The organism is Methylobacterium sp. Leaf91 (genome assembly GCF_001422815.1).
Taxonomy (GTDB): Bacteria; Pseudomonadota; Alphaproteobacteria; order Rhizobiales; family Beijerinckiaceae; genus Methylobacterium.
Genome location: NZ_LMMP01000001.1, coordinates 1 through 56,022 on the forward strand (window position 1 = coordinate 1; position 56,022 = coordinate 56,022).

The 56,022-nt window shown below is 63.8% G+C and carries 57 protein-coding genes and 1 tRNA gene (1 of these 58 only partly in view); 25 read left to right on the plus strand and 33 right to left on the minus strand.

From position 1 onward, the window contains the following. Positions 1-436: 436 nt before the first annotated feature. The 3 genes from ASF32_RS00005 to ASF32_RS00020 all read right to left on the minus strand — a co-directional run bounded on the left by ASF32_RS00005 (position 437) and on the right by ASF32_RS00020 (position 5,120). Positions 437-937 carry a hypothetical protein gene (locus ASF32_RS00005; protein WP_056421884.1) on the minus strand — a complete coding sequence of 167 codons (501 nt, stop codon included), beginning with the start codon at positions 935-937 and terminating at the stop codon, positions 437-439. Between the two features lie 1,030 nt (positions 938-1,967). Next, positions 1,968-2,489 carry a phospholipase A2 family protein gene (locus ASF32_RS24210; RefSeq protein WP_082490349.1) on the minus strand — a complete coding sequence of 174 codons (522 nt, stop codon included), beginning with the start codon at positions 2,487-2,489 and terminating at the stop codon, positions 1,968-1,970. A gap of 828 nt (positions 2,490-3,317) precedes the next feature. Further along, a complete protein-coding gene (locus tag ASF32_RS00020) occupies positions 3,318-5,120 on the minus strand; it encodes a methanol/ethanol family PQQ-dependent dehydrogenase (RefSeq protein ID WP_056421891.1) in 1,803 nt (600 codons plus the stop codon). Positions 5,121-5,323: 203 nt separating this feature from the next. On the opposite strand from ASF32_RS00020, the gene ASF32_RS00025 reads away from it, so the two are divergent. The 4 genes from ASF32_RS00025 (at position 5,324) to ASF32_RS00040 (ending at position 8,708) form a co-directional block, all read left to right on the plus strand. After that, positions 5,324-6,748, plus strand: coding sequence for a histidine kinase (locus ASF32_RS00025; RefSeq protein ID WP_056421894.1), 1,425 nt, complete (start codon positions 5,324-5,326; stop codon positions 6,746-6,748). Beyond that, positions 6,745-7,404, plus strand: coding sequence for a response regulator transcription factor (locus tag ASF32_RS00030; RefSeq protein ID WP_056421896.1), 660 nt, complete (start codon positions 6,745-6,747; stop codon positions 7,402-7,404). The genes ASF32_RS00025 and ASF32_RS00030 overlap by 4 nt, the downstream gene beginning before the upstream one ends. A 309-nt stretch (positions 7,405-7,713) precedes the next feature. Then, positions 7,714-8,340 carry a hypothetical protein gene (locus ASF32_RS00035; protein WP_056421898.1) on the plus strand — a complete coding sequence of 209 codons (627 nt, stop codon included), beginning with the start codon at positions 7,714-7,716 and terminating at the stop codon, positions 8,338-8,340. Then, a complete protein-coding gene (locus ASF32_RS00040) occupies positions 8,337-8,708 on the plus strand; it encodes a DUF3768 domain-containing protein (RefSeq protein ID WP_056421900.1) in 372 nt (123 codons plus the stop codon). The genes ASF32_RS00035 and ASF32_RS00040 overlap by 4 nt, the downstream gene beginning before the upstream one ends. Positions 8,709-8,725: 17 nt before the next feature. Here the strand turns inward: ASF32_RS00040 and ASF32_RS24215 are convergent, their stop codons facing one another. Then, a complete protein-coding gene (locus ASF32_RS24215) occupies positions 8,726-9,016 on the minus strand; it encodes a helix-turn-helix transcriptional regulator (RefSeq protein WP_082490338.1) in 291 nt (96 codons plus the stop codon). 214 nt (positions 9,017-9,230) lie between these two features. Here ASF32_RS24215 and ASF32_RS00050 point away from each other — a divergent pair, with 214 nt between their 5' ends. The 7 genes from ASF32_RS00050 to ASF32_RS00075 all read left to right on the plus strand — a co-directional run bounded on the left by ASF32_RS00050 (position 9,231) and on the right by ASF32_RS00075 (position 14,904). Then, positions 9,231-9,752 (plus strand): DUF805 domain-containing protein, encoded by a 522-nt coding sequence (locus ASF32_RS00050; protein ID WP_056421904.1) that lies wholly within the window; start codon positions 9,231-9,233, stop codon positions 9,750-9,752. After that, positions 9,749-10,180, plus strand: a complete 432-nt coding sequence (locus ASF32_RS00055; RefSeq protein ID WP_056421906.1) for a superinfection immunity protein — start codon at positions 9,749-9,751, stop codon at positions 10,178-10,180. Before ASF32_RS00050 ends, ASF32_RS00055 begins: the two co-directional genes overlap by 4 nt. Positions 10,181-11,778: 1,598 nt before the next feature. Next, on the plus strand, positions 11,779-11,931 hold the full coding sequence (locus ASF32_RS24980) for a hypothetical protein (protein WP_156467610.1): 153 nt from the start codon (positions 11,779-11,781) through the stop codon (positions 11,929-11,931). A 260-nt stretch (positions 11,932-12,191) separates the two neighbouring features. After that, positions 12,192-12,968 carry an outer membrane beta-barrel protein gene (locus ASF32_RS00060; RefSeq protein ID WP_056421908.1) on the plus strand — a complete coding sequence of 259 codons (777 nt, stop codon included), beginning with the start codon at positions 12,192-12,194 and terminating at the stop codon, positions 12,966-12,968. 53 nt (positions 12,969-13,021) lie between these two features. Next, positions 13,022-13,327, plus strand: a complete 306-nt coding sequence (locus ASF32_RS24985) for a hypothetical protein (RefSeq protein WP_210166852.1) — start codon at positions 13,022-13,024, stop codon at positions 13,325-13,327. A 248-nt stretch (positions 13,328-13,575) separates the two neighbouring features. Further along, the gene (locus ASF32_RS00070) at positions 13,576-14,211 is read left to right on the plus strand and encodes a TetR/AcrR family transcriptional regulator (protein WP_056421909.1); all 636 of its coding nucleotides are present in this window, start codon (positions 13,576-13,578) and stop codon (positions 14,209-14,211) included. A 123-nt stretch (positions 14,212-14,334) separates the two neighbouring features. Continuing rightward, positions 14,335-14,904, plus strand: coding sequence for a DUF2147 domain-containing protein (locus tag ASF32_RS00075; RefSeq protein WP_056421911.1), 570 nt, complete (start codon positions 14,335-14,337; stop codon positions 14,902-14,904). Positions 14,905-15,490: 586 nt separating this feature from the next. On the opposite strand, the gene ASF32_RS00080 is transcribed toward ASF32_RS00075, so the two are convergent. From ASF32_RS00080 to htpG, 7 genes are all read right to left on the minus strand, one after another. After that, a complete protein-coding gene (locus ASF32_RS00080) occupies positions 15,491-16,036 on the minus strand; it encodes a recombinase family protein (protein ID WP_056421913.1) in 546 nt (181 codons plus the stop codon). Positions 16,037-16,326: 290 nt separating this feature from the next. Continuing rightward, the gene (locus ASF32_RS24990; RefSeq protein WP_156467612.1) at positions 16,327-17,130 is read right to left on the minus strand and encodes a hypothetical protein; all 804 of its coding nucleotides are present in this window, start codon (positions 17,128-17,130) and stop codon (positions 16,327-16,329) included. After that, on the minus strand, positions 17,127-18,719 hold the full coding sequence (locus ASF32_RS00085) for an AAA family ATPase (protein WP_056421915.1): 1,593 nt from the start codon (positions 18,717-18,719) through the stop codon (positions 17,127-17,129). The genes ASF32_RS24990 and ASF32_RS00085 overlap by 4 nt, the downstream gene beginning before the upstream one ends. Continuing rightward, positions 18,709-20,433, minus strand: coding sequence for a restriction endonuclease subunit S (locus tag ASF32_RS24220; protein ID WP_082490339.1), 1,725 nt, complete (start codon positions 20,431-20,433; stop codon positions 18,709-18,711). Before ASF32_RS24220 ends, ASF32_RS00085 begins: the two co-directional genes overlap by 11 nt. After that, positions 20,430-21,866, minus strand: coding sequence for an N-6 DNA methylase (locus ASF32_RS00100; RefSeq protein ID WP_056421918.1), 1,437 nt, complete (start codon positions 21,864-21,866; stop codon positions 20,430-20,432). The genes ASF32_RS24220 and ASF32_RS00100 overlap by 4 nt, the downstream gene beginning before the upstream one ends. A gap of 223 nt (positions 21,867-22,089) precedes the next feature. Continuing rightward, a tRNA-Ser gene (locus ASF32_RS00105) sits at positions 22,090-22,179 on the minus strand. Positions 22,180-22,337: 158 nt separating this feature from the next. Further along, positions 22,338-24,170: a molecular chaperone HtpG gene (gene htpG, locus ASF32_RS00110; RefSeq protein ID WP_056421920.1), complete on the minus strand. Its 1,833-nt coding sequence runs from the start codon at positions 24,168-24,170 to the stop codon at positions 22,338-22,340. Positions 24,171-24,418: 248 nt separating this feature from the next. Here htpG and ASF32_RS00115 point away from each other — a divergent pair, with 248 nt between their 5' ends. The 3 genes from ASF32_RS00115 to ASF32_RS00125 all read left to right on the plus strand — a co-directional run bounded on the left by ASF32_RS00115 (position 24,419) and on the right by ASF32_RS00125 (position 27,330). Further along, positions 24,419-24,712, plus strand: coding sequence for a hypothetical protein (locus tag ASF32_RS00115; protein ID WP_311276700.1), 294 nt, complete (start codon positions 24,419-24,421; stop codon positions 24,710-24,712). A gap of 138 nt (positions 24,713-24,850) precedes the next feature. Next, the gene (locus ASF32_RS00120; protein WP_056421922.1) at positions 24,851-26,002 is read left to right on the plus strand and encodes an FIST N-terminal domain-containing protein; all 1,152 of its coding nucleotides are present in this window, start codon (positions 24,851-24,853) and stop codon (positions 26,000-26,002) included. Continuing rightward, complete coding sequence (locus tag ASF32_RS00125; protein WP_056421924.1) at positions 25,999-27,330, plus strand: hybrid sensor histidine kinase/response regulator; 1,332 nt, start codon at positions 25,999-26,001, stop codon at positions 27,328-27,330. The genes ASF32_RS00120 and ASF32_RS00125 overlap by 4 nt, the downstream gene beginning before the upstream one ends. Here the strand turns inward: ASF32_RS00125 and ASF32_RS00130 are convergent, their stop codons facing one another. From ASF32_RS00130 to ASF32_RS00155, 6 genes are all read right to left on the minus strand, one after another. Then, positions 27,331-28,521, minus strand: a complete 1,191-nt coding sequence (locus tag ASF32_RS00130) for an L-dopachrome tautomerase-related protein (protein WP_056421925.1) — start codon at positions 28,519-28,521, stop codon at positions 27,331-27,333. It abuts the gene before it with no gap. A 32-nt stretch (positions 28,522-28,553) separates the two neighbouring features. Continuing rightward, a complete protein-coding gene (locus tag ASF32_RS00135) occupies positions 28,554-29,525 on the minus strand; it encodes an SMP-30/gluconolactonase/LRE family protein (RefSeq protein ID WP_056421926.1) in 972 nt (323 codons plus the stop codon). Between the two features lie 69 nt (positions 29,526-29,594). After that, the gene (locus ASF32_RS00140) at positions 29,595-30,800 is read right to left on the minus strand and encodes an L-dopachrome tautomerase-related protein (RefSeq protein ID WP_056421930.1); all 1,206 of its coding nucleotides are present in this window, start codon (positions 30,798-30,800) and stop codon (positions 29,595-29,597) included. A gap of 96 nt (positions 30,801-30,896) precedes the next feature. Further along, entirely contained in the window at positions 30,897-31,262 is a 366-nt protein-coding gene (locus ASF32_RS00145) for a response regulator (RefSeq protein WP_056421932.1), read from the minus strand. Positions 31,263-31,451: 189 nt separating this feature from the next. Continuing rightward, the gene (gene hpt, locus ASF32_RS00150; protein ID WP_056421935.1) at positions 31,452-32,021 is read right to left on the minus strand and encodes a hypoxanthine phosphoribosyltransferase; all 570 of its coding nucleotides are present in this window, start codon (positions 32,019-32,021) and stop codon (positions 31,452-31,454) included. A gap of 70 nt (positions 32,022-32,091) precedes the next feature. Further along, the gene (locus ASF32_RS00155) at positions 32,092-32,871 is read right to left on the minus strand and encodes a zinc-ribbon domain-containing protein (protein ID WP_056421936.1); all 780 of its coding nucleotides are present in this window, start codon (positions 32,869-32,871) and stop codon (positions 32,092-32,094) included. 159 nt (positions 32,872-33,030) lie between these two features. Between ASF32_RS00155 and ftsE the strand changes: the two genes are divergently transcribed. From ftsE to ASF32_RS00170, 3 genes are all read left to right on the plus strand, one after another. After that, complete coding sequence (gene ftsE / locus ASF32_RS00160) at positions 33,031-33,729, plus strand: cell division ATP-binding protein FtsE (protein ID WP_056421937.1); 699 nt, start codon at positions 33,031-33,033, stop codon at positions 33,727-33,729. A gap of 32 nt (positions 33,730-33,761) precedes the next feature. Next, positions 33,762-34,697, plus strand: coding sequence for an ABC transporter permease (locus ASF32_RS00165; protein WP_244478210.1), 936 nt, complete (start codon positions 33,762-33,764; stop codon positions 34,695-34,697). Positions 34,698-34,961: 264 nt separating this feature from the next. Beyond that, positions 34,962-35,654 (plus strand): YdcF family protein, encoded by a 693-nt coding sequence (locus ASF32_RS00170; RefSeq protein WP_056421946.1) that lies wholly within the window; start codon positions 34,962-34,964, stop codon positions 35,652-35,654. Between the two features lie 13 nt (positions 35,655-35,667). Here ASF32_RS00170 and ASF32_RS00175 read toward each other — a convergent pair whose 3' ends face one another. The 5 genes from ASF32_RS00175 to ASF32_RS25820 all read right to left on the minus strand — a co-directional run bounded on the left by ASF32_RS00175 (position 35,668) and on the right by ASF32_RS25820 (position 37,546). Then, positions 35,668-36,087, minus strand: coding sequence for a hypothetical protein (locus ASF32_RS00175; RefSeq protein WP_056421947.1), 420 nt, complete (start codon positions 36,085-36,087; stop codon positions 35,668-35,670). 180 nt (positions 36,088-36,267) lie between these two features. Continuing rightward, positions 36,268-36,519 carry a hypothetical protein gene (locus ASF32_RS00180; protein ID WP_056421948.1) on the minus strand — a complete coding sequence of 84 codons (252 nt, stop codon included), beginning with the start codon at positions 36,517-36,519 and terminating at the stop codon, positions 36,268-36,270. 242 nt (positions 36,520-36,761) lie between these two features. Continuing rightward, positions 36,762-36,920 (minus strand): hypothetical protein, encoded by a 159-nt coding sequence (locus ASF32_RS25815; RefSeq protein ID WP_200919001.1) that lies wholly within the window; start codon positions 36,918-36,920, stop codon positions 36,762-36,764. A 132-nt stretch (positions 36,921-37,052) separates the two neighbouring features. Next, complete coding sequence (locus ASF32_RS00185; RefSeq protein WP_056421950.1) at positions 37,053-37,376, minus strand: hypothetical protein; 324 nt, start codon at positions 37,374-37,376, stop codon at positions 37,053-37,055. Continuing rightward, complete coding sequence (locus tag ASF32_RS25820) at positions 37,373-37,546, minus strand: hypothetical protein (RefSeq protein ID WP_200919003.1); 174 nt, start codon at positions 37,544-37,546, stop codon at positions 37,373-37,375. Before ASF32_RS25820 ends, ASF32_RS00185 begins: the two co-directional genes overlap by 4 nt. 822 nt (positions 37,547-38,368) lie before the next feature. Between ASF32_RS25820 and ASF32_RS00190 the strand changes: the two genes are divergently transcribed. Continuing rightward, positions 38,369-39,280 carry an MBL fold metallo-hydrolase gene (locus ASF32_RS00190; protein WP_056421952.1) on the plus strand — a complete coding sequence of 304 codons (912 nt, stop codon included), beginning with the start codon at positions 38,369-38,371 and terminating at the stop codon, positions 39,278-39,280. A 63-nt stretch (positions 39,281-39,343) separates the two neighbouring features. Here the strand turns inward: ASF32_RS00190 and ASF32_RS00195 are convergent, their stop codons facing one another. After that, positions 39,344-40,813, minus strand: a complete 1,470-nt coding sequence (locus ASF32_RS00195) for an amino acid permease (RefSeq protein ID WP_056421954.1) — start codon at positions 40,811-40,813, stop codon at positions 39,344-39,346. A 172-nt stretch (positions 40,814-40,985) separates the two neighbouring features. Next, entirely contained in the window at positions 40,986-41,753 is a 768-nt protein-coding gene (locus ASF32_RS00200) for a DJ-1/PfpI family protein (protein ID WP_082490340.1), read from the minus strand. A gap of 302 nt (positions 41,754-42,055) precedes the next feature. On the opposite strand from ASF32_RS00200, the gene ASF32_RS00205 reads away from it, so the two are divergent. The 3 genes from ASF32_RS00205 to ASF32_RS00215 all read left to right on the plus strand — a co-directional run bounded on the left by ASF32_RS00205 (position 42,056) and on the right by ASF32_RS00215 (position 43,948). Next, the gene (locus ASF32_RS00205; protein WP_056421955.1) at positions 42,056-42,799 is read left to right on the plus strand and encodes a sigma-70 family RNA polymerase sigma factor; all 744 of its coding nucleotides are present in this window, start codon (positions 42,056-42,058) and stop codon (positions 42,797-42,799) included. Between the two features lie 224 nt (positions 42,800-43,023). Further along, positions 43,024-43,434, plus strand: a complete 411-nt coding sequence (locus ASF32_RS00210; RefSeq protein WP_056421956.1) for a DUF1236 domain-containing protein — start codon at positions 43,024-43,026, stop codon at positions 43,432-43,434. A 208-nt stretch (positions 43,435-43,642) separates the two neighbouring features. After that, on the plus strand, positions 43,643-43,948 hold the full coding sequence (locus ASF32_RS00215; RefSeq protein ID WP_244478209.1) for a hypothetical protein: 306 nt from the start codon (positions 43,643-43,645) through the stop codon (positions 43,946-43,948). A 2-nt stretch (positions 43,949-43,950) separates the two neighbouring features. On the opposite strand, the gene mscL is transcribed toward ASF32_RS00215, so the two are convergent. From mscL to ASF32_RS00230, 3 genes are all read right to left on the minus strand, one after another. Then, positions 43,951-44,373, minus strand: coding sequence for a large conductance mechanosensitive channel protein MscL (mscL, locus tag ASF32_RS00220; RefSeq protein ID WP_056423204.1), 423 nt, complete (start codon positions 44,371-44,373; stop codon positions 43,951-43,953). Positions 44,374-44,429: 56 nt separating this feature from the next. Continuing rightward, on the minus strand, positions 44,430-45,275 hold the full coding sequence (locus ASF32_RS00225; RefSeq protein ID WP_056421958.1) for a phosphatidylcholine/phosphatidylserine synthase: 846 nt from the start codon (positions 45,273-45,275) through the stop codon (positions 44,430-44,432). A gap of 89 nt (positions 45,276-45,364) precedes the next feature. Beyond that, positions 45,365-46,075, minus strand: coding sequence for a phosphatidylserine decarboxylase (locus tag ASF32_RS00230; protein ID WP_018045459.1), 711 nt, complete (start codon positions 46,073-46,075; stop codon positions 45,365-45,367). A 268-nt stretch (positions 46,076-46,343) separates the two neighbouring features. On the opposite strand from ASF32_RS00230, the gene ASF32_RS25825 reads away from it, so the two are divergent. Next, positions 46,344-46,514 (plus strand): hypothetical protein, encoded by a 171-nt coding sequence (locus tag ASF32_RS25825; RefSeq protein WP_200919005.1) that lies wholly within the window; start codon positions 46,344-46,346, stop codon positions 46,512-46,514. 38 nt (positions 46,515-46,552) lie between these two features. Here the strand turns inward: ASF32_RS25825 and ASF32_RS00235 are convergent, their stop codons facing one another. Continuing rightward, a complete protein-coding gene (locus tag ASF32_RS00235) occupies positions 46,553-47,482 on the minus strand; it encodes a pyridoxamine 5'-phosphate oxidase family protein (RefSeq protein WP_056421960.1) in 930 nt (309 codons plus the stop codon). A 41-nt stretch (positions 47,483-47,523) separates the two neighbouring features. Beyond that, a complete protein-coding gene (locus tag ASF32_RS00240; RefSeq protein WP_056421962.1) occupies positions 47,524-48,138 on the minus strand; it encodes a glutathione S-transferase in 615 nt (204 codons plus the stop codon). Between the two features lie 139 nt (positions 48,139-48,277). On the opposite strand from ASF32_RS00240, the gene ASF32_RS00245 reads away from it, so the two are divergent. Further along, on the plus strand, positions 48,278-49,186 hold the full coding sequence (locus ASF32_RS00245) for a LysR family transcriptional regulator (RefSeq protein ID WP_056421964.1): 909 nt from the start codon (positions 48,278-48,280) through the stop codon (positions 49,184-49,186). A gap of 45 nt (positions 49,187-49,231) precedes the next feature. On the opposite strand, the gene ASF32_RS00250 is transcribed toward ASF32_RS00245, so the two are convergent. Together ASF32_RS00250 and ASF32_RS00255 are read right to left on the minus strand one after the other, a co-directional pair. Further along, positions 49,232-50,053, minus strand: coding sequence for an oxidoreductase (locus ASF32_RS00250; RefSeq protein WP_056421966.1), 822 nt, complete (start codon positions 50,051-50,053; stop codon positions 49,232-49,234). 330 nt (positions 50,054-50,383) lie between these two features. Next, complete coding sequence (locus ASF32_RS00255; RefSeq protein WP_056421968.1) at positions 50,384-50,959, minus strand: TetR/AcrR family transcriptional regulator; 576 nt, start codon at positions 50,957-50,959, stop codon at positions 50,384-50,386. 114 nt (positions 50,960-51,073) lie between these two features. Here ASF32_RS00255 and ASF32_RS00260 point away from each other — a divergent pair, with 114 nt between their 5' ends. Continuing rightward, positions 51,074-51,772: a glutathione S-transferase C-terminal domain-containing protein gene (locus ASF32_RS00260; RefSeq protein WP_056421970.1), complete on the plus strand. Its 699-nt coding sequence runs from the start codon at positions 51,074-51,076 to the stop codon at positions 51,770-51,772. Between the two features lie 40 nt (positions 51,773-51,812). Further along, the gene (locus tag ASF32_RS24225; protein WP_244483581.1) at positions 51,813-51,974 is read left to right on the plus strand and encodes a hypothetical protein; all 162 of its coding nucleotides are present in this window, start codon (positions 51,813-51,815) and stop codon (positions 51,972-51,974) included. A 222-nt stretch (positions 51,975-52,196) separates the two neighbouring features. Here the strand turns inward: ASF32_RS24225 and ASF32_RS00265 are convergent, their stop codons facing one another. Together ASF32_RS00265 and ASF32_RS00275 are read right to left on the minus strand one after the other, a co-directional pair. Beyond that, positions 52,197-53,891, minus strand: a complete 1,695-nt coding sequence (locus ASF32_RS00265; RefSeq protein WP_082490341.1) for a HAMP domain-containing methyl-accepting chemotaxis protein — start codon at positions 53,889-53,891, stop codon at positions 52,197-52,199. 355 nt (positions 53,892-54,246) lie between these two features. Next, a protein-coding gene (locus tag ASF32_RS00275; protein ID WP_056421976.1) for a reverse transcriptase family protein crosses the window boundary here: on the minus strand, positions 54,247-56,022 show its 3' portion. 36 nt of this gene lie beyond the right edge of the window; the window shows 1,776 of its 1,812 coding nt (coding positions 37-1,812); its start codon lies off the right edge, out of view — the gene reads right to left on this strand; it ends in the stop codon at positions 54,247-54,249.

Sequence of the window (56,022 nt, forward strand, 5' to 3'; positions counted from 1 at the left end):
GCCTTGAGGAGGAGCAATAATTCAACGATCTGGTGGAAATTGTTGCCGTGATTGCCGGGGCAGGATACGGCCAGCGTCATGTCCAAGCTTGTCGCTCTCCTTGACCGTCTGAAGGCCCATCAGCACGTWCTGATCGTCGCCGCWGCGGATCACGACACTWTGCCAGCCGATAGTGTGCTGAAGCGCGTCGCCGAGTTGGAGAATGCGATTGCTGCCGTCGAGGCAGTGATGGCGGAGGAAGATGGGAACTAGGTCCCGATACCAACGAACGAACCCGCGACAATGAGCATGGGAGGCTCGAACTTTCGAACCTCCGGATCATGGTCACCGACTTACTGCGTCCCAATCGGACAGTTCCTGAAGCTGGAACCGATGCACCGGATATGCTRATTGGCAGCTTCTGAGGAAAGCCATCCGTTCCTCACGCGAATAAAATTTAGGCCGTGAGGCGCTTTTCGTCTTTGGAAGAGAATTCCTCGGCGATCGTCATTGAGATCTTCGACAGCCACGCTTCTGCTGTGCGAGCCCGCTCTTCCGCTTCTCTAACGCGCGCATCGGCGGCTTTCAGCAACGCATCGGACCGGGTTTGAATATCCTTGGCATGGCTCTCGGCTGCTCTGATGCGCTCATGCGCGGCCGTCATATCCTCACGAACYCGGTCTAGAAGCTCACGAACGCGGATCTCCTGCTCCTGAGTTTCGGCTTCAGCCTCCCTTACCCKATGCGCAGCGTCCCTGACCCTATCAATCAGGTCCGACCAATCCTGTGGGGTGGCGTGATGATTAGGGGGGGAGTCAGTGGTTTGCCTGTCCGTCGAGCCAATGACCCGCAGAATGCCGGCCAGTGAAGGCGCAGRAATCTGCTTCGTAYCGGATGCCTGCCGCTCGACTTCGAAATCCCTGGTGAGATCACGCATGATCTTTTCGATCTGATCCACCGTATGATTCCTTACAATCRACCTAAGCACATCGTYTCGGCCTCTCGCATGCCGAGCCGGGAGCACTCCCTAATTTTTTATAACCGTCAAGCGCGATAAAATTGTCTAATTATACTTTGGAAGAACCAACTGCTCGGTGTTGCTCATATATCTCTCAGCATCAGATGCGCGACTTCCCCATCCTGCTGCTTGCGCAGATCACGTGTGCCGCTCAACCCAAGTAGCGTAGGTCGGACAGCCGGCCTTTCCCAAACGGCTCAGCAGGGCGCGGCCCGCGCCTGCCACCTGTCGCGGTCGCGCTCGGCTACGGCAAGCCGCCACTGTAGCCGTTCCACCTCGGCGTGAAGCTCGCCCGCATCCACTGCCAGCTCGACGCACTGCTCCTGAACCTCCGCGAGCTGGGCGCGTAGCTCGGCGTTCTCGGTCGCTAGGGTGAGCAAAAGAAGAGCGTCGGAAATGGCGGGCCTCCCAGGGATTGAGCAGGCCGTGGGCGTCGCCGACGCGGGTTAGCGTTGAATTAACCATCTCGAACATATGGCCTGTGTGCCCTGTAATGTCAGGTTTTGAGATGCAGAGCGGACCGTAGAGGCGGCTGAAGTCATTTAGTAGCGACATCCGAGAAAACGGTATGGCGAGCAGCGATCAATCCTAACGGGAACGTAGAACTGCACACACTCTCGCCGACCTTTGGGTCGATCGTATCTACAACGCACTGCGGAGCCTATGCCGCTGTACGCCGGAGTGAGCACGCCTATGATCAAAATCCTGACGGCAATCCTGTCGGTCTTCGTTGTGCTGGCGCTGGGCGCCTGTGTGACGATGTTGATGCTTCCGTTCAGAGCCCTCCGGGGTCTGATGCGCAGCCCAGCCGAACCGGCTTAACCTGGTCGCCCGTACCGGCGGGATGATCGAGGCCTTCCGCACGACCCTCAGCTTGGTGATGCAGGGTGCCGTGTTCCGGCAACAGACGATCACGTCGATATGCCAGACCAGGATGTGACAGCTGGACCTCCCCTAATGGAGCTTACCCTCAGGGAGCCTGGCAGCTCATGGCATCCGCAGCCCCGACAACGCTCAAGGCTCGGCGACGTATTTCTAGCGTGACGTCTGGTCTTTCCGAAACCGCAGTCGCCTCGCGCCTCAGCTTCTTGTCACAAGCGCACGAGCGATGTCCGGCCATATCGTAGCATGCGTCATGGCGCTGACAGGCGGCATCTAGGGCGTCAGTCGGCGGAAGATCCGCGCCACGCTGGCCCGAGCCGCAATAATTGCCATGGAACAGATCCTTACCCGCGATGACGTTAGCAAGATCGCCCTTCGCGGGAGTCTCATCCTCGCGAGTCCCGCTCGGGTTGAGTTCGTTGGCGGGTCCACCGGCTTTGCTGGCCGATCCTCGCAGGACCTTCGGGATGCCGGAGCGCGCATCTGGCTCGGCGAGTGCCTCTCCGGTGCGAGAGTTCGGATCCGACAGGTCCGGGAGCGGCGGAGGCGGCCCCGGCCTTACGTCATCGATACTCTCCACGGCCTGATCCTGCGACAGGGTTTGCGCCATGGCGTCTTGTGCCAGGAGCAAGGTGAGGGACAGGATGATCGCGCCTATGGTTCTCAAATATGCCTCCTAGGAGGTGACGCGGGAGGGTGAGACGCCCCCCCGTTCACCGAGCCCTTGCAACCGCTTTCCCACGTATGATCGGCGAAGCCGCTCGCGCGTCGGCCATGGGTTACCCACGACGCACTCACACCTCAGTGCGGGGGCATTCGAAGTACGCGAAGGTCTCGTTGTCTGGGCCTGACCTTCAGCCGCCTAGGTACGGTGGAGACCGTAAAACCGTTCCCCGTAACTTCGTAGGGCGAAGGTATTTTGCAGGAGGCGCACACGAATACCCAGCACGACCTCGGCGCTCTCGGACGCCAGGACGAGCAGGAGCAGGGGATCGGAAACAGCGGGCCTTCGGAGATGAGGCCAAGGGAGGCGGTAACCTACTCAGTCATAAAACTTCTCAGAAACGGCGATTAGTCGCCGCAAACATTTTCTGGCGTATCTCATCCATTATGGCTGAAATCTTCTCCGGATCTATGCCGGCCTCAATCAGTGCTTTTGGTATTACCGCGGCTCCCGCCACCCAGCCGCTTTCGCTTCGTCTTCAGATCTGGCTTCAGCCAAAAAAATGGCGGGCCCGAAAGCCCGCCGATCCATTACCGTACGACGACAAAGTGGAGGGCATACGCCTCACGCAGGTTCGGATCAGTTACTGTCGCAAACAGCCCTCTTCGTCGTTGGCGCGAGGGCGACACGCCATTCCTCCGGACAGCGGTCACTGCGCGGGAGAACAGTGCTTGCATCCGCCCCACCAGAGCGGATGCATCGAGTTGAGGTCGGTCAGTTCGGCAGCGTGAAGACCGTCAGCTGACCGCCGAGGTTGGTGTAGCTCGACAGGGCAGCGTAGCCGCCCACCGCGCCGAGCCCGGCATTCGGGTCCGTGAGGCCGGCCGCGAGGCCGATACCGGCCCAGCCACCGACACCCGAGAGGATAGCGAGGTGCTGCTTGCCCTTGTGGGTGTAGGTCATCACGTTGCCGATGATGCCGGAGGCCGTCTTGAACTTGTAGAGTTCCTTGCCGGTCTTCGAATCGACGGCCTTCAGATAGCCTTCGAGGGTTCCATAGAACACCACGTCACCGGCGGTGGCGAGAGCACCCGACCATACCGAGAACTGCTCCTGGTTCGACCACTTGATCTGGCCCTTCAGGTTATCCCAGGCAATGAAGTTGCCCATGCCGCCGTGGCTGTTGGGAGCCGGGTACATCGAGACGGTCGCACCGACATAGGGCTGGCCCGGCGTGTAGCTCACCCGGAATGGCTCATAGTCCATGCAGACATGGTTGGTGGGCACGTAGAACAGCTGGGTCTTCGGCGAGAATGCAGCGGGCTGCTGATCCTTGGTGCCGAGCGCGGCTGGGCAAACGCCCTTCGTATTGGTGTCCTCGCCGTTCTGGTCGGTGGAGAACTTGGCCTGGACGAGGGGGCGGCCATAGGTAGGCGACGCCTTGTCCAGGTCGATCTTCGAGGCCCAGTTCACCACCGGATCGAACTTCTCGGCCACCAATACCTCACCCGTGGCGCGGTCCAGGGTGTAAGCGAAGCCATTACGGTCGAAGTGGGTTAGGAGAGGGCGCTCCTTGCCGTCGATCTTCTGATCCGTGAGGATCATCTCGTTGATGCCGTCGTAGTCCCACTCGTCGTGCGGGGTCATCTGATAGACCCACTTGGTCATGCCCGTATCGGGATTGCGAGCGAAGATCGCCATGGTCCACTTGTTGTCGCCCGGACGCTGCTTGGGGTTCCAAGTCGAGGGGTTGGCGGTGCCGTAATAGACGAGGTCGAGCTTCGGATCGTAAGAATACCAGCCCCAGGTCGCGCCACCGCCGGTCTTCCACTGATCGCCCTCCCAGGACTTCAGGGAGGAATCCTTACCAATCGGTTTGCCGAGCGACGTCGTCTTCGCCGGATCGACGATCATGTCGTCATCGGATCCGACGCTGTAGCCGCGCCAGACGCGATTACCGGTCTTCGCATCGTAGGCGGTGATATGGCCGCGAATGCCGTACTCGGCGCCGGAGATGCCGACGATGATCTTGTCCTTCACCGGCAGCACCGTGGCGGTGTTGGTCTCGCCGATTTTCGAATCCCCGTTTTTGACCGACCAGTTCACTTTTCCGGACTTGGCGTCCAACGAGACTAGGGTGGTGTCGGCCTGATGCAGGATGATGGCGCCATCCGCATAGGCTAGGCCGCGATAGACCGTGTCGCAGCACATGACCGGGATCACGGACGAATCCTGCCTCGGCTCGTACTTCCAGAGGATCTTGCCCTCGTTGTTGAGGTCGAGGGCATAGACGATATTGGGGAAGGGAGTGTGGACGAACATCATGTCACCGATGACGAGCGGTGAGCCCTCGTGGCCGCGCAGGACGCCGGTGGAGAAATTCCATGCGACCTGCAGGTTCTTAACGTTCCCGGCGTTGATCTGGTCGAGCTTCGAGTAGCGGGTGTTGGCGTAGTCGAGCGTCTGCAGCACCTGCTGGTTGGGGTCTTGGCTGCGCTTGAGCACGTCGTCATTGGCGAGCCCGGCGGTGGCACTCGCAACCGCGAGGCCCAAGCCGAGAAGGCAAGCATGTTTCATGGAATTCCTCCCGTCGCCGGCTGCCTTCTTCGACTATCTCGCGGAGCAGCCCGACGACGGAAACGCTATTGGCCCGCCCGGTCCCCTGGTAGGGCAGGATCCCCGTCGGCAGTCGGGCATTTTGCCTGATCGTGGCCTTGACCACTTGCCAGCATCCGGCAGTTGCGTCCCTCTCCCTCGCTGGATGCGAGGAACACCACGGCATGGGTCTGCTCATCGGATTGATCCTGCGCGTCCTGGGCGTAGTGATGCTTTGCTTGGCCTGTGCCACAGCCTGGGTCGTCGCCGAGGTGCACCAAGGCATCCGAGAGGAGACCGCGGCCTCCGCCGACAGGGTGGTCCGTGAAGCGCAGGAACTCGCCTGGCGGGAACTGACCTGGCGCGGCAGCGCCGGTCGCTCCGCCAAATATGCCTTCCCGGATTGGCGCAGCTCGCACACCCTGCGATTCATCAGTCCCGGGAACTGCGTCGCCCTGACATGGGAGGGCGAGGCCACGCTTCAGCAATGCAGTGGCTTGGAGACCGCGGGTAGGCCCGCTCCGGCGTGGTTCGAAATGTTGTATCGCGGGGCTTTCGGAGTGATCCCGCCGATCCGCCGCGCGGTGATCCTGAATCGTAGGGAAGCGGGGATCGTGGTCACTACGCCCGACCGGGGCGCGGCCGTGCGACAGGTCTGGCGACAAGTGCGGGTGCTGATGGCCGCCGCCGCCGCCATGGCTGGCGGTATCGCTATCCTGGCCACCTTCGTAATCGGTGTCGCGCTACAGCCGGCGCGGGTGATCACCCGTGGCCTCGGCAAGATGGAGAGGGGCGATCATTCCACCCGCCTACCCCCGTTCCGAGCTGGGGAGTTCGACCGCATCGCGCGTGCCGTGAACGCCCTGAGCGAGCGTCTCCAGCACACTACGGCCGAGCGGATGGCGCTGACCCGGCGCCTCTTTGCCGTTCAGGAAGAAGAGCGCCGTGCACTCGCACGTGAGCTTCATGATGAGTTCGGACAATGTCTGACCGCCACGGGAGCCCTGGCGAGCGCAATCGAAGCCGAGGCTGGCGAACGTTCGGAGTTGCGTGACGACGCCCGCTCGATCAGCCGGATCACCCGTCATATGATGGGCACGCTGAAAGGAGCGCTGGCGCGCCTGCGGCCCCCCGACCTCGACGAGTTCGGCCTGGAACACAGCCTCCGCCGCCTCGTCTCGACATGGGAGGGACGAAGCGCGAAGCCCGCCGCTTTCAACCTGAGCTTTGCCGGTGACTTCTCGACATTGAGCGCACCGGTTGCGCTCAGCATCTACCGGATCGTGCAGGAGTGCCTTACCAATGCAGTTCGTCACGGAAAGCCGACTCAGGTGAATGTCAGCCTTGTCCGGACGCCGGACATGGTAACGCTCGGCATCGTGGATGACGGCGGTGGCGACGCGGCGCTGGTGGAGACCGGCAGCGGCCACGGCGTTCTCGGCATTCGCGAGCGGATCGGGGCTCTCGGCGGAACTTTGGCCATCGTCCCCGCCCAAGGCGGCGTACGGATCGAAGCGACGATTCCATGTCCGTCAGAGGCCATTCATTCTAGCCCACGGAACGATAGGAAGGTCCCTCCCGAAATGAAGTTAGAGGGGCTTGCCGCGTGAGCGAGACCGGAATCCTCCTCGTCGATGACCATCCTGTCGTTCGGGAAGGGTATCGTCGTCTACTGGAGCGTCAACCTGGTTACCGTGTCGTGGCCGAGGCGGAGACGGCATCCGATGCCTACCGAGCATACAAGGCCATGAAACCGACATTGGTGATCATGGATCTGTCGCTGCCGGGTCCTAGCGGCCTGGAGGGAGTCCGTCACATCAGGCAATGGGACTCGCGCGCCCGCATCCTGGTGTTCACCATGCATCAGGGGGCGGCCTACGCCCTGAAAGCCTTTGAGGCGGGAGCCTCAGGTTACGTCACCAAAAGCAGCGCTCCCGAGGAACTGGTTAGATCCGTGGCCATCGTGGCACGCGGCGGACAGGCAGTCAGCGCCGACATCGCACAGGAGCTTGCAGCGGAACGTCTCAGCGGCAAGCGCTCGCCGCTTGACGAGCTCGGCCCCCGGGAAGTCGAGGTGCTTCAACTCGTGGCATCCGGCATGGCCACGGAGGCCATCGCCAAGGCGCTCAACCTAAGCCCCAAAACCATTCAGAACTACCATTATGGCATCAAGGCGAAGCTGGGTGCCCGCAATGACGCGCACCTCGTCTGGCTGGCAATTGCCGCGGGCCTCATCCGACCGAGTGGGTTATCTGGCGACGCCTGACGCAAAAGCAGAACGACAAGAATTTGCTCGTTACTGCCACTGCTCTCCTATTATCAAAGAGACATGGCGGTACAACTCATAAGCAGATGCGCCAGCTAAAAACTAACCTAAGCTTGACATTAGGACGATAATCTTATAATGTGAGGTTCGCTGCGGGCTGTTTCGCAGCTTGCCGGATGCCCCAATGACCCTGCCGCTGCGACCCTTACCGCCACCCGAAACCCTGCTGCAGCGGGCGGGTGCATCCTCCCCCTCGTACTCAACGCAAGGCGGCCTCCGGGCCGCCTTCATCGTTTCTGGAGCCCTTTGATGAGCCTGACCACCGTAACGCACGCCGCCACCGCCATACCGCCAGGCCTGATCCTGTTCGGCCGCGACGAGCGGCACCGCCCACACGCCTCGCGCTTTGCCGCTGGAGAAAAGGCCAATGCCGAGCGCGCCGCCGACCTGATGGGCATGCACGTCCTCGAGATCAGCGATGGCACCCATCAAAGCCTTGCCGCCGGCCTGCCGCAGGGACGCCTGTTCGGGAGTGGCAAAGCCTTCGTACCGTTCGTCAAAGCCGAGGTGTTCGATCGGCTCGTGGCGGCGGCTGGGCTGCCCGATGTTGCCCCGCCCGTCAGGGCGGCAGGCAAGGCCAGTGGCGCCCCTCCCGGTTCGGGCGGTGGGGCAAGTGACACTTCGGGCGGCGGAGGCCCCGGCGGCCGTTTCAAGGCGCCCGCCGATTGGCCCGGCATCGAACGGGGCTGCCTCGTGCTGGCCTGCGCCGGCCCATCGGAGGGCTGGTTCGAAGCGATCATCATGTACACGAAAGCCGACGACGCCTTCGAGCTTCAGTGGCGCGACTGGCCAGACGATGGGCTGATCACCCGGCACCGCAGCGAGCTTGGCTTGCTGCCGCCCGGCGCGGTTCAGGCCGCGAAGCCAGGGGCATGAGCCGCTTGGCCCCCAGCAGCGTCGAGGCGGATCCCGCCTCGACCACCCGCATCGAACGGGTGCGCGGCCTCAACGATGCGTTCCGCCGGAGCTTTGCCGGCGGCCATGTAATGATGTCGTGCGGGATTGCCACCCTGCCGGTTGGGCTTCGTCACGAGGCCGAGGTGGCGGTGAAACCGTTCGCGGCCTTCAGCGTCGCCGACGACCCGCATGGCGAGCATGATTTCGGCGCCTTCGATCTCGCTGGGCAGCGGTGCTTCTGGAAGATCGACACATACGACCGCGCCATGGTCAGTCATTCGCCTGACCCGGCCGACCCGGCGGTGACGGTGCGCGTGCTGACCATCATGCTCGCTGAGGAGTACTGACGATGGTTCGGCAGTGCTCAGTCTTTCAAATTTTCCCCATCGCGGCCACCCTTCGGCTTTCGACCGGCGCGCAACGACCGTGGTGGTTCAACGCTCTCATCATAAGCCCGCAAAAGCACATCGACCTCGACACTGAGTGCGCCCGCCAATCGATCCAAGACATCGACAGTCGGGTTTACCAAGCCGCGTTCGATACCACTGAGGTAAGGCGCGGCCACGCCAGCATCGACGGCAAGAGTCTCCTGCGACAGCCCACGTACCGAACGCAGCTGCCGGACATTCCAAGCAAGGCGTGCCCGTCCATCCATGGACCACAGGCACGTCGATACCCTCGCTTAATCCATGACGTATATGATAAGGATTAAGGGTTATCGGCCCTTGGGCGCGGTACCGGCTCATGGGGCAGCAGCAACCCGGCGGACGTCCGATACCGGCACAAAAACAGACTTACGCAGTAGTGCATTACAGCTTGAATCAAATCGTCAATCAACAAGTCAGCAATATTTCTAGGGAACAGGACAAATGAACTCGTACCTCAGTGCGATGCGGAGCTTTCGCGACTTCACCGGCCGCACCTCGCGCGGCGACTACTGGCGCTTCATTCTCGTGTACCTCGGCATCGCGGTCATCGCGCTGATGCTCGATGCGGCCTTCGCCACGGGCAACAAGGATGGCGGCCTGTTCATCGGCCTCACCCACCTCGTTCACCTCTTGCCGCAGGTAGCGGCCGGGATTCGGCGGATGCACGACACCGACCATTCGGGCTGGTGGTTGTTGCTCAGCCCCGTCGCGCTGGTCTTCGCCTGCTTTGCCGGGACCCCGGGGCCGAACCGGTTCGGGTCGCCCCCTATGGCCGGTGCCGTGCCCGCTTCAATTGGCGCTGCCCCCTCACGCCCTGTGCCGGCTCAACCCCTCGCGCAGCCACAGCGTGACGTGATCGCGGAGATCGAGCGGCTGGCGCAGCTTCGCGCCGGCGGCAGCCTGTCGGAGGCCGAGTTCGAGGTAATGAAGGCGCAAGCCCTCTCGCAGGCGCGCGGCGCGTGAACGACGACACGGCCTCGATCCTCGTCGTCGTCACCGTTTGCGTGGCCGTCTACAGCCTACCGTCGATCATCGCTTTCCATCGGCGCCATCCCAACCGCTGGGTCATCCTGGCGGTCAATGCCCTGTTCGGTGGGACGCTCGTCGGCTGGGTCGTGGCGTTGGTGTGGGCGCTGCACGCGGTGCATCGGCCGGATCAGCCCGGCGCCTCGCAGGGCGGTGAATCGGGGCTGAACCTGTTCGTCAACGACACCCAGCGGGTCGCCCTCGTGGCGGCCCCTCAGGGGGATGGGGGCGGACACGCGCGGCCCGCCCTTTCGCCGGCCGATGCAGTGCGCGAACTCGAACGTCTCGCCGATCTCCACTCCGCTGGCCACATCGACGAACCCGAGCATCGCGCGCTGAAAAGCGCAGTCCTTCGAAAGATATAGGGCGGATGGCTCCTTTCGACCCCAGCCGTTACGAGATCAGTGGTAGGCTCTTCCTGAAAGCAGAAATGCCTCAAAAAGATCACCGCACGCTGTGCGCCCGTTAGCCATCCGCTACCACGGTTCTTATGCAGCAGGGTTGGCCTTGCTGCGTTCAGAATAAGCGCGCCCATCGATCCGTTCTGAATGAACCCTAGCGCACGAAATTCGTGGGCAAGGAGGCTGAGGATACGCTTGCTTGACATGATAATGACCATTCACTATCACTGCCCTTGGCGGCTCCGGGTGTTCTACCAGCGAAAGCTCGGAACATCTGCGGACAGGTGCCATACTCCGCCCATTGCGAAATCTGGACTTCGCAAGGCGGGTTTTGGTCGCGGGCGGAGAATGCTCAATGTACATGCTAAAATCAGCAAGCATTTCATTATATGTAAGACAGCACTTTCTTCGTTCGGATTGTGCCAATGTGCCCATGCTATCAGTTAGATGCCTCCGAATGGCGGTCTACTGGTCTGCTATGCTGTCGGTGCTGACAGGCGGACTCATTGCCGTCAACCCGCTTCGAGAGGCGGAGCCGTTTATCGGACGTCACGTCGCCGACATGTTCGTATTCTCGGTGCTGAGAAACAATCCGGAACGCCTTGTTCCCCATCTCGCCCCTTCGCCAACAGCAGCTTCGATCCAAGTGGGCCGGAGGGCGGAACGGTGACGGCGGATGGGAGGTTCCGTGTTTCTTCATCGCCCCTAAGGTTCAACATCCAGGATACGGACGAAAAAGTACAAGTCGCCGATCTCGCGACTTGCCTAATTTTGGCGTTTTTCGTCGTTTGTGGTCTTCTTGCCTGCATCTTGTTCGCAGAATCTGAGAAAGTTCGCACGCTGTCCATGCGAGTGGATAGTATATCGGGCAATAAGTATAATTTATACTGATAAAAACCGATTCCTACGGTACCGGTCGCCTTGGATCCCAGAATTGATCCTGCTCCGACACATTGCTCGGCGATGCGCGGTCAGAAGATCCCACTCCCATTAAGCCTGGAGGCGTGCGCGCTATGACGCCAGTTAATCGTATAGCGCGCCTACGCTTCGACGAAGTTCCACTCGAGATCGGTGAGCCGCTCCCAGTAGCCGCCAATGCCGACCTGATGCTGCACGGGGGAGCCGGCCTGGAGACGGCCGAGCCCAGTCCACTGGCTCATAATCTGGACCTGAATTCCACGAACAGACGGCCCTGAAGAAGCTCTCACGACGCACCACAACCCCGCGCAAGGTGGTGTGGTCGGCGTCGGAAGTGTCTGACGCAGACGCGTGACGGACGCGAGTCCAGTGACCCCCCAAGACGGTACCCCATCTTCTCAGCGCCCGGAGACCTTATGTCCTTGCTGACAACCAACCTCGTCGTGGCCCTATCCGTGTTCGGACTGGCTTATCTTGGACATACGCTCTGGGCCCGAAGGCTGCGGGCATTCCGTCCGCGGCACCGTGCTTCGGCGAAACCCACGACGAAGCCTTTGGATGGGCCAACTCCGAGCCGCCCTTCGATGCTCGAAGGCGTGACGGGCCATGTCGTCGAGCGTCACCGCGCCTAAGGGAGCCCACCGATGTCCCTTCTACAGGCACTACTACTTTGGACTTTCGTCCTGGCACCCCTGGCCCTTCTCCTGATTCACCTTCTGGTGACGGTCGCCCTAGCCTATGCGGCGCGCAAGTACGGTCTCCATGAGCGCGACTTCCTACGGGGTGGCGAGGATTGAGACCTCCCTCCGCACTGACGCGGCACTCGTTTGAATGGCGAGTTGCGGCACAGGGGAACACAATTGCCGCAACCACGTGGTTGACATGATAATGACCATTCACTATCACTGAGACATCGGGATGGCAGCTCTACCGTAGCTCCGCTGCACGCCGATCCGACCCATCATCCTGATCGCTCCCTTAGCCTGGACCGACGCCTTCCCAGGCGCCGAGCCCCCGTGCCTGCGCGACAGCGATGCAGCCCTAGGACTTCGAAACGATGACCCTCCGTCCGAGCCTGTACCGCGCTTTCCTCGCGGTTGCCGCCCTCTCGACCGGTACGGCGCTTGCCGCGGACCTCCCGGCACGCACCATAGCTCCCGTCTATGCCCCAAGGCCCCCGGTCTTCACCTGGACCGGATTTTACGTCGGTGCGAATGCCGGCTACGCCACGCGAACCGGCAAGGACTACGACCTCGCCGTCCAACCCGGATACTTCCCCACGGCGCCCAACACCTTCGGCTCGCTCCGGTCCGAGCGGAATGGTGACGGGTTCCTGGCCGGCGGTCAGGTCGGGTACAATTACCAGATCGGCAACTTCGTCATCGGTGCCGAGAACGACATCCAGTATCTCGACCTCGGCAAGGCGAAGCGCGACTACACCTTCAGCGGCACCGGAGCGGTCCCCGCGGGCTTCAACTACATCGGCCCGGAGAAGAAGACCGAGTATTTCGCCACCGGACGCGCCCGGATCGGATACGCGTTCGACCGCTTCCTGGTCTTCGGATCGGCCGGTCTGGCCTACGGAAACCTTAAGAGCGAGACCTGCCTCGGCAGCAAGTGCAACGACGGCAAGATCGGCTTCGCGGCCGGTGCGGGCGTGGAATACGCGCTCTCATCGAACTGGTCGGTCAAGGTCGAAGGCCTGTACGTCAACCTTGGGAAGGCCGCTGCCGGCGTTATCGGCACCGATGCGGTCGGGCGAACCTACGTCGATGCACGCAAGATCGACAACGACATCGCCCTCGTTCGAGCGGGCGTAAACTACCGCTTCTAACCTCTTTCCCGCTTTCCCTGGCTTTCTGGAGACCGTCGATGAAGTGTTCGATCATGATCATGGTGTTCGGCTTCGGGGCTGCCACTTCGAGCCCTTGCCTCGCCCAAGGCTTCATCGGCGGCGCCACAGCCGGGATCGACGCCGGCGGGGAGGTCGCTGGGCCTGTCGGTGCTGCCCTCGGCGGTGCCGTCGGCGCGGCCACCGGGACAATTCGGGGCATTCTCGGCTCTGCCGGGGATCAACGCCGGCGGGCCCACTTCCTATCAGACCGGAGCGCGTACGGCCGCGAGGCCGGCGCCGACGAGGAGGTCCTGATCGTTGACCCACTCACCGGACGCATCATCGACATTATCGACTGACGCGATGGCACGCGGTGAAAGGATCCCACATGATAACGACCGGTCATTATGATAGTGCTTCGCGGCAGCCCGAAAGCTGGCCGCCCGTACCTTCGGATGCGATGACGCGCTCACGGCGGATCGCCGACTGCGGTGGGCCGCCTGAAACGGGAGCGCTCGACGCCAAGGTTGTCGTCCTCCGGCGCAGCCCCATTCGACCGACGGGCCATCCAGCACGGCTCGTCCGTGACCCTGTTGGAACCTGTTCGATGAGCACTCTTACCAAGTCCGTCCCGAAGCCCTCGCAGGCATTCACTACTCGTCAAGAGGGCATCCTGGACGCGGCCGAGACTTGCTTCGTACGCAACGGCTTCCACCGTTCGACCATGCAGGACATCGCCCGCGAGGCGTCGATGAGCTCGCCTAACATCTACCGCTACTTCGTCTCGAAGGAGGCCGTGCTCCTCGCGATGGCCGAGCGGGAGCGGCGCCGGGCTGCGGACCGTATCGCCCAGTTCGAGGAAGCTGGCGACAAGCGCGCCGCCCTCTTCAGCACAATTGCCTACTACCACCTTGAGATCCCACGCGACGGCGCCGTGCTACGCGTCGAACTCTGGTCGGAGGCCACCCGCAACAGCGAGATCGAGGCTATCCTGCGCGAGCGCGAGGAACAGAGTTCGGCCTGGTTCATCGCAACCCTTGCCGCCCTCGCCACCTCGCCCAATTGCGACCCAGTCGCGCTCTACGGCGCGATTAGCGCGCTGCTGAAGGGCATCATCGTCAACAAGGCTGTGTTCCCCGCCTTCGACATCGACCCAGCCCTTGCTCAGCTTCATGCCCTGCTCGATGCGGGCTTGGCTGGCAATCTTCCAGTCCAGCCCTGCCGGAACCGCACCGCTCCCTGACCCAGATCCCGGCGGCCTCTGAGCCGCCAGACTTCACCCCAAACCCACCTTTCCATGCCGGCCCCCGCTCAATGCGGATCGCGGGATCGTGGGCGGCTGACTGAATCCCAAGGAGCCCCCCCAATGACAACGATCCTCCCACGCCTCGCTACGGCTGCCCTTATCGCTGCGACCACCTTCGGCACGACGAAAACTAGCTCTGCCGCCTCCGTGGATCCGACCGGAACTTGGCTTACTGAGGACGGGCGTGCCCGGGTTCGCACCGAACGTTGCGGACCGGGGGACCGAAATCTGTGCGGCTACGTCGTGTGGATTCCAAAGCCTTTCGTGGAGAAAGGCAAGCCACGTCTCGATCCGGAGAACTCAGACCCGCAGAAGCGGACCCGACCGGTGTTGGGCCACCAGATGATCCTTGGGCTTAAGCCCGCCAAGGATGGACGCTACGAGGGCCGGATCTACAACGCCGACAACGGCAAGCAGTACGACGTGACGATCTGGAGCGAGAAGGCTGGCGAACTTTCTGTCGAGGGCTGCATGCTAGCGGTGCTTTGCGGCAGCCAGATCTGGAAGCGGGTCACGGACGTCTTGCCCGGCCAGCTTCCGGCACCGACGGACGAAGCCAATGGTCCACGGGCCGACCGCGAATGGGCGCCCAAGCATCCGACCATGACGAGCAGCACCACACCCCGCTAGGACGCTGGACGCGAAGCCCGCTGACAGCAGGTGACGAGACATTTCGTGGGCGGCGCATAAATGCACGACGCCCCCATTCGAGATCCGCGAGCCTGGAAATTTGGCTCGCGGGGGCACCGGTCGGTTGGGGCGGAGAACGCCCCCATTTCGCCTCGGCCGACCGGTCGCTCAACGAAGTTCGCTAAGCCCGATCAAGCAATAAAAAAAGATCCGCCCCCTCTCGCAAACGCGCTTCACGTGCCCGCTATCGGCACTTAGCTTGGCTGACAAATCAGGATCGTATGCCCGCGCTAGAGCTGTTGCGAGCCATATCGACGTTCCGCCCGTATGGAGCGATGCGGGGGCCGGGGAGGCGAAGTAAGGGAAGGACAGGTTGATAGATTCCGAAGTACCTTACTTCCACAACAATCCAGGGTGCGAATGCACCTCTATCGTCGCGATCACGTGGTGCCGGACAACGCGAAAACGCACAGGCGCCCAACGTCAGCTCGGTGGGGAAGTCTGCATTGCCGATCATCCACTTGGAAGCGGACTTGCGGCAATCCACGCATTAGAAACATCGATGCGATTCAGTTTTGTCGGCCGGTCACGGCTCCTGCAACACCCGATAAACCTGCATGCGGGAGCAGCCCAAGGCGGCGGCAACTGCAGCGGCCCCGCTGCCTGATGATGCCATTTCCTTAATCCGATCACGGTCGAGGCGGCGCTTGCCACCGGCATACACGCCACTGCCTTTCGCGCGCTCAATGCCTTCGCGCTGGCGCTCCTTGATGAACCGTCGCTCCATCTGCGCGACCATGCCGAGCACGGTCAGAACGACGTGACCCATTTCGCCTCGGGTCGAAACGTGAGGGTCGAGCACGGTGACATGCGCACCGCGCTGCTCGGCCTCGTGGATTAGGTTCAGGACATCCCGCGTGTCGCGGCCCAGGCGGTCGAGGCGCGTGACCATCAGTTCGTCGCCGGGCCGAAGGAACTCCAGCACGGTCTCCAGTTCGGCCCGGCCTTCACGACTGCCACCGGAGATCTTCTCCGAACGGATGAGCCCGCAGCCTTCGGCCTTCAGCCGGGCGACCTGCCCATCGAGATCTTGATCAAGTGTGCTGACGCGGGCGTAACCGATGCGGGCCATAGCTCGTAACCTCAGGGTGTAAGCCCGAGGCTACCTTGTCACAAATAGCCGGTGTCAACCCAGATGTTACGATGGCCAATGTGGTTCATGTTACGTCACGTTAGGGTATACCCTACTGTTACTAAGCCATAGGCCTTAATTAATTTGCGACGCAGCCGGCCATTCATTCCTGATCAGTAGTCTGATTTTCGGCGTCGCTCTCACTTGACACATTTTCCTTTAATGCATCAATCCCCGAAGCATAAGTAAAAAGCGTATGTCAAGTTTATGCTTGTAGAGAGATTTGTAACTTATCCCTGTTCGAGTTCACGCAGCAAACGTGCCCGATATCGCGCGAGTTCGATCAGTCTGCTTGCATTAAGTTCCTGTGCGCAGGACCAAGCGGTTGAGGTAAATTCTGCTTCATCATCGTACAGCGCTTCGAGGTCGCGACAAATCTCATCGATCAATTCACCACCTTCGGGGTTTGCCTGGTGCCGATTGGTTTCCAAAAGCTTCTGTAACTTCTTCAACTTCCGCTCGCAGGACCTCCATTTTTCCCGGCGGTGCGCGCACAGCCCTTCGCTGTCGAGCCCAAGCAGCTTAACTGTTGTCGTGACCCGCTCCTTAGAGAAGGGGTCCGCCGGTGTAGCACAGACGGGCTCCCCATCTGCCTTGAAGGTAAGGAGGTCGGGGTCGCCCCACCGTGTAGGATCGAGTAGGAGTGGCTGCTCGCCTTTTATTCCCTCGGCATCCGAGCCGCGAGGGCTCCCGGCCCCAAGGGGGAAATCATCAGACTTACGCAAGTTCGGCTTCGCTCCGCTTAGCCGGAGGTTATCCCAACTGAAGGCGAGCCACGGGTATAAAGCCTTCGGTCGGTAGTGATCAACTTGCCAGTACGACACCTTATTATCACGTGCTTCGGTATACCAGCATTTTCCTGCAGATAAATGTTCAAGCGTTTCTTTTAGAGTTGACCAGACATCACTACGCGAGCTGACGTATGCCTTTCGTTCAACGTCAGTCAGCTTCGCGGCAGCCTTAATGGTAGCCTCAGACGCCTTCTTGAGCCAAGCCTGCGCGATAGCGTTCAGTGGGTAGTGGACAAACCTCAACGGAGACCCTCGATGAGTTCCTCCAGCATACGGTTCTGAGCACTTATCTGCTCAGGCGAGTATGTAGTACCAACCTCTCTATCGACGCGGTGGAGTGCGCGTAGATAATCGTCATATTCGGGATCAGCGCTCTGGTACGCAAGCCCAAGCGCCGACAGCTCATTATTCATCGACGCGAGTCTGCGTGCGGCCTCGTCCGGGACTGGCAGGCCCTGCTCACGCAAGGTAAGCGTCTTAGCCAGCAGGTCGTTACGTCTCTCAACGAGACCTTGGGTATCGGGATCAAGAGTGGTGGCGAGGCCGAACACTTGGCGCAGAACACCCGCAACGCCTAACCCCTTTGGATCTGCTTCCGGGCTTGCGGCTTTTACCTCGCCCTTCACATTCCGATATAGGATCTGGACTTGCGACCGCTCCAGGCCCGCTATTGTAAGGGGATCATGGCTGGTCATGATTAGATGGCAATTAGAATTCTTGCCTGCCACCTGCTTGATAAGCGATAGGTAGCTCCATTTCCAAGCAGGATTTAGGTGGGTATCGGGCTCGTCAAGGAGGAATAAGGACTCGTCGTGCGCTGCAAAACGCATCATTCCAAGCACACTCAGCAGCTGCCGCTCGCCATCGCTGATCTCGTGAAAGGGAACGGTTGTGTCAGCTCCTTCTCGCCGCACCCAAATTCGGATGTCTCTGACTAGTTCGGAGAGGTCCAATGTTTCAAGAAAGGCAAAGAAACGCTGCTCTTCACCAAACGGCTCGGCTAGTGCGAGTAACGCCTTCGCGTCCTTGAGAAAAATAAAAAGCTGTTTCTCAGTAGTGCCCTGGCTTCGGTAGTCCTCGCGAACGCTCTCTTCGCTCCGGATTGGAGCTAAAGACTGCTTCCACAGTCCATCTAGCAACCGACGTACTATGCCACGCGCGTTCCAAAATCGTGGATCGGATTGAGCAAGCACTGTCGGTGTAGGTGGCCGCTTGCCCCATTCGGGTTGCCGTAGGGTAAGGAGCGCGCTGTCGAAACCTTCGACGCCGAGATGTCGCTTTAGGAAGTCCTGCGTATCGATGTCACCGAAAGCAAAGTAGGTGAGCAGCGCTAGAGCGCCATAACGTTCTCGAACAAAAAAGAGCCGCCGTAGTTCTGATCGCCGCGGATCCAATCGATTCTCGGCACCTGGAGCGATGGCTGCATCGTAGTATCTGCGCTGAGGCGGGTCGAAGATGAGCTGTAGCCTATCAGAGTTGCCTGAGTAGTAGCCAAAGACATGATTTGGCAGGTACTCATCGCTATTCCTTCGAAGCCTTGTGAGTGATGAGTACTTGTCGTCAATGGTCACCTTAACCCGTCCAGGTTCGGCGTGACCGTGATCGATGACGATAGAATGACCTTTACAGGTGTAGGCAAGGCGGTAAGCGAACGAGGTACGCTGCTTTGGGTCGTCGAGGTCGCGGAAGATGGTCGCCAACGCCTCAATTACATTCGACTTACCCGTTCCGTTTTGCCCGATGATAACGGTCTCGAGCTTGCGGGCGTCGAAATCTATGTCGATGTCGCCCAGGTTCTTGAACCCGCGTACTGCAAGTCGATCAACCCGCACGCAGCACCTCTTTGTCCTCGCTCTCCGCTATCAAGCCAGCATCGACGGCTTCGCGGAGGCTCCGATAGAAGCGGTCAATCTGTAGGCCGGACCGTCGCCATAGTTCGGTAGCCGGCATTTCGCCACCGGATGATCGCAGCACTTCGATGAGATCGGGGTTGCCCACTTGCGAGTGCTCGGGTTGAGCGTCGCTGGTCACCATGTCCTCGTTAATCCTCCTATCATCGATAGCGGAGGTACGTCGCCTTCGCTTTATCACCGGTATCAAATCCCTATCTCGCTTGATCTCGTCGAGCAGCACATTGGCCGACTCTTCGCTCCTCGCGACCTTATCCAAACCTCCAGCCATGGCGTGAGCTATGGCCCGGGGAAGGAGCTGATCGGCGGCTCTCACTGCGTCTGTGGCGGCCCTCAGCATCATGCCAGCTCGAAGCAATATGCGCGACACCAGAGAGGCGATTTCCTTCTGTTCCTGAAGGGGGGGGAGCGCAATTTGGAAAGCACGTAACTCGGGCATGTAGATTGTGGTATGTGTCGAGCCTCTGCCGAAGCGGCGGATACCGCGTCCTTCGGCCATGAGCGCAAACATTAGATACTCCGGAACAAGAGCTTCAGAGCAAGTCCAAGTCACAAAGTCCTGACTCGTAGCCATTGGGACACCAAGGATCGTCACGTAGCCGACCGACGCCGTCCGTGACAGGCAGACGGTTCCAGCCGGTAGCAGGCGTGCGGATGAATTTGCGATGCCTTCTGGCGTTGTCTTCTGCGAAGTGTCCCTAACTACGCCGCCGTGATTGTCGCGAGCGTCGGGGATGCTTAGCCACGGTACATCGCCGCCCCAATATTCAGGTCGTCTTCGGCTGGGCGTGTGGCCGGTTCCAAGTGCTGCTACCCGCAGAAGTGGAGTCCAACGCCAGCTGGCAGGTATGGGAGTGGACGGGTCGTTCACCGCGATCACCCCCAAACCCCGCATGGTCACGTCGGTTGTCGATTGATCAACAGCGCCCTGCACCGGGACTGGGACGCGGGCTAGCAACTCTTCAACACTTTCGCCAAAGCCGACCCCTGCGCGGCGCCTAATCGTAAGCTCGCCGGATACTCCTGCACGCAGGCCGCTGAGCCGCAACGCCTCGACAGCCTTGACGGCCTTGCCCGCTTCGACTTTCGCCACCTCGGCGCGTGCTTCCACGCGGCCGAGATGGTTCGCGATCTCGCGTTGGCGAGTCCGAGGCGGAAGTGGCAGGGGGGCCTCGCGAAGTGTCCGCGAGTTGATCCGTATCCTGCCGACACCCTTGCTTTTCTCGTTAAAGTGCCGACTCAGAGCTGGGCTATTCAGCCAAAAACAGATCAGTCTCGCATCCACCTGCCTAGCAAGGCGCGTGCGGAAGCAATCGGCTTTCACAAGGGCAGGGCCGATGCTTTCGGGAACGAGGCAGGTTCTGCCAAGCGGTTCCCCCAGCGCGGCCGTGACAAGATCCCCAGCACGAGCCTCATGCCGCCGCAGACGACTGAAGCGGTCCATATCGATGTATACCTTATCGGCGTCGTTAAATTGCCCCCGCCCGATGTTGTTGAGGCGGATAACCCGGCCACCCTCCGCCGCATAGTGCTCCGACTTAAGTGAGCTACCAAAGGGGCCATCGGTGAGGGCGCCTAGTTCGGGCGCAAGCAGGTCCTCAAGCCTGCACTCTCTCCAGTCTTGTGGAACCTTCATGGCCCGTCGTTGTCTATGGTGTCCTCGACTAGATCCGCCATGAGCGCCTTGATCTCGTCTAAAGCGAAAACAAGGTGTTGCTCAACGACACTCGCCACGGCATCGGGCGCCGCGAATTCAAGACCTTCGTCAATATCGTCGGACTCCTTCAGCCACGTTACATAGAGATCGTCGTCTCTCATTCTAATTTCTTCCCGCGAGAAGCATCTAAATCTTCCTTCAGGCCCCTCATCGAGACGCTTTGCGTGGCCGCGCGGGTCCATTCCGTAAGCTTTGACGAACAGAGCGAGGCCGGGGGCCAAGCCGGCCGTCCCTCGTTTCCCTGGCGCACCATTCGCCCGTAGATCATAGATCCATACATTGCACGTTGCATCACCCTCCGGTCGGCTAAGCGGTCGATTGAAAAACAGGACGTTGGTCCTGACTCCCTGTGCGTAGAAAATGCCGGTCGGCAGGCGTAAGATCGTATGTAGTTCGTACGCCTTCATTAATTCCTGTCGCAGAGTACGCCCACGCCCACCATCGAATAGAATGTTATCAGGTACAATCACCGCCGCGCGACCGCCAGGCGCAAGGGCACGCATGCAGTGTTCGACGAAGGGTAGTTGGAAGGTCGTAGATCGTGCGGTGATTGTGAGGTCATCACGTGTCGGCGGGCCGCCGCTGGCGCCGAAAGGCGGATTCGAAAGGATTAAGTCGGCATTGCCGAGTATTTCCTGCTGTCCAAGAGGTGAAAGCGTGTCGCCCATAAACATGCCAGTTGGATTTATGCCGTGCAGATATAGGTTCATACAAAGCAGACGGTAAGTGTCAGCAACATTTTCCACCCCGCGATAGCTAGTTTTCCGCGTGCCAGGTGTTTCCGATTCTTCCATATCGCGCTTCACTGCAATCAGAAATCCACCGGTACCTGCTGCTGGGTCTTGGATAGTCTCGCCGGGGCTCGGCTTCATGAGACGTACAATTGCGTCAACCAGCAGCCGGGGGGTGAAATACTGGCCGGCCCCCCTCTTTGTCTCCTCTGCGTTCTTTTGGAGCAGGCCTTCGTATGCATCGCCGAATAAATCACCGTCGTCGGATGACCAAGTTGCACCGTCGATGGCCGCGACGAGACGACGAAGTGTCAAGGGGTCCCGTACGACAGTCTGGGCTCCCTCGAATATCGTGCGCACCAGGGGCTCTCTCGCGTTCGTTCCCAGCGAGGAGAGCGTCTTTTTATATATATGAAGGACATCTTTGTCCGGGGCGTCCACTATTTTTTGCCACTCTGTACCGAGGGGGGACGCCTTGCCAGCGGAGATGCGTCGCTGAGCGAGTTTCAGGAATATGAGGTACGTCAGCTCTGTGACGTACTGGGGGTAAGTTACCCCATCTTTTCTTAAGAGCGTGCACAGACGCCACAGCTTCGTGACGAGGTCGTGCGAGGTGGTCACGTGCGCTCCCTATGCTCCGTGTATGCGGACGACCGCGTATTGAACTTACTGCCAGATAGGCGGCGATGCACCTCATTCCCTCGGCCTCGCGCGCACGAGTCAAAGTCCAGTGAGATCCAGCTGAAGCCGACACAAACCAATACGAAATGTGGGCTAAGTTGGGGGTGCCGGCCGAGCACTAAGCAGGTTTCTCTAATGAAAAAAACGGCTTAGCAAGGGCAAGTGGCGGAGAGGGGGGGATTCGAACCCCCGATGGGCTTGCACCCATGCCGCATTTCGAGTGCGGTACAATCAACCGCTCTGCCACCTCTCCGCGGGGCGCCTCGATGAGACGAAGGCTCGTTAGCACGAGTGCGGCGGAGATCGCAAGACGAGAAGCGCAAGACGAGAAGCGCGAGTCGAGAACCGCATCGGTACTCATGGCTGGCCAACGGAGGCGCCTGCTCCCGGCAGGCGCCTCCGGTCGTGCGTTCAGGCGCCGGGGGCCAGGGCAGCGGCGACCTTGCGGGCGAAGGCCACGGGGTCGCGCGGGGTGTCGCCGTCCTGAATGCGGGCGAGATCGACGAGGGTGCCGGCGGCCTCCGCCACATCCTCCCCGGCTTCCGCCTTGGCGCCGAGGGAGGCGATCAGCGGGTGGCGCGGGTTGATCTCGAGGATCGGCAATCCGCCGGCTCCACGCCCGGCCCGGCGCAGAAGGCGCTGCATCTGTAGGTCGGGTCCGCTACCGGAGGCCGAGAGCACCACGGCGCTCTCCACCAGCCGGTCGGTGGTTCGCACGTCGGCGACGTCCTTCGCGAGCGCCGTCTTGAGGGCGGCGACGAGGGCATCGACGGAGGCGGGCGCCTCGCCGGCTTCCTCGGTGGCGGCGATCTTCGAGAGGTCGAGGCCGCCCTGGGTCACCGAACGCAGGGGCTTCTCCTCGAACCGGCCGAGCTGCTCCGGCCAGAACGCGTCCACATGGTCGGAGAGCAGCAGAACCTCGACGCCCCGGGCGCGGAACCCCTCGAGCTGCGGCGAGGAGGCCAGGGCGTCGGCATCGTCGGCCACGAGGTAATAGATCGCCTCCTGACCGTCCTTCATGCGCGAGACGTAATCGGGCAGCGAGGTCCAGCCTTCCACGGCCGAGGAGCGGAAGCGCAGAAGCGGAGCGATCTCGCCCCGGCGCTCGTAATCCTCGTAGATGCCCTCCTTCAGGACGGGCCCGAAATTCTCCCAGAAGGACTGGTAGCCCTCCGCATCCTTGGCTCGGGTGCCGAGTTCGGAGAGGACGCGACCGGTGACGGCGCGACGGATCTTGGTGAGGACCGGTGTCGCCTGCAGCATCTCGCGGGAGACGTTGAGGGGCAGGTCCTCGGTGTCGACCACGCCCTGTACGAAACGCAGCCAGGTCGGCAGCAACTCGGCCTCGTCGGTGATGAACATGCGCCGGACGTGAAGGCGAACCTTGCTCGCGCGCTCGCCCTCCACCGCCTGGAACGGCTTCATGCCGGGGATGAACAGCAGCGCCGAGAATTCGAGGGCCCCTTCCACCCGCCAGTGCAGGGTCGCCCAGGGCTCGTCGAAGTTCATGCCGACATGGCGGTAGAACTCGGTGTACTGCTCCGGGGTGACCTCGGATTTCGACTTGCGCCACAGGGCCGTGCCCTGGTTCGCGGTCTCGGTCTTGCCCTCGGCGACGATGGCGACCGGCACGGTGATGTGGTCGGCCCATTTGCGCACGACGTGGTCGAGCCGGTAGCTCTCCAGATACTCGTCGGCATCCTCCTTGAGATGAAGGACGATGTCCGTGCCGGGCTCGTCGCGTGTCGCCTGTTCCAGGGTATAACTGCCCTGGCCCTCCGAGGCCCAGGTCCAGGCTTCGTCGGAGCCGGCGCGCCGAGAGGTCACGGTCACGCGGTCGGCCACCATGAAGGCGGAGTAGAAGCCGACGCCGAACTGGCCGATCAGGCTGGGTTTGTCCTCGGCCTTCGCGTCTCCGAGCGACTGGCTGAAGGCCCGGGTGCCGGAACGGGCGATGGTGCCGAGATTCTGCGCCAGCTCCGCCTTGGTCATGCCGATGCCGGGATCGGAGATCGTCAGCGTGCGCGCGGTCTTCTCGGGGGTGATCGTGACCTTTGCGTCGGCCGGCGGCGCCGAGACCGATTGCGTCAGCGCCTCGAAACGGCGCCGGTCCAGGGCATCGGCGGCGTTGGCCACCAGTTCCCGTAGGAAGATTTCACGGTCGGAGTAAAGGGCATGGACCACGAGGTCCAACAGCCGGCCGACCTCGGCACCGAATTCGTGCCGTTCCAGGGTATCGCTCAAGGGTTTGCCTCCGGGGATCGAACGGTGCGCGATATGATCCCTACAACGGGGAAATTCAATGCGTGCAACCGAGTGCGGGCAAACGGATGCCGGGAGAAGCGAACCGGTGTGCCGACTCGGAACGGCGCGAAAAACCGGCAGGTCGTGCAATCGATGGGTCGGCGGCTCCCCAGGAATGCAACCATGTCGGCTTTCAGGCGTAGCCGTGCCAGACGCACGACCCTGTTTGGAGGATGACGATGGAACCGATGAAGCCCATGGAACCGATGAAGCCTATGGAGCCGATGAAACCGATGTCCGGCGGCGAGGCCTGGTGGCCGCAGGAGCTGGGCCAGCCCTCCACCAGCGGCGGCCAGAACGGAATGCGCTATGCGTTCTTCCCCGATGCCCGCCGCCTCGTGATCGATACCGACGGCAAGCGCACCACCTACGATACCGGCGATCACCAGATCAGCGGCGTCTCCCAGAGCAACGGTTCCGCGCCGACCTTCTCGTCGCGGCAGGGCGACGTCTCGGTCAAGGACCTCAAGACGGTGGATTGACAGGTAAGGGCGGCGCGGGAGAGCGCCGCCATTGCACCCCGCTCGGCGCGCCGACATACTCGCCGGCGGCGTGACGACGAAGGCGCAAAGCCAGTCCACGACGCCGGAGGGAGCGCGACGGTGGAGGAGGACACGCGGATGCGTGGGCATCTGTGCGGGATCAAGACCTCCTGGACGATGGCGACGGCGGAGGCCGACGCCGTGGCGGACATCGCCGCCCATATCGGCCCGGCCGACCTCTCGCACATGCTGGCCTTCTTCTCCCCCGATTACGATGTCGGCGCCCTGAACGCCGCCCTGGCGGAGGCCTTCCCCGGCACGCCCATCACCGGGTGTACGATGTCGGGCGGGATCTGTCCTGCGGGAGGCCTGGAGGGCGGCCTCGTCGTGGTGGCGTTTCCGGCCAAGGGATTTCGCGTCGTCTCGGCGATCCTCGATGCCATCGACCATCTCGACGTGGCCCGCACGGCCTCGTCGGTCCGCACGCTGCGACGGGCGCTGGCGACGGACCCCACCGACCATGCGACGAACCGGCTCTTCGCCTTGTCCTTCATCGACGGGCTCGCCAATGCGGAGGAGACGGTGGTCTCGACCATCGCCTGGGCCCTCGACGGCATTCCGCTGGTCGGGGGATCGGCAGGCGACGATCTGCATTTCCGCGAAACGGTCCTGCTCCACGGCGGCACGATCCATCGCAGGGCGGCCGTGGTGGTGCTGGTGGAGACGGATCACCCGTTCCAGACTTTCAAGAGCGATCATTTCGAGCCGACATCGACGAAGTTCGTGGTGACGGCCTCCGACGACGAGCAGCGCATCGTCCATGAGTTGAACGCCGAGCCCGCCGCCCGCGAATACGCCATGGCGGTGGGGCTCGATCCGGAAGCACTCACACCGATGAGCTTTGCCGCCTATCCGCTCGCCGTTAAGGTCGGCGGCGAGTATTTCTGCCGCTCGATCCGACGCATGAACGCCGACGGCTCGCTGACCTTCTTCTGCGCCATCGACGAAGGCGTCGTGCTGACCCTGGCCCAGCCACGCGACATCGTGGAGACCACCCGCAACGACCTCGCCCGCCTCGATGCGGCGTTGGGTGGGATCGACCTGATCATCGGCTTCGATTGCGTCTTGCGCCGCCTCGACGCGGAAAGCCGACAGGTCCGCCAGGGCATCTGCGATCTCTACCGCCGCTACGACGTGGTCGGGTTCGAGACCTACGGCGAGCAATACAAGGCGATGCATCTCAACCAGACCTTCACCGGCATCGCCATCGGCCGGCCGCGCGCCCGATGAAGGCCGATCATCCTGACGATGCCGCCCGCCGCATCGCCAAGCTCGAGCGCATCAACGCCGCCCTCATGGCGCATGTGGAACGCAACATGGACCAGCAGGGCGGGGCCTATTCGCTGTTCCAGACCGCGATCATCCTCGAAGGTCGGGTCCGCTCGCGCACCGAGGAGCTGACCGGGCTGATGCACAGCCTGGAGCGCTCCAACGCCGCCCTCGTCGCGGCGAAGGAGGAAGCCGAGACCGCCAACCGTTCGAAGACCCGCTTCCTCGCCGCCGCCGGCCATGATCTGCTTCAGCCGCTGAATGCCGCGCGCCTCTCGGCCTCGGCCCTCTCCGACATGCCGCTCAGCCCGGAAGCCCTGGCGATGTCCGGGCAGGTGGAGCGCGGCCTGCAGACCATCGAAGATCTGATCAAGACTTTGCTCGACATTTCCAAGCTCGATGCCGGAATCGTCCGCCCTGGTATCCGGCCGATCGCCCTCGCCGATCTGCTCGGGGGCATCGCTGCGAGCTTCATGTCGATGGCCGAGCGCAAGGGCCTGCGCCTCGCGGTCCGCTGCCCGGAGCTCCGGGTCGACAGCGACCCGATCCTGCTTCGTCGCATCCTGCAGAACCTCGTCTCCAATGCCGTCCGCTACACCAGCCGCGGAGGTGTGCTGATCGCCGCGCGGCGGCGGGACCAGGCGTGCCGCATCGAGATCATCGATACCGGCTGCGGCATTGAGGAGAGCGAGCGGCATCTCGTCTTCGAGGAATTCTACCGGGGCGGCAGGGAGGGTGACGAGGGTGAGCCCGGTCTCGGTCTCGGGCTCTCCATCGTCCAGCGCATGGCAACGGCCCTCGATCACGCGCTCACCCTGCATTCCCGGCCCGGCCACGGAACGCGGATGAGCCTGACCGTCCCCATCGGCACCTCTCCGGTCGAGCCGGCGGCCGGCCCCACGCCGATCGCGACGCGGCTGACGGGCGCGCGCGTGCTCATCGTGGAGAACGATCCGGCCACCGCAGATGCACTGACGCGCCTGCTGCGGAACTGGGATGCCGATGTGAGTGCTCATCGCGATCTCGCCAGCGTCGGAGAGTACGTCTCCGCCGGACGTCCACCACCGGACGTGCTGATCCTGGATTACCACCTCGACAACGGCGCCTGCGGCCTCGACGTGGCCACCTACCTGCGGGGCGTGATCCGCACGGACCTGCCAGCGATCGTCACCACCGCCGACCATTCCGCCGTGATCGAAGCCGATGTGGCGAGGCTCGGGGCGGAGCTGATGCACAAGCCGATCAAGCCGGCGCAACTGCGCGCCCTGCTCACACATCTGCTCGGCTGATCAGGCCGGGTCGGCATCGATGCGCATCCTCAAAATCGCATAGGGCGGCTGCCTGAGGTCGCGTCCATTATTGTAGTCGGGGCTGCGATTGACCTGCGCGGCCGTGATGTAGAGCCAGCGGTCGGGGGTGATCCAGAACGTGTCGGCCCAGATGAGCCGGGGATCCGTGGCGAGGATCGTGACAGTGCCGTCCGTCTCGCGCCGGCCGACCGCGTTGTGCTCCTGCAGGGCGAGATACACGCGGTCCTTGGAATCGGCGATGAGCCCTCCGGTCATGCCCTTCTCGCCGAGATCTTCCACAGCGGCAGCGACCTCGGCATCGGACACCGCCGGGTCGAGGAGAAGAGCGGTCTCCACTGCATAGAGTCGCCGCCCCATCAGTGGGGCGTAGTAGAGGCGTCGGCCGTCGGGGCTGAGGGCGATGCCGTTCGCGCCGCCCTGGACCGGACGCGGCGGCCCCTCGGCCTTGCGCTGCAGGATCTGGCGATTCTCGACTACTTTGACGATGCCCTTCTGGGACTCGGTGCTGGCATGCCGGGCGAGCCGTCGGATGACACGACCGCTCGCGAGATCGACCGCGAGGATGGCACCATGGCCGTCCTGGCCCTGGTCCGTGATGAAGGCCACCGCCCGTCCGTCCCGGATATCGACCCTGAGGTCGTTGAGCGAGGAGGTCGCCGTGACGCCGGCCTCCAGCGGGACCGCCTGGGCGATCCGGTTGGTGGTCAGATCGAACCGGACGAGCTTGGCACCTCCCGGCATGGGCGGGCCCGACCCATCCGGCAATCCGGCATCGAGCACCCAGAGCCTGTCGTCACGGTCCATCACACCATTGGGGACGTGAAGGAGCCGGTGCTGAGAGGCCTTCGGGTCGGGCTGGTTGGTGGCCTCGTCGGGATAGGGCGTCACGCTCCCGTCCGGCATGACCTCGCCGAGGGTGAAAGGGACTTTGGCGTTGAAGCGCGGCATCATCACGAAGACGCGGCCGCTTCGCGACAGGGTGATGCCGGTGGGGTTAGAGGGCGCATTCGCCATCATGGCGAGTTCGAGCCCGGGAACGCCCTGATCGCTGGCAACGCCAGTGCCGGATTCCGCTTGGGACGGGCCCTTTTGCTCAGCGGAGGCCTGGCTGGTCAGTGCGGCAAATCCGGCGAGGCCGGCAGCCAGCATGTCACGTCGAGCGAAGGTCATGGATGCTGCAATCCTGTAGGATTTGAATGCGGTCAGCGGGCTTTCACCGCGCCCCGGACCTTGAGATCGATGGCCGCCACCACGGAGCCCGCCGAAATGAAGAGGCGATTCCCGTCCTGCCCGCCGAACTCGACATTGGAGGCCGGCGTCGCGGTGGCGATCCGGCCGAGCAACGTCCCGTCGGGCAGGTAAACACGTACGCCGTCGTCACAGGCCGCGTAGATCCGCCCGGCTTCGTCGATGGCGAGCCCGTCCGGAGCGCCCGTCTCGAGCGAGGCGACGACGCGTGGATCACCGAGGCGCCTCTCTTCCACCGGAAAGGCGAGGATAGCGCGGGCCCCTTCCGCATTGTCGAGGGCGGCACTGGTCTCGGTGACGTAGAGCGTTCGCCCATCAGGCGAGAAGGCGATGCCGTTCGGTTGGCCGACCGCGTCGGTCATGGCCAGGATCTCACCGGCCGGATCGATCCGGTAGACCCGCCTCGCGGACTGGGAAGGCGTGGTCTGAATGCCTTCATCCGGCACGGTGATGCCGAAGACAGGGTCGGTGAACCAGATCGCACCGTCCGGCGCGAGCGCCGCGTCGTTGGGGGAATTCAATGGCTGGCCGCCATACATGTCGGCCAACACAACCATCGATCCATCGGATTCGCGGCGAACGACGCGACGGGTGCGGTGCTCGCAGGTGACGAGACGTCCCTGACCATCGAGGACGTTTCCATTGGCATTGTTGGACGGATCGCGGAACGGCATCACTCCGCCATCCTCGCCGATCACCAGCATGCGGTTCGATCGCACATCGCTGACGATGAGGCCCCCAAGGTGCGGCGCCCAGCACACGCCTTCGCACCACCGACCCTCGCGGTAGAGGGTCACCGGCCGGGCGGAGGGATCGACCAGTTCGGCGAACCGGGGATCGTCCGAACGAAGGATCGGGGCCGCCGAGGCCGGCGGGCTCCAGAGGGAAGATGCGGCGAGGCCGCAGAGGATATCGCGTCGGCGCATGGAAAAGCTCGCAACGGAGGGCAGCGGCGAGGCCCAGGCGGGTCTCGTCGACAGGTCGGGCCTTCGGTCTCAGCGGGCCGATGGGCTCGTCGTCGAGCCGGCGGCGTCGCTCGTCAGTTTGATGCTCCACAGGTCGGTCGGCAGAGCCGCCGGGGCGCCGGCCTTGTAGAAGGCCGAATCCTGGATACGAGAGGTCGTCACGTAGAGGGTCCCGTCCGGTCCCTCGGCGAAAGTATCGGGCCAGCGCAGGCGCTTGTCCTGAATCAGAATCGTGAGGGCGGAGCCCTTGGTGGACAGGTCCCGAACCTTGATCGAATCGTCCTGGGGCGAGGTGACGTACATCCGCCCATCCTTGCGCGAGATGATAAGGCCGTCAGCGGGACCGTTGTCGCCCACCGTCTCGACCTTGGCCGACAGGCTCCGGTCGCTGAGCGCCTCCGGCACAAGCGACGAGGTCAGCCAGCCGGTGAGCGCGGATGTGGGCAGGCTGTAGAGGGTTCGCCCCTTGATCGCCTGCCAGTAGAGGGTGCCGCCATCGGGCGAGAGGGCGATACCATCGGCGGCGAATTCCACGCCGCGCCCATCGGGTCGCCGCAGCGGCTTGCCCTCATAGGTCACCGTGACGCTCTTGTCGGGTTGGGTCGTCGGATCGCCGTCGAGGAGGCGACGGGCCTTGCCGCTGGCGAGATCGACCACGACGAGGGCACCGCTGGCACCCGAGTCGGTGATGTAGGCGGTCTTCCCATCCGGCGAGAAGCGGACGTCGTTGAGGTAGGAGCCCTGCGGGGCCACCGCCTCGTCGAAGGCGATGATGCGAGCGGGCTTGTTCGTCTTGAGGTCGATCTCCACGAGCTTCGGCCCGTTCTTCACCAATGCGGCCATAGCGGGAGCGGCCGGATCGAGAACCCAGAGATTGCCGTCGGGGCTCGCCACGACACTCTGGACACAGATCCAATGGTCGCCCGCCGAAACCTCGTCCTTGCGCGCGTTGCGCCAGGCGTTCCACTCGGCATCGGGGAAGGGCGTGATCCGACCGTCCTTTACCTCGGCAACGGAGACGGCGCTGTCCTCCGTCCAACGGGGGAAATTGACGAAGACGCGTCCGTCCTTCGTCACGGTAACGCCGGTCACTTGGTGCTCGAAGCTGGCGACCTTGGCGAGGGCGCCGGCGGGTACCGAACCAGTCTGGGCTTCAGCCCATGCGGAGCCCGCGACGATCGTGCCGGAGAGAAGCACCGCGGCCAGGGCGGCGCGGGTGGTCGTGGATGACATCATGGGGCACTCGTGGCGGGGAGAGAGAGGTACTGCTCCCTCCGGCAACGCAACGACCGGCGGCCAAGCTTCAATCAAATTTTCAAGGATGACGCGTCTTCAGGCGGCGAGCGCGCGCCTCACGGTGGAACGCAGGTCCGCCAGCGAGAACGGCTTCGTCAGCACGTCGGTGACGATGGCGTCGAGACCGCGGGCACGCTCGCGCTGGTCGGCGAACCCCGTCATCAGGAGGATGGTCAAGTTGGGAAAATCGCGCTTTGCTGCGAGGGCGAGGGCGATGCCGTCCATGAGCGGCATGCGGATATCGGTGAGCATCAAATCGAACGCCCCGTCCGCCTCCGTCAGCCGATCCAGTCCGTCACTGCCATCCGACGCCGTCACGACGGAATGACCGTCAATTTCCAGGCCCCGCTTCAGGAAACCACGTACCGGCTCTTCGTCATCAACAAGGAGAATTCGCGCCATCAACTCTTTGTCTCTGCTGGACCGCCCAGACTGCGCTTCTACTCAGCCCCTATGTCAAGGGCTGCTTTGCATCAAATAATACGTAAATGTTGCGCAATATGTGGCCGCGCGCAATTGTCGCCATAAACCCACGGGTGAACCCTCGCGAACCCGATTCATCGCGTGCCTCGCCTCCCTGAAGAGGGGGGCTCAGGTTCCGCCGAAGAGATCCGGCTCGCTGCTCACATGGTCCACGAGACCGACGAAGGGAAGTTGCCGATATTCGTGCGCGACATCCATGCCGTAGCCCACCACGAACACATCGGGGCAGGTGAAGCCGACGAAATCGGCATCGATGGTCACGGCCCGCTTGCCCGGCTTCTCCAGCAGAACGGCGGTCAGCACCCGCTTGGCCCCACGCGCCATGAGCAGATCCTTGGCGAAGACGACGGTGCGTCCCGATTCCAGGATATCGTCCACGAGCAGCACGTCGCGTCCGCGAACCTCGCTCTCCACGTCCCGCAGGATCGCGACCTGCCCCGAGGATACCGTCCCGCTGCGGTAGCTCGACAGGTGCACGAACTCGACCTGTGGCGACAGGCCCGAGCGGTGCAAGGCCCGCAGCAGGTCGGCGGCGAACATGAAGCTGCCTTTGAGAACCGCCACGACAAGGAGGTTCTCGGGCTTGGCCGCGACGATGGCTGCGGCTAGCTCCTCGTTGCGGTTCGCGATGGCGGCTTCGTCGAAGAGGACGCGGACGCGTCGGGTCGGGCTGGTCATACATTCTCCCTACCACGAGCAGAGCCGGCTGGCATCGATTTTTGCCCTCAACCAGCGGCAATGTCAGGGGTCAGTGAGCGACATCCGCTTCCGGCGCTCCACGTTCCGGCGCGAACCCAACCTTGATCGTACGCCCCTGTGCCGGAGGAGACGACAAGCTCGCCCTGAACCGGGCCGTCTCGCGGTCCTCGAGGCTGGAACGCGGCGGCGTCACGGTCCAGCGGTAGATGGTCTGGTCCTGCGCGTCGCGCACCTGGATTTCGATCGGCGGTACCGGGACGGTGGTGCCCGCCACACCGACCACGTCGCCTTCTATGACGAGTTGGGACGCCGCCCCCTCGCCCTGGGTCTGGTAGGCCGCGAGATCGCGGATCTCGATGCCGCGAAGGTTCACCGGCATACCGATCCGGGCATAGAGCGAGGCGCTCTGGGGCATGGCCCGCACCACGGTGCTGCGCGCGAGGAGCGCCAGGGGAATGCCGGCCAGCAGGGCGAGCCCGAAGGCGGCGGCGGGCGACGGGGCGCTCCAGCGCTTCTTTGGCGGCGTCCGCCCCCTGGCCTTGCGAACCGGCTTATCTTCAGACACCGGCTCCGCCGTCGCGGACTGGGCCTCCTCGGCCAAAGCCGCTTCCCATGCATCGAGATCGGCCTGCGCTTCGCCGCGCCCCTCCACAGAGCCCATCGCCGCCTGAATCTCGGCCATCTCCTCGGCAAGGGCGGCGGCGACCTCGTCGGGTGAGATGAACCAGGTCTCGCGACAGGCGGCGCAGCGCACGGAGCGACCCTCGACGCCGACCCTGTCGGTGGCGATGTCGTATTCGCTTGCGCAGGAGGGGCATACGATCAGCATGGCGAATCGCCGCCTCGAATATCTCGATCGGCAGTTGCCGGCTCGGTGAAAAAGACTCACACCGTCATCGCCGGAAGCGGTTAATCCTCCGTGAAGCGGCGGATATGGGAGGGCAGGCTTGTCAGCAGAATCGCGCATCGACGGATCCGGGACCCTAGCGTGAGCCGTGACAGCCTCCTGTCGGGCGTCGAGGAGCCCGTGGTTCAGTTCGAGAATGTCGGCATGCGCTACGGCCTCGGGCCGGAAGTGCTGAGCGACGTGAGCTTCCAGATCGCCCCGCGCTCGTTCCAGTTCCTCACCGGCCCTTCGGGCGCGGGAAAGACCACCCTGCTGCGCCTGATCCTGCTTTCGGTGCGGCCGACGCGCGGATTGGTCTCGGTGTTCGGGGAAGAGGTCAGCGATATTTCCAACGAGGCGCTCACCGGCCTGCGCCGGCGGATGGGCATCGTGTTTCAGGATTTCCGCCTGCTCGACCACCTGACCACCTACGAGAACGTCGCCCTCCCTCTGCGCGTCCAGGGTCGGGCGGAAACGAGCTACCGCGCCGAGGTGGTGGAACTCCTGCGCTGGGTCGGCCTCGGCGAGCGCATGCATGTCCTGCCGCCGCTTCTGTCGGGCGGCGAGAAACAGCGCGCGGCGATCGCCCGCGCGCTGATCGCCCGGCCCGACCTGCTCCTTGCCGACGAACCCACCGGCAATGTCGATCCCGGCCTCGGCCGCCGTCTGTTGCGGCTGTTCATCGAACTCAACCGCCTCGGCACCTCGGTCCTGATCGCGACCCACGATTTCGCCTTGATGGACCTCGTCGACGCCCCCCGGCTCGTTCTGGGCCAGGGCCGGCTTCAGATCGAACGCTGATGGGTGAGGCTAGCCTAGACCCGCGTCCCGCGATGCCCGTCACACCCGACCAGGAGGCCGGCCTGCCGGCGACCCTGCGACGCAACGCGCCCCTTGTCCCCACCGATTCGGCGGCGAGCCGGGCGCTCGCCGCGGTGATCGCGATCCTGACCTTCCTGGCCGCCCTGTGCGCCGGGGCGGCCGAGATCGTCGCGTCCAGTGCCAACCAGTGGCAGGGCAGCGTCGCGCAGGAAGTGACGATCCAGGTGAGGCCCAGCGTCGGCCGTGACATCGATGCCGATGTGGCGAGGGCCGAGTCGTTGGCCAAGGCCACGCCCGGCATCGCCAGCACGCGGATCTTCTCGAAGACGGAGGCGGAGCGCCTGCTCGAACCCTGGCTCGGGAGCGGCCTCGACCTCTCGGACCTTCCGGTACCGCGTCTCGTCACCCTGAAGCTCGCGGAATCCCCTCCCCCGGATTTGAAGGGATTGCGGGGGTCGCTCAGCGAGGCGATGCCGGGGGTCGCGAGCCTCGACGACCATGCCTTGTGGCTTCAGCGGCTCTCGACCATGGCCAATACCTTCGTCGGCGTCGGAGTCGGTATCGTGACCCTCGTCCTGATCGCCACCGGCCTCGCCGTCGTGTTCGCCACACGAGGAGCCATGGCCGGCAATCGCGAGGTCGTGGAGGTGCTGCATTTCGTCGGCGCGAACGACGACTTCATCGCCCGCGCGTTCCAGCGTCGGTTCTTCCGACTCGGCCTGCGTGGCGGGATCATCGGCTCGTGCTTGGCTCTGGCCGTGTTCGCGCTCGCCGGACTGCTCGCCCAGGTCTGGCGCTCGGGACCCGCCGGGGACGAGATCGAGGCCTTATTCGGTGCGTTCCATATCGGTTGGCGCGGCTATGCCGCTGTCCTCCTCATCGGCGTCATCGCATCGGTGGTCACCGGCATCGTCTCGCGGCTGACCGTCCGGCGTTTCCTGCGCTGAAGCCGGTTTTCCGGGTGCCGGACCCGCCGGATCAGCGGTTCCGTATGACATCATAGGACTACAGACATCCGCGCCGGATTCGCGTTAACCATTCGTAAACCCATCGGGGCGGAAATGTCGCCTCGCGGATGACGCATTCCGCGCTACCTTTGGAGAATGGCCACGCGGATGTCAGGACACGGCACCACTCGCCCTCCAGAGGCGTTCGGTTGGGTCTGGCCACGGGGTCGGGCGGAATCGTCGGTGCCTCCCGCGCGGATCGCCATGGTGATGTCTTCAACCCTCCGCCGTCTCGGTCAAATCGCTCTCGGACTCGGTGCCGTCGCTACCCTGGCCCTTCTCGCCGGCTTCCTGGTGTTCGCGGAATCGATCGCCCGTGACGAGCGCACTCTCGACGGCCGTGCGGACGGGATCGTGGCCTTGACCGGGGGTGCCCAGCGCATCGGCGACGCGATCGACCTTCTGGCCGGTGGCTATGGCCGACGTCTTCTCATCACCGGCGTGAACGAGCGGACCAGCCGCGACGAGATCGCCCGGCTCAATCCGAGCCAGCGCCACTGGATCGAGTGCTGTGTCGATCTCGATTACCGGGCCCGCAACACGATCGGCAACGCCATCGAGACCCGTCGCTGGATGCGCCAGCACCGGTTCAACACCGTGGCCGTGGTGACGTCGAATTATCATATGCCCCGAACCCTGGTGGAGCTCGACCACGCATTGATGGGCAAGGACCGCGTCCTCCCCCATCCGGTGATCGCGGAAGGTTTCGACGCCGACCGCTGGTGGCGTCATCCGGGAACGGCGAAGCTCATTGGTTCAGAATACCTGAAGTTCCTCGTCGCCTGGTTGCGGACGCGGTTCGAGGCCGACCCGGAACAGTCGCGGGCGGCGATCATGATGGGCAGGGGAAAGCCGATCAAGCTCGTCTCCGAAGCGGTCCTGCGCGCGCAATACTGACAAGGCTCTGTCTTCAGCGCGAGCTGGTGCGCTCCATGCGCAGGGTCACGACCTCCGCGCCGGCCTGATGGTGTATGGCAAGAGATGCAGGATCCGGCTTTCGCGCCTTACGCGACACAATGCGCGGCCCAGGATTGCGGGTCTGGCGCATGACCCGGCGGGCGGGCGTGTCGATCACGTATACAACGGGTGTCCCTACTGAGGCGGGACGGATGCCGGTCGCGGTGGGAATGCCGTAAGTTCCATAGCCCCAAGCGCTCGGAACGAGTTCGGTCGGACGCGGGAAGCGTACCAGCGGAGCGACACCATACGCCGCAGCCGGATACGGTCCGGCGTAGCGATCATCGAACCGGAGATCAGAATGACCGTAGCCGGAAGTCACCGCTCTCTGCGCATGGGCAACGGGCACAATGAGGAGGGTGAGCACCAGCATTGCTGAATGCGCTGACCATCTCCTCATCGCCAACATGCGAACCTCGCAGCGCGTAGGCCTGAGCCGGGAACGATGGCTCGACTGACGAACGAGCCATACGGTGGTCGGATAGCCGGAATGAACGAAACGGACGAGACCACATGCATGAACCGGTCCCGCACGACTGCAGCGGCGATCACCTCAGCGGCAGGTGGTGACCCGGCGAACGATCCAGCCCTCGCCATCGACGAACAACCGCTTGCGCGATTTCGTGCAGGCCAGGGCATCGTCCTCGGCCTCTACCGTCAATGCGACTTTGCCGACTTCCGCGTCCCGCTGAACACTCGTGGACGAGGCTCCCTCGGTTCCCGGCATCGCGGAGGCCGGGATAGAGGTGGCGCCGACGACGAGCGCAACGCCCAACGCAGCGGAAAGACCGAATCGTTTCGCCATCGCAACCTTGCCCGCGCGCCGTTGTCCGGAGCGCCTTAAAGACCCAAGCCAGTGCGCTCACCGCAGCGCTTGGTCTATAAAGTCGCGTGAGGGCGAAACAGTTGCAGTGCGATGACGCAACGCACTGTGAAAGTCGTCAGCATGGGTCGATTGTGTCGAACCGCACAGCCAGCGCCATGATCGTCGCCTGAGGCGATCACCTCAAACATCGACTGCCGGGTCGCAAATCCGGCGCGAAACCCTCAATGTGCGGCGGTGACACTGAGCAAGGGCAGGGTCACGGCGAGTTCCGGAGCGCCGAGTATCCGGGGCGCCAGCGAAGGAAGGGCCAAGGCCGCGATGCCAAGGACCAGGGTGAGGCCGAGGAGCGACGTTTCGAGACCGCGGTAGATCACGTCCATTCCCACCTCCACCCTGCAGGATCGAGCCGATCATGCGGGCTGGTGGGTTAACCAATCCCTTCCGCGATCTTGCGTCTCGATAGGTGGGACGGTGGATCGACGCCCCGGCGCGCCAGTGACCCCGATGAGACGTCACGCTCGTCCGAGCGTCACCATGTGGGCGAGGTCTGGTTCGGGCGGCTTCAGCAGGGAAGCGGCCAGATTGGCTTCGAGCACGATGAGATCGCTGTCCGGGTCGGGCTCCCAACCGCAACCACAGCCGCCGGGGCCTTCATGTGCCTGGGCAATCTGTCGATACAGGGTCCCGATGGTCCGTGCCGCCGTGGCCAGCGCCTGGAGCGCCGGAAGGGGATGGCGGTTCAGGCTGGTCCAGAAGGCGCGGCGCAAGGCCTCGTCCAGTTCGCTTCCCTCTTTGGGCGGCTCGATACATGGCCGGGTCGATCGGAAGGCGCTCACGCAATCTCTCCTTTTACAATCGGAATCGGCTCGTGCCTAAGCGCCGGCTCCCTCGCGGCAGCCAGGAAATCGATGAAGTCGGCAAGGCGGTGAAGGCTCATGTCGACGGCACAGCCATCCCACCACGCCAGCCGTGCATAGCCGCGGACCAGTTCCAGCATCCGTTCCATTTTGGACGGCCTTCTCATCGCGCATTGCCCCGATAACCGACATAAAGAGGCAATCACCCCAATCAATCAAGAGTAAGCTTGAATATTGGAAAGACTATAAAATGCGAGCAGCGGAAATATTCCGCAGTCTTGATTTGGAAATATTCGAATTCGCGAGCCATAGCTGCCCATCAGCGGTAGCACGGGAGAGCGCCAAGCTGCTCCACTTCCGGTTCCTTGTATCCGCATCCAGCGCCAGCGATGGCCGTGACGGCCCATGCCGTCAGCCGGTCCTTCCCCCATAGGCCGGAATCCATGCGCAGCCTCGGCCCTCATCGTTTCCCGGACGATAGATTTCGGTAAAGCACGTGCCGATCAGGATCGGGAAGTCCGAGTGTCGGAGACCGAAGAGTGCAAAGGTCGATGGGCCGAGCCGAGAAGGCTCCGGCAAAGACATTTCCCGATTTTCTCTGGAATCGCGACGGAGATGCTGTCGTCAGGATCGGGCACGAACTCGTCACGAGGGCCGGATTCGCCGTCTCGGCAACGCCACATTGGCTCTGCCCGAGGCGACGGCCGCCCGGAGCCTCGGCCATTTCACGCAGGCGAATATTGGGCTCGCTCCAATTGAAAGCTGGCCGGTGAGCGCGGTTTTGCCGAGGACGAGCGTCTCCAGGCTGTGTGCGTGGCCGCACATCGATGTCGGAGGGGGCTGACTACCTCATGGTCAACCCCACTTCGATCCTGGCAACCTGTTTGTGACCGTTCTCGCGAAGAATGGATCGCATCGGTGCGCCGAAAGGCACCGGGTCTCAGGCGGATCGGGCAATCGGTAGTCGAACCATGAGTATGACGCACACGCCCTCGACCGAAGACGGCCTCTCCCTACGCTTCTGGGGCGTCCGCGGTTCCACGCCCGTTAGCGGGCCGGATTATGTCGAGTTCGGCGGCAACACCCCGTGCCTGGAGATCCGCTGCGGCTCGCGCCTGTTCATCGTCGATGCCGGCTCGGGCCTGAATGCCTGCGGGCTGCATCACCGCGAGGAGATGCCGAAAGAGATCGACCTCCTGTTGAGCCATCTGCATCTCGACCACACGGCGGGTCTGCCGTTCTTCAAGCCGGTCATCTTCAACCCGGAACGGACGATCAACACCTATTGCGGCAATCTCGACGGAGCGAGCGCGAAGGAGACCCTGGACCGCCTGTTCTCGCCGCCACTCTTCCCGGTGACCTTGGACATCCTTCCCTGCACCCTTGCCCATCACGGCTTCAAGGCCGGCGAGGCGCTCGATTTCCCCGATGGGTCGCGTGTGGACACGATCCTCCTCAACCACCCGCAAGGATCGGTGGGGTACCGCTTCGACCATGGCGGAAAACGCCTCTGCATCATCAGCGACATCGAGCATTCCGACCCGTGGCCGGACGAGTCCCTGCGCCGGTTCGTGGAAGGCTCGGACCTCCTCGTCTACGACGGCATGTTCACCGAGTCGGAATATCCGCGCTGCTGCGGCTGGGGTCATTCCACATGGCAGAAGGGCGTCGAACTGGCGAAGGCCGCCGGTGCCAAGGCGCTCGCGATCATCCATCTCCATCCCGCCCATAGCGACGCCATGCTGCGTGCCGTGGAAGCCGAGATGCAGTCCGAAATGCCGACGGCGTTCGTCGCGCGCGAGCGGCAGATCGTCCATGTGGGCGAGGTGATGGTGGAGAAGGATTCCAAAAGCCCTCTCTTGTCGCTGATCAAGACAGCCTGACGGATCAGGCCGCCGTCCCGAGCACCGGATCCCGTTCCCTGGGGACAGCCGAGACTGCTACGGTCAGGCCGCCTCCGCCCGGCCGAGACGGCTGTTGCGTCGGCTCCAGGCGAAGTAGATCACAAGTCCTACCGCGAGCCAGGCAATCAGTCGCAGCCAGGTCTGGCCGTCGAGGGACACCATCATGGCGAGGCAGCTGACGATGCCGAGGATTGGCACCAGCGGCACCAGCGGCGTCCGGTAGTCCCGTCGCGCATCGGGCTGAGTCCGGCGCAGGATGATGACTCCCGCACAGACCAGGATGAAGGCGAGCAGGGTGCCGATGCTGGTCATGTGGCCGAGCTGGCTGATCGGCAGGAAGCCGCCCAGAGCACTCGTGAACACCATGAAGAACAGGTTCGAGCGATAGGGCGTCTTCCAGGTCGGATGAATCTTGGAAAAGAAGCCCGGCAGCAGCCGGTCCTGGCTCATGGAGTAGAACACCCGGCTCTGGCCCAGCAGCAGAACCAGGATCACGGTGGAGAAGCCGGCGATGACGCCGAGCGTCACGAGGCTTTTCAGCCACGGGAACGGTGTCTGGGCGATCGCCGTGTTCACAGGCGCAGCATCGCCCTTCATGGCGTCGTAATGCACGAGGCCGGTGAGCACACCGGCGAAGGCGATGTAGATCACCGTGCAGATGGCCAGCGAGCCGAGGATGCCGATCATCATGTTGCGCTGGGGGTTCTTGGCCTCCTGCGCCGCCGTCGAGACCGCATCGAACCCGATATAGGCAAAGAACACCACGCCGGCGCCGCGCATGATGCCGCTCCAACCGTACTCGCCGAAGGTCCCGGTATTCTCGGGAATGAACGGCACGTAGTTCTGCGCCTTGATGTAGAACAGGCCGACGCCCACCACGACCGCCACCACCGCGAGCTTGATCGCCACGACGACGGCGTTGACCCGGGCGGATTCGCGGATGCCGATCATCAGCAGGGCCGAGACGGCGACGATGATGAGGATGGCCGGCAGGTTGACGATGCCATGCGCCGTCACCCCGTCGACCGTGTAGGTCTCAAAGGGGGAATTGACGAGGCTGGGCGGCAGGTTGATGCCGAGGGTGTCACGCAGGAACCGGGTGACGTAGCTCGACCAGCTCACCGAGACGGTGGCCGCGCCGACAGCGTATTCGAGCACGAGGTCCCAGCCGATGATCCAGGCCACGAACTCGCCCATCGTGGCATAGGCGTAGGTATAGGCCGAACCCGCCACGGGGATCATGCCCGCGAGCTCGCTGTAGCACATGCCGGCGAAGGCGCAGGCGATCGACGCGATGGCGAAGGAGATCACTACGGCGGGACCGGCATGCTCGGCCGCCGCGATCCCGGTGAGGGAGAACAGGCCGGCTCCGATCACCGCGCCGATGCCGAGGGCGACGAGGCTCCAGGGACCGAGGGTGCGCTCGAGCTTGTGCTCCCCCCCTTCGGCATCGGCATTCAGTCGCTCGAGGGATTTCGTCCGGGTGAGATCGCCAGCGAGGCCTGATGCCATGGATCGATGCCCTTCATGGTTGGAGCGCGGAAGTCCGGCGGCCAGCGCATCGCGACCATGCAGCTTTCTCGCCAGGGGCTAAACCTTGGCCATTCAACAGAGTTCCGGCAAAATGACGCGCCCTCGCGGGGGACGGAGACCATGTGCGGCCGGAGGCCCCGCGCCCCGGACCTCATCGCGGCGCGTAGCTCGCCGCGGCCGCGAGAGACCCATCCACCAGATCCTTGAGAATCGCTCCGGCGCCAGCGGCGATATCCGGCCCGGCAGTCTCGGGCGTGCCGGCGGAGAAGGGCGGTTCCGGCGCATATTCGGCGACAAGCTGGCTCGTCCTCGCAGCATCGTCGCCGTGCAGAAGGGCCGCCAGGACGAGAGCGAAGTCGAGGCCGGCGGAAATACCCGCCGCCGTGATCCGGTTGCGATCGACCACCACGCGCCGGTTCACCGGAATGGCGCCGAGGCGCGGCAGCACGGTCTCGCGCACGCACCAGTGCGAGGTAGCGCGGTAGCCGTCGAGCAGTCCCGCCGCGCCGAGGATGAGCGAACCGGTGCAGACGCTGGTGACCCAGGACGCTCGTGCCGCCCGGTCGCGCAGGAAGGCGAGGGTCGCCTCCTCGCGCATCTGGCCGGGGGTCGCGTCGCCGCCGGGCACGAAGAGTACGTCGATCTCGCCCGGACAGGTCTCGAAGGACGTATCGGCCACCATTGTCAGGCCCGTATCGCTGGGGATCGGGCCTGTCTGGCGAGCCACGAGGTGGAGCCGGCCGCCGGCCAGACCCGCCAGGATCGCCTGCGGCCCGACGAGGTCGAGAGCCGTCATGCCGGGAAACATCAGCATCGCAATGCTGACGGGTGGCCTGCCACGAGCCGACGCGCGAACCGCATCGCCCGGCCCGGCCAGGACGGCCGCCGTGAGACTCGCCGTGAAGGCGCGACGATGCATGGACGATCCCTTTCGCGATGGCAGAGAGACAGGTGAGACAATGGCCGGATATGGGGCGCAAGCAGAGGCGGCCCTCCTTCCTCGATATCGGGAAGATGTCGCCGCCGCCGATGCCATCCGCCGCATGTGGACGCGAACGGTGCAGGTCGCCATTTGCGTGGCTTGGCGGGGTGCGTGACCGGGTATGATGCGCTACAACCCGAGACACGCTACGGCCTCGCCGTCGATGTCAGGCGGACCGATCCGATACGGCCGGCCCGAACCGGACGATTTCCTGCCCAACGACCAGAATACGACGAGCCATGACACGCGACGTCCTTGAAACCAGCGACGACCTCCTGAGCGACACGAACGACGATGGGCGGCCGGGCCTGACCGCGACCATCCGCTCACATCTCGGCGACCAGCTCCGCACCGTCTACGACCGCCTTGGCGCGGACGAGCCGGCAACGCGCTTCGCCGAACTCATCGAGAAGCTGGAAGCCGCCCTGAAAGCTCGCGGCGAGCAGGTGGAGCCCGAGTTCCGCAACGGTCTGCTCGCGGCGGTGCCGTCGCTGCGGGCCTTCGCGCTGTCGCTCACCAGCAATCCGGCCCGCTCGGACGATCTGGTGCAGGACACCCTGCTCAAGGGCTGGCAGCATCGCGCACGGTTCCAGCCGGGCACGAACCTGAATGCCTGGCTCTTCACGATCCTGCGCAACATCTTCTACTCGGACCACCGCAAGCGCGTGCGCGAGGTGGAAGACCAGGACGGCTCCTACGCGGCGCGTCTCGCGACGGCACCGCACCAGGGCGACCGCCTCGATGTCGAGGATCTGCAGACGGCGCTCGCCAAGCTTCCGCCCGATCAGCGCGAGGCCCTCGTCCTCGTGGGCGCCGAGGGTGTGTCCTACGAAGAGGCCGCCACGATCATGGGCTGCAAGGTCGGCACGGTGAAAAGCCGCGTCAGCCGTGCCCGCGGGCGGCTCGCCGAATTGCTCGGCTACGACGAAGAAGACCTCAGCTCGGACCGGCTGATCCAGTCGGCCATGCCGAAGGACGCCTGACTCCGCCCGGTGGGCGGTCGGGATCGGCTCCCCACCATGCTCACCGGGCTACCCGTTCCGCGACGCCTTGCGGACGGGGAATATCGTTCTCCCATCGGGGGCATGATCGGGACATTCCGGCAAAATCGATTTTCGAGGCATCCCTTTCCCGAGATGGGGCGTTACTGCCCCGAACCCCGCTGAGCGTCACCGTTCGCGGGTCATCGGATACGGAGATCTCGATCATGAACATCAAGACCCTTCTCGCCGCTTCGGCGATCGCTCTGTCCCTCCCCCTCGCCGCCCAGGCCCAGGGCCTCGTGCGCGGCGCTGAGCGTGGCGCCCAGGAAGGTGCCGATGCAGCTGGTCCCGTAGGTGCCATCGTCGGTGGTGCCGTCGGCGCTGCGACCGGAACCGTCGGTGGCATCCTCGGTGTCGACGACCGTCCCCGCTTCCGCCAGTACGTCACCCGCGAGCGTCACAGCTCCTACAATTACGACGGCGACGTCCGCGTCGGCGCGACCCTGCCCGGCACCGGCGTGACCTATTACGACGTGCCGTCCGAGTACAATGCCCGCGGCGCGCGCTACACCATCGTCAACGACCGTCCGGTCCTGGTGGATCGCAGCCGCCGCATCGTCGAAGTCATCGACTAATCATCGTCGATCGCAGCTGACCATTCGGCAAGAGCCCCCGGTGCCACGGCACCGGGGGCTTTTTCGTGGATCGGAAGATCGTCGGGGTTCGCGCGAGAAATACCAGAAATACCGGCGCTGGATCGGGTACCATCAACATTTGTGAGTCGAGGCACGCAACACTCTCCGCCCCGGCTGGTTATTGCTCTTGATTGAGGAGAGACCCGATATGGCGAACGATCCGATCTTCCGCATTGATAAATCGCCCCCCGGTCAGGCCGGCGGCGCGGATGTCGATCCGGCCTTGCCCGAGCCGGTGCGGGATCATCTCGGCCAGCAGCTGCGCTCCGTCTTCACCACGCAGGACGATGCGCCGAAATTCCTCGGCGATCCGGCTGTGCCGGAAGAGTTCGAGCCGCAATTGCGCCGTCTCGAGATCCGTCTGAAGACCCATGAGGAAGGCACCGGGGCGGTGGAGCAGGCCCTGGATGGCCTCCTCGACGACCTGAAGGTACCGCCCGCGACGACGATCTGATCTCAGACCTTGGGTCTGGCCGCGAGGATATCGCGGATCTCGCCCAGCAGCTTCACGTCCGCCGGGGTTTCGGGAACAGGCTTCGCCTCCTCCTGGGACTGGAGCTTGTTCATCGCCCGGATGACGAGAAATAGCACGAAGGCGACGATCATGAAGTTGAGCGCCACCGTGATGAACTGGCCGTAGCCGATCACTGCGCCCTGTTTCTTGGCGTCCGCGTAGGCCGCCCCCTTCTGCACGCTCGACGAGAGCGCGATGTAGTAGTTCGAGAAGTCGAGCCCGCCCGTGATCGCGCCGATGATCGGCATGAACACGTCTTGGACGGCGGAGGTGACAATGGAGCCGAAAGCGGCGCCGATGATCACGCCCACCGCCAGATCGACGACGTTGCCGCGCAACGCGAATTTCTTGAATTCTTCCAGCACCGTCGCCTCCAAAACTTGCGCCGCCCGCATTCCCGCCGGGACGTTAGGCGAGGCGATCAGGTTTCGACAGGCGCCGTACCGATCTGTCCACGGTCGGTTGCGTCGAGGCGCTCCTCGTGTTTCGCCCGGCGCCGATACTGCGCCGCCCCGATCGGCAGGGTGATGAGGTAGCCGGCCGCCATCACCACCATGGCCTCGAACGGGTAGCTGATGAAGAGGCCGAAGGCCGCGACCACCACGAGGAAGATCGGCAGCACCCATTCGCGGGGAACGCGCTTGCCCATGGTCTTGCCGGAGAAGGTCGGCACGGTGGAGACCACCAGGAGCGCGATGCAGAGGGTGTAGCCGAGCACCACCGGCGCGGCCCAACGCTCGATCGGCAGGCCGAGGAAGTGGAGATAGAGCGGCAGCAGCGCCGTCAGGGCCCCGGCCGGCGCCGGCATGCCGACGAAGAAGTCCTTCTTCCAGGCGGGCCGGTTGGGATCGTCGAGCATCGCGTTGAAGCGGGCGAGACGCAGGGCCATGGCGATGGCGAAGATCAGGGCGACGATCCAGCCCAGCGAGCGCAGCTCCTTCAGGGCAAAGCCGTAGAGGATGAGCGCCGGCGCGCAGCCGAAATTGACGAAATCGGCGAGGGAATCGAGCTCGGCCCCGAAACGCGACGTCCCCTTGAGCATGCGGGCGACGCGCCCGTCGATCCCGTCGAGGAAGGCGGCCGCGACGATGGCGATCACGGCCGGTTCGAACTTGCCCTCGAATGCCAGTCGGATCGCGGTCAGCCCGAGGCACACCGCCATCAGGGTGATCATGTTGGGCGCGATCATCCGGAAAGGCACCGCCTTGAAGCGGCGCGGCTTCGGCTCGTTGGCATCCGGCTCGAAGGGCGGAAAGAGATCGTCCATGACGCGCCTTTTCAGAAAGACGGGCGAACGGGCCTCAAGGGCACCGTCCGCGAAGGATCGCGACCCCGCCAGGGCGGGGCCGGGCGGGATCAGATACGGCGGAAGCTGCGCTCGGGGCCGCCGCCGAGATCGGCGAGAACGGTCTCGCCCGCCACCGCCTTCTGGCCGAGGCCGACCAGCACCCGAGTCCCCACCGGCAGGTAGACGTCGACGCGGGAGCCGAAGCGGATGAGGCCGAAGCGCTCGCCCACGTTCAAGGTATCGTTCGCCTGCACCCAGCCGACGATGCGACGGGCCACCAATCCGGCGATCTGCACGACGCCGACGCGCAGGGGGCTGCCGCGATGCGTGGTCTCGATGACGAGGCCGTTACGCTCGTTGTCGTCGCTGGCCTTGTCGAGTTCCGCATTGAGGAACAGGCCGGGCGTGTAGACGATCTGGCCGATCTTGCCGGTGACGGGAACGCGGTTCACGTGGCAATCGAACACGTTCATGAAGACCGAGATCCGGGTCATCGGCTCCTGCGGCAGGTCGAGTTCGGGCGGCGGCAGCACGGTGGAGATCAGGTTCACCCGGCCGTCGGCCGGGGAAACCACCAGGCCGTCCGCCACCGGGGTCACCCGCTCGGGATCGCGGAAGAAATAGCAGACCCACAGGGTGAGGATCAGGAAGATCCAGCCGGCGAACTGGGCGAAATAGCCGAACAGCACGGTCAGCACGATGCCGATCAGGATGAAGGGGTAGCCCTCCTTGTGGATCGGCACGAGGGTTCTGCGGATCGTCTCAAGCAGATCGGACATGAAGATTCGGTACTCCTGCGGACCGAGGGAGCGGCCGCGCCCGCAATGCGGCCGGGTTGGCAGTCCCGACGGCCGGCGTCAACTCTCGGAGCGGATCGGCGGCGCCCGGACGGCCTGCCCGGTGCCGGGCCGGACCTTCGTGAAGACGGGCGAAGAATGGACGCGTCCTTGGGCGCGCGCGACCGCTCCGCCCCGGCATCCAGCTTGATGATGCCTTAAGCACAGCGGCGCTAGGCAGGAAGGGAATGAGGCGAAGAGCGAGGACCGGATGCTGGATCGGGCGCTGATGCATGTGCGAGCGGCGATCGCCCTGCGGGACTGTGCCGCGAGTGCTCCCTCGGACGTCGAACGCCGCCTCCTGATGAAGGTGGCCGCGATTCACGAGGCGCGGGCACGCAAGGTGCTCCACACGAAACAGAGCCAGGTCCGCCGTCGCTGAGGCGAAGCACGGGGCGAAATCCGTCCCGCCCCAGGGGATCAGGCACGCCCGGGGGGTGAAGCGGCCTCGAACCGGAGCGGCACGGCCCCCACGCGCCGGACGAGGGTGCGGGGCGCGAAGCGCCAGAGCCGCTCGGCTCCCGGGAAACTCGCGATCTCGGGAGTATCGAGGAGCACCTCCGCCCGCCCCGACATCTGCAGCAGGTCACCGCTGGTAAAGTCGATGAAGACGAGCCCGGCGCGAGGATTGGCGCGGATGTTTCCAAGTGTATTGAAGAATCGGTTGCCGGAATAATCCGGGACCGTCAGCACGTCGTCTTCGCCGATCCGGACGAAGCCTTGCGCACCGCCGCGATGCGAGACATCGACTTGGCGGTTCCCCTCCTCCCCGTCCGCATAGGTCGCGACGAAGAACGTATCGGCGCCTGCGATGAGCGCCCGGGCGCGGCCATCGAGGCCGTGGCCGATCTCCGGGGCAGCCGCGACGGGAACAAGTAAACGCTCAGGCTGCTGCCGGACCCGGATGTATTGCGGGCAATTGCCGAAGCTTTGCTGCACCCGGACATCGAATTCGTCGCCCTCCTCGCGCCGGACGATCCCGTTCAGGCGATTGCGGCGTCGCGTCGCCAGATCGATTCCGAGAAGACCGACCGCCGATCCGTCCGCCAGGCCAGCCTCGGCGGGATCGTATGGATCGGCGGCGCTCCGAACGCGCAGGCGGAAGGGGTCCGGCGCGTCGAGAAATCCCGGCTCGCCGGCCCGGATCGTCGCCCAGACCTCACCCTCCGGGTCCACAGCCCCCAGCACCACGAAAGGTAAGTGCCGGAAGAAGTCGCGATGCTGGTCGATCATCCGGTCGCGGATGACGCGGGGACCGATCTCGGCCATGCGCTCGGTGACGCCCGCATGATTCTGGATCGCGATCTCGCCCAGATGCCAGGGTGAGGTGGGGTGATGGACCGATGACATGGGAATCTCCCACTGAAAGGGTTTCGTGGCAGGGTGTGGTGTCAGGCCGCGCGCAGGCCGGCCGCCGTCGTCGGAAAGGGCACGAAGCCGGGTAGCGCCTCGATGCGGCCGAGCCAGGCTCGGATCTCGGCATAGGGGCCGAGATCGACATTTCCCTCGGGGGCTGCGGCGACGTAGCTGTAGAGGGCCACATCCGCGATGGTCGGATGGTCGGCGGCGATCCAGTCGCGACCGTCGAGTTCCGCCTCGATGCGGCCGAGGATTTGATGTGCACGGGCAATCACTTCGGCCGTGTCGAAGCGAGCGCCGAAGACGGTGATCAGCCGGGCAGCGGCGGGGCCGAAGGCGATGGGCCCGGCCGCGACCGAGAGCCAGCGCTGCACCCGCGCCGCCGCGAGGGCATCCTCGGGCAGCCAATCCGTGCGCCCGAGTGTCTTGGCCACGTAGACCAGGATGGCGTTGGAATCCGGAACCACCACGTCGCCGTCGACGAGCACCGGCACCTGTCCGAACGGGTTCAGGGCGAGGAATTCCGGCGTCTTGTGCGCGCCGGCGGCGAGGTCGACCTCGACGATCTCGCAATCCGCGCCCACCAGGGACAGGAACAGACGCGCCCGGTGCGCATGCCCGGACAGGGCCATGTGGAACAGCTTCATGATGGATCTCCGCGACGGCCGGACAAGGGCGCCGGCCACGGACACATCAGAGACCCTTGCGTGGAACGCGTGAACCGGCATTCTCCGCAATCGACTATTCCGGTTTTTGGAATAATCCGCGGGTGAGGAGGAAGCCGGCATGGACCGGTGGCAGGCGATGCGGGTCTTCGTGCGGGTGGCGGAGAGCGGGGGATTCGCCGCTGCGGCGCGCCAACTCAACATGAGCCCGCCCGCCGTGACCCGTGCGGTGGCGGCCTTGGAGAACCGGATCGGAGCCCGGCTGCTGACGCGGACCACGCGCTCGCTGATGCTCACCGAGGCGGGCGGACGCTATCTGGAGGATTGCCGCCGCATCCTCGCGGACATGGAAGAAGCGGAAGCACTCGCGGCCGGCGCCTATGCGACACCTTCCGGAACCTTGACGATCACCGCTCCGGTTCAGTTCGGGCGGCTTTATGTCTTGCCCGCCATTACGGATTTTCTTGCGCGTTACCCGGCCGTCAGCGTGCGCGCGCTGTTCCTCGACAGGGTGGTCAACCTGATCGAGGAGGGCGCCGATGTGGGAATCCGCATCGGTCATCTGGCCGATTCCGGGCTCGTCGCGGTCCGGGTCGGCACCGTCCGCAGGGTTCTCTGCGCCGCGCCGGACTATCTCGACCGGAACGGGACACCGCAATCGATGGGGGATTTGCACCGCCACGCGACCATCGGTTTGATGGGAACGCGACTGTCCTACGAGCGCCATTCCCCGGCCGAAGGGCCGACGCGTGGCGCCACGCAATCACGGTTGATCTGCAACACGATCGACGCGGTCCTGGCGGCCGCACTTGCGGGCCAGGGGATCGCGCCCCTGCTGTCCTATCAGGTGGCGCCATCGGTCGCCGAAGGCCGGCTCAGGCTGGTCCTCGACGATCCGGACGCGGTGCCGCTCCCGGTCCATATCGTGACCCTGGAGGGAAGGCGCGCGCCGGCCAAGGTGCGCGCCTTCATCGATCTGGCCGCGGCGAGGCTCCAGGCCGACCCGATGGTCAATCCCGATCGTGGCTGAGAGACGGGCGGACCATGTTTCCCACGCCCCCCGGAGCGCGGAGGCTCAGGAAACCGGGGGAAGGCGCATCTGCTTGCGGTAGCTCTTGTCGAACTGCTTGGCCGGCACGAAACGGCGCAGGAGGCTGGCCTGCCGCGCCATCGATCCGGCGGTGTAGCGCAGATGGGGCGCCGCCGCGGTGGCGGCTTTCACCACGACCTCGGCGACGATCTCGGGCGCGTCGGCCGTGGCCATGACCTCCCGCGTGAAACGCTCCCGGTCCGCGCGATCGGAATCGTAGAGGCTCAAGGGCGCATCGGGGGAGACCAGGTTCGCGTCGAAGGCCGTGCGCGTATAGGCGGGCTCGACCAGCACGACGCGGATGCCTTGGCCGCGAACCTCATGGTCCAGGGATTCCGAATAGCCCTCCAGCGCGTGCTTGCTGGCCGAATAGACAGCCATGTAGGGCGCCGGGACGAGCCCCAGGATGGAGCTGATGTTGACGATGCGGCCGCCCGCCTGCGCCCGCATCAGCGGCAGCACCGCCCGAATCGTGCGGATCACGCCGAACAGGTTGACGTCGAAGAGGGCTTGCGCCTGCTCGGCCGTGGATTCCTCCGCCGCGCCGCTGATGCCGAACCCGGCATTGTTGACCAGCAGATCGATCCGCCCGGTCTCGCCGTGGACCGTCCGCACCAGGGCCTCGACGGAGGCGTCGTCGGTCACGTCGCAGGCCAGCATCGTGACGTCCCCGTCCCGTCCCTGCGCGGGTCTGCGGCTCGTGCCGTAGACGCGGTAGCCCGCCGCTTTCAGGGCCTTGGCCGTTGCCAGTCCGATGCCGGATGCCGCTCCGGTGACGATGGCCGTCTTGATGTCCGTTTTGCCCACGACACTCTCCCACGATGCGCGCCCTCGGGGGACCGCTTCGGCTTATAGATTATGATGATAATCTATAATTGCAAGAGGTGTCGGGGGAGCCGGCCCATCCGCGATGGCGTGCGTCGACTTCACGTGGCCACCGCCCAAGTCGCCGGCAGGCAAGGGGCGGAAATTTCACGGTTGTTACCGTTCGCTCACGACCCTTGGCAGACGCTGGGAAGGTCTGCTTCCAGGCGGCCCAGCGAGCCAGAGAGTACGACTGGAATCGGTGGATTTAAGCCTGACCGCTTACGATCGACCAAGCATGGAAGCGGACCTTGTCTTCGTGCGGGCTTTTGATCAGTTCGGAAGGAGTCCTGTCTCTCGATAGCTCCTGACCAACGAGTCGAACAGATTTATATCCGAACGGCTTCGAGCGATGATCTGAGCTCCGGCTACAGCAGCATAGATGGCAAGGGCTCTCGTATTCCCGTCCTTCGCCTCGACTAGTTTTGCAGCAACGAGCTGCTCGCGTAGCCATGCCGTATTAACGTCTGCAAAAGACTGGACCTCCTTCAGAACCTGCTCAGGCAACGCGTCATACTCTGTCGCCATGAAGCTGCTGAGGCACATGCGATTATTGCGCTCCAGAGAGAGACGAAAAATGCTGGGGTATTGCCGCAGCGCTTCCATCGGACTTTGCGCATCCGTTGAAATAGCTTCAAGATCGCGGGCAATGTCTTCCCAATAGCGGCGCGCGACTGCCTCGCCGAGGATGGCCTTATTGGCGAAGTAGTAGTTGATGCTAGCGGCCTTGATGCCAACGGCCTGCGCGAGGTCGCGGAAATTGATGCCGCCGTATCCATAGGCCATCGCTGCTTCCCTCGCGGCCACGAGGATCGCCTCACGCACATCCCTCTTCAACGTCGCTGCCATTCTCAACCTCCTCCTGTCATATGGCAGACAGGGGTTGACGACACAAGATATCGGTCATAGTTCGATGTCTGTCATCTGACAGACAGGCAAAACCCTTAGGAAAGCGAGATACCGATGTCCGACAAGCTCAAGCTATTCACCTCACCCTCGGCCTTCCCGAACCCGCAGCGCCTGCGGATCTTCATGCACGAGAAGGGCATCGCCGATCACTTCGACGAGACGGTCTACGACATGTCACCGGTCGGCGAGCAGAGGGGTTGGAAGCATCTGAAGATGAACGCTTGGGGCGAGACACCGACCCTCGCGCTCGCCGATGGCTCTTACTTGAGCGAGACCTCCGCCATCGCTCGCTACCTCGACGACACGTTCGAAGGCCGCAAGATCATGGGCGAAACGGCGCACGAGCGTGGCCTTGATCAGATGTGGGACAACCGGGTGTGGGTGCACATCCTCTATCCCATCGTCACTGCATTCCATGTCCTGCATCAGGGTCTGGGCCCGAAGCTCGAACTGACCAGCAATCCGGCCTGGGGCGAGCACTCCCGCAAGGTGGCACTGGCGCATGCCGGCTTGATCGACCGGCACCTCTCCGACGGCCGTGCGTGGCTGCTGGGAGGCGATCAGCCGACGTTCTCGGACATCACGTTGGCGACGGCCATCGCGTTCTCCAAGTTCCCGGTGAACGCCACTCCGCTCGATGAGCGCTTCGAGCATCTCGATGCCTTCTGGCAGCGCTGGCAGTCTCGGCCGGCCTTTATCGCTGCCTATTCGGACAGGAGCAGCGGTGTGCCGGAGATCGACAACCGGACGTAAGTGCCCAGCGGTCGGTCCCGGTGGGGGGCCGACCGCAATCTTGCCCGAGGAAATCATCATGCCTTTTGCACGGATCGACTTGATCCAGGGGAAGCCCCCCGAGTACGGCGCTGCCATGGCGGACATCGTCGATCGAGGCATCGTCGACGTTCTCAAAGCACACGATGGCGATCGCTTTGGGGAAGCGCCGACTTCATCGTAACGACTGGCATGGGCCGGGAGCCGAATGTCCGCTTCAAGGCAAAGGCTCAGCGCCCGCCCTCACCCATCTCGGACGTCTAGGGGTTGGTACCTCCACCAGGATGGGTTCGGGCTGTCCCGCCGACATGGGCCCCGCTCGCCGTGGCCATCCCGAGCGCCAGGGCGAACATGCCCAGCTTTCACGATCGACCCGTATCCCCTCATCCGGGGACCATTCGCCCGATCAGCGAGACGCGACCACGGACCGGAGGAAGGTCTCCACCGTGCTCGCGAGATCTTCATTCGCGGACACCAGTTCGGTCGCGACGCTGGCGACGTTTCCGGAGGCCACCGTCGTCAAGTTCGCAGCGCCCACCAACTCCTCCATGGCGTTGGTGACCCGCGCCGTCCCCTCCGAGGCGCCGAGCGCGCTGTCGCTGATCCCTTTCGTGGCCGCGCCCTGCTGAGAGATCGACTGTGCGATCAGGCTCATGCACGCGTTGGCCTCGTGCATCGACACCGTGATGGCTTCGATCGCGACGACGGAGTCCCGGGTCGATGTCTGGATGCCATCCACCTGCTTGGCAATTTCCTGGGTGGCGGCGGAGGTCTGTTCGGCCAATTGCTTGACCTCACTCGCCACCACAGCGAACCCCTTGCCGGCATCCCCCGCGCGCGCCGCTTCGATGGTTGCATTCAACGCCAGCAGATTGGTCTGTCGGGCGATCGTTGAGATGACCTGAACCACGTCACCGATGCGGGCCGCGGCCTGGGAAAGGCCCGCAATCATCGTGTTGCTGGACAGGGCACTCTGGCTTGCGCGGCCAACCACTTCGGCGGAGTAAGAGACACGGTCGGCAACCTCGTTGATCGACAGGGCAATCCTGCTCGCCGAGTCCGCAACCGTGCTCACGCTGTCTGCCGACTCGTTGGCCGCGTCAGTCGCTTCATTGGCTTTACTGAGGGATGCTGCCGCGATCCCGCCAAGACTTGCCGCAGTAGCCTGCATTCGGGCGGCATCCGACGTCGTCTTTTTCAGCAAGGAGCCGACATGGTTCCGGAAGTCGTCAATCAGTTCTTCGGTCTTCGATTGATGCCGAATGCGCTTCTGCTCATCGGCCCGCGCCTCGGATTCGAGGCGTTGGCGTTGCGATGCATTCTCGCGGAAAACGTTGATGGCCTGGCCCATCCGCGCGAGTTCGTCCCGCCCTTTGCTGAAGGGAATCGCGACATGGATGTCGCCGCGGGCCAGATCGAGCATGGTCTTGGTCACGGCTTGAACCCTGACGATGACGAGCTTGTGGATGAGCCAGAACAGGCAGCCGAACACCAGCGTAATCATGACGGCGAGAACGGAAGCGACGGTCCTCGCCTCGCTGTCGGATTTTGCGATCGCCGATTTCAGCGGGGCATACGCATTGATGGACCCCAGAACGGTCTTCGATCCGACCGGCAAGTCATGACAGTTCGCACATCCCGGATGTGCGGAGGCCGGAAGTGGAGCCGAAATCTTGAGGAAGCCGTCTTCCTCGGTGACGATCGGTTCATTGCGACCGTCGATGAACTGCTGCAGAGCTTTTCGCTCAAAATCCGTTTCGACCGCCGTCGCGGTTCCGCCCGACGATGGTATGCCCGTGATGGCGGGATCATTCACGAGGCGGACCCGTAGATTGTCGGGGCCAAAATCATGGATGACAGCGTCGTCGACGGCGCGGATCGTCGTCGTCCACGTCTCTCGGACAGCGTCCTTATCTTGTTTGGAAGAGGCCTGTTCGAACTCGGCGTTGAATTTCTTTGTCGAAACCATGAACATTTCGACGGATCGGGCGATGCCGGTCATGGCCGAAGTCATTGCGGCGTCCCGCGCCATCGGCCGTAGCGTAAACGCGGCGATGTATATCGCGAGTGTCGAGCACAGCACGACGAGCGACACAGCCATGAGTGCAAAAATCTTATTCCTCACGGGCACCCGCCTTGATCAGCAACGATTGATGCCATGCGTAATATATATAGCGGATTAACGAAATTATAACGCAGATAATGACTCAAAAAACCCCCATATCTACAGTCTTGATTGGCCAGTAGTGAGTTATATTTCAATTTTCTCAGGTAAATCAGGCTGCGCGACGACGTCCGCACAACCCCGCTCGGGTTTTATGGATACGAGTCAGAGATCTTCGGCGCCGGGATGTGTAAGAGCGGGTCTGTTTCGAGCCGTCCAGCCTCGGCAGACCATGCATCGAATATGGCTTTGTCAGATGTAGGCCTTACCGCACCTTTAGAGCGCCCCGTGATCACCTGCCGCGCCGGCGACGGAGCCAGCGCCGGATTGCGATCACGAGTGAAGCGGCGAGCACCAGCAATCCCAGGACCGGATGCACGATGGCGCCGGCCTGGAACAGGACGAACACGCCGAGCACCACCATCCAGGGCTTCAGCGGAGTGTCCTCTCCGACATCGCCGCCGGGCGGCGATCCGGGACGCGGCTGGTCGGCGGCCGGCTCGGGGCGACGGCCGATGGAGGGCAGGCCGCTTCGTCCGGGCACGCTTCTGGCGGGCCGCTCGGCCTCGAGCAGGATGGGATCGGGCTGCGGCAGCGGGCGTTCGGCCGGGCTCCACCAGCCCTCGCGCGGCGGCACGCCCCGGGCGGATTGCGCGCGGAAGGGGGTGATCCGGGGCTGGGCCGATTGCTGCGGCGCCCCGTGTTTCTCGGCGAGCCGCCGCGCCTGCGCGACCAGGGGAGCACCGGCTTCGGGCGTGACCATCCGGACGAAGCGGGCAAAGCCCAAAGCCGCCGCGAGCACCGCCTGCCCCTCGCTCCGGCCCCAGCGGCGGCCGGCGGGGCCGTGCCCCTCGATGCCGTGCAGCAGGGCGCGGAACCGGCGCAGGGTCTCGCGCGGCACCGCGACCCGCTCGTTCACCGTGAGCCCGGTGACCTCCTGATGCCGCCCCCGCCGCATCACCCGCGTCTTGTCGGGATGGATTGTGAAGCCTTCCCCGGCGACGATCTCGTGCACGTATTTCAGGAGCGCGCCGACCTTGCCCGCCCCCTCGCCCGAGGCCGAGAAGGTCATGTCGTCGGCGTAGCGCGTGTAGGTGAAGCCGAGCGACGCGGCGAGGCCGGTGAGGCGCGCGTCGAGGCGGGTGCAGACGAGGTTGGTCAGCGCCGGACTCGTGGGCGCCCCCTGGGGCAGGCGGCGCGGTCCGCGCGCCGCGTAGAGACGCTGCCCGTCGATCTCGACCTCGTCCACATCCGGCTCGGTGCAGAGCAGGGCGAGCACCGTAGCCACCGGCTCGGCATAGCCGAGGCCCCGGAACTTGCCCTTGATCCGGCGGTAATCCAGCGTCGGGAAGAAGTCCTTGAGGTCGAGATTGACCACCACGTCCCGCCCCACATGGAGGGCGGCGTTCGTCAGGATCGAGCGGCCCGGAACGAAGCCGTGGGCGGCTTCGTGGATGCCCGCATGGGCGAGCACGGCATCGAGGATCCAGTATTGCGCCCGCTTGAGCCGGGGCATCGGCGCCGAGATGGCGCGCAGCCCGCCGGTCTTCTTCGGGATGGTGAAACGCTGGTAATGGCTCACCGTGGCGAGCGCCCGGTCATAGGCGAGGAAGCGCAGCTCGCCGAGGCCGATCCCCATGGCCTCGGCCACCGCGCCAGGACTCGCCAGTTCCGGCAGGCCGTCGGCTCGCGACGCCCCGGCGTCTCCCCGCGCCGAGAGACCCGCCGAGACGCCCTCGCCGAGATAGAGGATCTCCCGGTTCCGGTGCCCGTGCCAGGTGAGCGCGCGTTCGTGCCGCCCGTGTGCGCCGTTGAGCTTGGTTTCGCGCCGCCGTTCCAGAGCCGCCTTCTTGCGGCGCTTGTGCATCGCCTTGAGGGCGGCGTCCGGATTCTTCCAGAGCGCCGCGCTCCGATGCAGCTCCGTCAGTTCGCGGGTGAGCTCGCCCCTTCGGCGGATGACGTCCTCGGGGAGGTTCGGCTGATCCGTCCCGGCCGGCCAGTAGCCGAGCCGGATCATCTCTTCGAGGACGACCTCGTCCTTCGAGCTCTCGCGGATGCGGTCGTAGAG

Bases quoted from the DNA above. Each gene is read 5' to 3' on its own strand.
- ASF32_RS24210 (WP_082490349.1), bottom strand. From the start codon at position 2,489: ATGGCGCAAACCCTGTCGCAGGATCAGGCCGTGGAGAGTATCGATGAC.
- ASF32_RS00020 (WP_056421891.1), bottom strand. From the start codon at position 5,120: ATGAAACATGCTTGCCTTCTCGGCTTGGGCCTCGCGGTTGCGAGTGCC.
- ASF32_RS00025 (WP_056421894.1), top strand. From the start codon at position 5,324: ATGGGTCTGCTCATCGGATTGATCCTGCGCGTCCTGGGCGTAGTGATG.
- ASF32_RS00035 (WP_056421898.1), top strand. From the start codon at position 7,714: ATGAGCCTGACCACCGTAACGCACGCCGCCACCGCCATACCGCCAGGC.
- ASF32_RS00040 (WP_056421900.1), top strand. From the start codon at position 8,337: ATGAGCCGCTTGGCCCCCAGCAGCGTCGAGGCGGATCCCGCCTCGACC.
- ASF32_RS24215 (WP_082490338.1), bottom strand. From the start codon at position 9,016: ATGGATGGACGGGCACGCCTTGCTTGGAATGTCCGGCAGCTGCGTTCG.
- ASF32_RS00050 (WP_056421904.1), top strand. From the start codon at position 9,231: ATGAACTCGTACCTCAGTGCGATGCGGAGCTTTCGCGACTTCACCGGC.
- ASF32_RS24980 (WP_156467610.1), top strand. From the start codon at position 11,779: ATGTCCCTTCTACAGGCACTACTACTTTGGACTTTCGTCCTGGCACCC.
- ASF32_RS00060 (WP_056421908.1), top strand. From the start codon at position 12,192: ATGACCCTCCGTCCGAGCCTGTACCGCGCTTTCCTCGCGGTTGCCGCC.
- ASF32_RS24985 (WP_210166852.1), top strand. From the start codon at position 13,022: ATGATCATGGTGTTCGGCTTCGGGGCTGCCACTTCGAGCCCTTGCCTC.
- ASF32_RS00070 (WP_056421909.1), top strand. From the start codon at position 13,576: ATGAGCACTCTTACCAAGTCCGTCCCGAAGCCCTCGCAGGCATTCACT.
- ASF32_RS00075 (WP_056421911.1), top strand. From the start codon at position 14,335: ATGACAACGATCCTCCCACGCCTCGCTACGGCTGCCCTTATCGCTGCG.
- ASF32_RS00080 (WP_056421913.1), bottom strand. From the start codon at position 16,036: ATGGCCCGCATCGGTTACGCCCGCGTCAGCACACTTGATCAAGATCTC.
- ASF32_RS24220 (WP_082490339.1), bottom strand. From the start codon at position 20,433: ATGAAGGTTCCACAAGACTGGAGAGAGTGCAGGCTTGAGGACCTGCTT.
- ASF32_RS00115 (WP_311276700.1), top strand. From the start codon at position 24,419: ATGAAGCCCATGGAACCGATGAAGCCTATGGAGCCGATGAAACCGATG.
- ASF32_RS00120 (WP_056421922.1), top strand. From the start codon at position 24,851: ATGCGTGGGCATCTGTGCGGGATCAAGACCTCCTGGACGATGGCGACG.
- ASF32_RS00125 (WP_056421924.1), top strand. From the start codon at position 25,999: ATGAAGGCCGATCATCCTGACGATGCCGCCCGCCGCATCGCCAAGCTC.
- ASF32_RS00130 (WP_056421925.1), bottom strand. From the start codon at position 28,521: ATGACCTTCGCTCGACGTGACATGCTGGCTGCCGGCCTCGCCGGATTT.
- ASF32_RS00135 (WP_056421926.1), bottom strand. From the start codon at position 29,525: ATGCGCCGACGCGATATCCTCTGCGGCCTCGCCGCATCTTCCCTCTGG.
- ASF32_RS00140 (WP_056421930.1), bottom strand. From the start codon at position 30,800: ATGATGTCATCCACGACCACCCGCGCCGCCCTGGCCGCGGTGCTTCTC.
- ASF32_RS00145 (WP_056421932.1), bottom strand. From the start codon at position 31,262: ATGGCGCGAATTCTCCTTGTTGATGACGAAGAGCCGGTACGTGGTTTC.
- hpt (WP_056421935.1), bottom strand. From the start codon at position 32,021: ATGACCAGCCCGACCCGACGCGTCCGCGTCCTCTTCGACGAAGCCGCC.
- ASF32_RS00155 (WP_056421936.1), bottom strand. From the start codon at position 32,871: ATGCTGATCGTATGCCCCTCCTGCGCAAGCGAATACGACATCGCCACC.
- ASF32_RS00165 (WP_244478210.1), top strand. From the start codon at position 33,762: ATGCCCGTCACACCCGACCAGGAGGCCGGCCTGCCGGCGACCCTGCGA.
- ASF32_RS00170 (WP_056421946.1), top strand. From the start codon at position 34,962: ATGGTGATGTCTTCAACCCTCCGCCGTCTCGGTCAAATCGCTCTCGGA.
- ASF32_RS00175 (WP_056421947.1), bottom strand. From the start codon at position 36,087: ATGCTGGTGCTCACCCTCCTCATTGTGCCCGTTGCCCATGCGCAGAGA.
- ASF32_RS00180 (WP_056421948.1), bottom strand. From the start codon at position 36,519: ATGGCGAAACGATTCGGTCTTTCCGCTGCGTTGGGCGTTGCGCTCGTC.
- ASF32_RS25815 (WP_200919001.1), bottom strand. From the start codon at position 36,920: ATGGACGTGATCTACCGCGGTCTCGAAACGTCGCTCCTCGGCCTCACC.
- ASF32_RS25820 (WP_200919003.1), bottom strand. From the start codon at position 37,546: ATGGAACGGATGCTGGAACTGGTCCGCGGCTATGCACGGCTGGCGTGG.
- ASF32_RS00190 (WP_056421952.1), top strand. From the start codon at position 38,369: ATGAGTATGACGCACACGCCCTCGACCGAAGACGGCCTCTCCCTACGC.
- ASF32_RS00195 (WP_056421954.1), bottom strand. From the start codon at position 40,813: ATGGCATCAGGCCTCGCTGGCGATCTCACCCGGACGAAATCCCTCGAG.
- ASF32_RS00200 (WP_082490340.1), bottom strand. From the start codon at position 41,753: ATGCATCGTCGCGCCTTCACGGCGAGTCTCACGGCGGCCGTCCTGGCC.
- ASF32_RS00205 (WP_056421955.1), top strand. From the start codon at position 42,056: ATGACACGCGACGTCCTTGAAACCAGCGACGACCTCCTGAGCGACACG.
- ASF32_RS00210 (WP_056421956.1), top strand. From the start codon at position 43,024: ATGAACATCAAGACCCTTCTCGCCGCTTCGGCGATCGCTCTGTCCCTC.
- ASF32_RS00215 (WP_244478209.1), top strand. From the start codon at position 43,643: ATGGCGAACGATCCGATCTTCCGCATTGATAAATCGCCCCCCGGTCAG.
- ASF32_RS00225 (WP_056421958.1), bottom strand. From the start codon at position 45,275: ATGGACGATCTCTTTCCGCCCTTCGAGCCGGATGCCAACGAGCCGAAG.
- ASF32_RS00230 (WP_018045459.1), bottom strand. From the start codon at position 46,075: ATGTCCGATCTGCTTGAGACGATCCGCAGAACCCTCGTGCCGATCCAC.
- ASF32_RS25825 (WP_200919005.1), top strand. From the start codon at position 46,344: ATGCTGGATCGGGCGCTGATGCATGTGCGAGCGGCGATCGCCCTGCGG.
- ASF32_RS00235 (WP_056421960.1), bottom strand. From the start codon at position 47,482: ATGTCATCGGTCCATCACCCCACCTCACCCTGGCATCTGGGCGAGATC.
- ASF32_RS00240 (WP_056421962.1), bottom strand. From the start codon at position 48,138: ATGAAGCTGTTCCACATGGCCCTGTCCGGGCATGCGCACCGGGCGCGT.
- ASF32_RS00245 (WP_056421964.1), top strand. From the start codon at position 48,278: ATGGACCGGTGGCAGGCGATGCGGGTCTTCGTGCGGGTGGCGGAGAGC.
- ASF32_RS00255 (WP_056421968.1), bottom strand. From the start codon at position 50,959: ATGGCAGCGACGTTGAAGAGGGATGTGCGTGAGGCGATCCTCGTGGCC.
- ASF32_RS00260 (WP_056421970.1), top strand. From the start codon at position 51,074: ATGTCCGACAAGCTCAAGCTATTCACCTCACCCTCGGCCTTCCCGAAC.
- ASF32_RS00265 (WP_082490341.1), bottom strand. From the start codon at position 53,891: ATGGCTGTGTCGCTCGTCGTGCTGTGCTCGACACTCGCGATATACATC.